A 57,671-nucleotide genomic window follows, 5' to 3' on the forward strand; every position below is an offset into this window, starting at 1 on the left:
TTCGTTCTTTATTGAATAGATTTGACACCACAATTACTAGTTGGAAAGGCTTTAATTTCCTAGCATTTATTGTAATCGGATTAAAGAAATTTCATAAAATTGAAAAGTCAAGATGACTTCGTAGTATGATAATCCAAAAAATAAATCAGACGATTGTAAATTAAAAGAGAAACTTTCATTATGACGAGTAAAAACACCTGTACTTGGACCAGCATATGTATTTTCAGAATTTCGATATCCTAGTGAACCAAAAGTTGTTTCTAAAGCAAGGTTTTTAGAAACGAAAAATGTAATACCTGGTTTAATTCCTATAAAGTATGAGTTAGTATAAATGTCATTAACAGTATCAAAATCATTATTTCGAGTATTAATGCGTGCGTAACTAGCTTCTCCTTTTAGTGATAAACTTACTTTTTTACCAATAGCAAAGTATTTTTTTACAAACGGAGCTATAGAGTAAGAATTGCTAGTTCTAGTATCGTTGGGTGCACTCAATTCAGAAAAAGCGTGTCCAAAACCGACTCCTAATCCTACAGAAAGATTATCACTTATAAAATAACTGGTACTGGGTAGTATATTGTATGCAAAATTTTTAGATTCATTAAACGTGCTGTAAGGGTATTGACTATAATTTTGCCTTTAGTTATTTGAAAAACCTAATGATAAATTTCCTGCGATATTCCAAGTTCCTTTTTTAATAACTAATTTTTCGCTTTTTTCTTGAGCATTTGCAATTGCTGTAAATAATAGTACAGCGGCTAATAATGTTTTTTTCATAAAAATAATTTATAATGATTATTGAAACTCGAAAGTAATCATCAATAATTATTCTTAGCTAATTGAAAAAAGTAAAATAATGTTAATTAACGATTTTAAGAAAAAATTAATTAAAGGTAAAATATTGTTTTTAAGTGTGTTGAATTGAGTTTAAATGAAGCCTTTTTCTCGAGCTGTTAAAATTAACTCACGGTCATCAGCATCCTCTATCTCAAAAATATGTTTAATTTGTTGTTTTCGCTTTTCTATACTGCGTAAAGAAAGATTGATAATATTAGGTAAATCTTTAGTCTTCGTACCGATAGAAAGTTCGTAAATAATTTTACGATCAGCGTCATCAAGTAAGTAATCACTTGAAACTTCATTTCTAACTAATTTCATTACAGTTTTACTGTAATATGGGGTATTACTTAATACGTTTTTAATAGCTAAAACAAGTTCGTTAGGAGTAAGGTCATTTTTTACTAAAAAACCATCAGGATTGATGTTTTTTAGAATACTATGCACTCTATAATTATCATTAAAAGTTGTTGAAACAATGATGCTTGTTTCTGGAAGCATTTTGTTTATTTGAATACCTAAATCTTCACCAGAAAGAATAGTTCCGTCTTTTGAAGGTGGTAATCTCATATCTAAAAAAACTATATGTAATGGAGTTTCACCAGCAGCAAATTCCTTTAAAATTTCACAAGCACTATCACAATCTACAGCAGTTTGTATAGAAAATGCTATATTTTCATCTTGACTTTGAATAAACTTAAAAGCACTTTTGTAAGCTTCAGCAATAAGGGGATGATCGTCTATTAATAAAGCATTATACTTTTTTAATTGCATTATATGAGGGTATAAGGTATTATAATTTTTAATTCAGTACCTTCATTTAATTTTGAATCAAATAATAAGGTACCATCCAGTTTTTTAACTCTTGTGTTTATATTTTTAATTCCTATTCCTTTTTTGCCTTTTTTGGTGTCAAAACCAACACCATCATCTTTAATTTTTATAGCCAAACTTTCATTGTCAAGATAAAAAATTAAATGCACATTTTTGGCATTTGCATGCTTAATTATATTTTGTAATGCTTCTTGTATGATTCTGTATACATTAGCTTTTGTAATCTCATTTATTTTGGTCCAAGCAATGTTTTTGTCAGATGAGAAATGAGTCTGAAAACTTCCTATCACGCCTTTTTCTTCTAGTAGCTGTTGTATAATTGTTACAAAATTTATGTTAGAATCATCAAAATTATCACTTAATTTATGAGAAACTTCTCTAATCTCTTTTTCTATGTCTTGAAGATCATCTAAAAACTTTTGGTGGCTTTCTTGAGTATCTGTAGTCATTTGCATACCCAGAAAACCTAGGTTTACACGTGTGCCAAATAGTTTTCCTAAAATACCATCATGAAGTTCTGCTGAAATACGATTACGTTCTTTTACGCGCTCTTCTTCTAATTTGGCTTGTTGTTGTAAAGTTAAAACGTATACCTCTTCGTTTGCTTTTTGTTGCTCACTTTCTAAACGTAGTTTTTCATTTTGTACTTTCTGTACCCTTAAAAAATATAATAAGCTTAAAATAAGTAATAAAGAAATACTACCACCTACAATCCAAATACGTTGTTGACTTAATATTTCGGCTTTTAAAGCTAAGCGTTCACTTTCTTCTTTTATTTCATCAGTTTCAAATTCTATACGTGTGAACTTATTTTGGGTTCTACGTTCTACCATTATCAAACTGTCATTAAACTCAATGTAACGGTCTAAGTATTTTTTTGAGTTTTTAGTATCTAATTTAGAAAGCTGTTGTAAAGTTGTTAAGTAATCTTCTCCGCTTTTTAATTCTTTTGCTAGTTTATGTGCTTCATTAGAATATCTTAAAGCATTGATAGTATCTTTTTTATATAAATAATAATCAGAGATATGAATTTTATTAAAAGTTATATCAGTTTTATTATTTATACGTTCTCTAATATCCAATGCTTTGAAAAAAAGTGTTTTAACTCCAGTGGTATCGTTCATTTTCAATTTACAATAAGCTAGGTTATCAGTTGTTCTAGCGTATTGCTCTTCACTTATGTTTTTTTCAAATTCTTTATTGTAAAATTCAATAGCTTTTTTATAATCTTTTTTCTTGAAGTAAATATTACCAATATTATTGTAGATACTTAAATATCTTTTATTGTTGTTATCTACTTTTTTATAGTAAGACAAGGCTTTGTTGTAATATTTTAAGGCTTTGTCGAATTCTTTAATTTGTTCTTGTATGATTGCTAGATAATTATACAAAACATATAAGTCATAATATTTATCAAGGTTTTTGAATATCTCTATAGATTTAATAGTTAATATCTCACTACTGATGTAATCCCTATATATTCCCTTAATGTCAGCCATTCCATATAACATCTTAGCAGACTCATATTTATAATTACCTTTATTAAAAGCTTTAAATCCCTCATTGAAATGCAGAAATGCTTTTTCATGCATTTCGAGATTTATATAATAAGATGCATAATTCCAATGTGCGTCTCCAATAACAAATAGATTATTATTTTTTTTAGCTAAGTTCAATAGCTCTTTATTAAGTTCAAGGAAACGAAGCGTATCTTTAAGTTTGTAATATCTAAAAGTGATAGAGCTATACTCTTTTAAATAACTTTCTTTTCTGTTTTTAATATATAGGTAAGCTTTATTTAGATTTTTCTTTCTGAAATTAAAATCTAATTTTTTATTCTTTGCGTTTTTAATCCATTTTTTTAAACTATCATTTTCAATAAAAAAATGAGTCTTTTTTGTAGATGAATTAGAAATCTTTAAAATAAAAAAAAAGTATATTAAGTATTTGATTTTGATAACTGAAAATTTTTGTCAAAAACAAATCTAAAAAAAAACCTCTAATAGATATTAGAGGTTTGTATAAATAATTATTCTTTACCAGTTCCTCCTTTGTCACTACCACCAGTAGGAATATACAAGGTAGAAGCTTCATTTAGTTGATCAAGAGGAATATCTGTGTTTTGAGTAGTTGTAATTAGTTCGTCTGTGTTATCTGTACAACTTGTAGTGATAACGAATAGGACGATGATCATTAGCAATAATTTTAAATTTCTCATAACTTAACTTTCTTATTTATTAGACAATAGTTTTCCTTGCCGCATTATGCAGCTGTTTTTAGTTTTTATATTTAATTTCTATTCTTAAGGCATCAGAAAAACTGAGGCAATAAGCATCCAGCCCGAGTAAATCAGGTGGTTTTGTAGAATTGAATTGAAAGAATATCAATTCGTGAAGACTTGAACTACCAAGGCCTATTGAGCACAGGCTTCAGGAATTCTACATTATCGTTATTTTTAAGGAAGCGTTTTGCAATTTTTACGTGAACGCTAGTCAATTTTAAAATTAAATTACATTAGATAGTATTAATACCAAATATAATTTTAGTGACTGCTACGTTTTAATGAGTAAACGTCCTTTTTCATTTAGGATTAGCAATATCGATGGATTCATAACTTTTTTATCTTTTTTCATTACTTAGCAAAAGTAAACAATATTTTTGATGCGCTTTGTAATAAAGCAAAAAAGACATCTTATTACAAGATGTCTTTGTGTTTTGTATATATTTTAGAATTTAAATTGTTAGTTATTTTCTTAAATATTGAAAATTACAAAAAACATCTTTACTCATCGATACGCTTGAATGAACAGCTCTAATCGGCGACCCCTCTATGTTTGTACGTAAATAAATTAGTTTCATAATTCTGTGTGTTTTTAAATTGTGTATTTATAATAATAGTTTTATTTGATTACAATACAAATATACGACTTTTTTTCAATGTTTGCAACTTTATTTTGAATTTATTTATTTGATTTACAGTGTTTTAAGTCGGGTTTTTGCAATAGGAATCCTGTCCAGATTTTTAGGTCTAGATGATAAATATTTAAACTTTTTTCAGCCTTTATTTAGCTGTTTTCTGTTAAATAAATCTTTCACAGATTATGTATATTGTTCTATCTTCATTAATAACTATAAATTAAAAAAGGCGTCCGAATAATTTCGAACGCCTTTTTTATATGGTAATTTTTATTTTTTAATAATCATTATATATCATAAAATAACATTCGAAGGTGCAAAAACATAGGTTTTGCTCCTCTAAAACTGTCAATAACTATTACGTTACTTGATGTTGTATGTATATTTAATTGTACCATTCCGAGACAAATATACAAAATTTAATTGAAATGTTAAAAAACGTTAAAAAAATAGAAAAAAAGCAGATTTGCGGTTTTACCGCACAAAAAGTGCGGTAAAACCGCACAGGTTTGTAAAACATATCAAATATCTTTGTATCAGTTAAAAAGCCTATTACATTTTTAGGTCGGGTATAAAAGACTTTATATCATAGTCGTTCGAGGGGGGAATTCTATGAAAAAAAAGGAAAGAAAAGTATCTTTAGCTCACAAAAGGAAAATTTTAAAAGATACCAAAACAAAAAAAACGCCTTAAGTAAGGTGTTTTTTTTTGTTTTTATATGATATGGTTTTATTAAAAACTCTATTAATTAGTCTTTAGAGCTTACAATAGATAGTATTATTAAGGTATGTTTAAGTATTTATGTGTTTGTAATGAAACTTTCCATTTAGGATTGTTCATTACATAATCAATAATTAAAGGAATCATTTTTTCTCGTTTACTCCATTCAGGTTGTAAAAAAAGTAAACTCTTACTGTTAACCTTTGCCGCTTGTTCTTCAGCAAATTTAAAATCACTCTTATTATGAATAATTATTTTTAATTCATCAGCTTCTTCATAAGCTCTATCTAAAGGTAATTTTGTTTTTTTAGGAGATAAGCAAAACCAATCCCAAGTTCCAGAAAAAGCATATGCTCCAGAAGTTTCAATATGTGTTTTGATATCCTGATTTTTTAATTGTTCAGTAATATAGTCTAAACTCCACATTAAAGGTTCACCACCAGTTATAACAACTGTTTCAGCATATTTTTTTGCATTTTCAACAATAATATCAGCATGTGTTGGAGGATGCAGTTTTGCATTCCAACTTTCTTTAACATCGCACCAATGGCAACCTACATCACAACCACCAATTCTTATAAAATAAGCAGCAGTACCAGTGTAAGCACCTTCACCTTGTATGGTGTAAAACTCTTCCATTAACGGAAGCATTTTTCCTTCTTTAATTAACTCTTGCGTCTTTAAATCCATCTACCTTTACAGCTATTACGTCTATTTCAATTTTTGCTCCTACGAGTAAATCGCCTGCAAATGTAGTTCTTGCAGGTTTATTTTTAGGAAAATATTCACGAAAAATTTTATTAAAATTACTAAAATCATCTGTAGTAGATAAAATAACAGTACATTTTACTACATGTTCAAGATTAGAACCATGATGTTTTAATACTTCTTTTATGTTTTCTAAGGTTTGCCTTGTTTCAGCTTCAATACCGCCTTCCGGTAATTTACCTGTTGTAGGATTAATACCAACTTGTCCTGCTAAATATAAAGTATTACCCACTTCAACAGCATCAGAAAAAGGAGCATCTTTTTTGCGTTCTAATTTAGATGAATGATATATGAGATCCTTCTTTGTTGCTTTTTCAACAATTATTTCTTTTTGAATGGTTTCTTTGCAAGCCCCCATCATAATAAGTGAACCAATGCTTAAAATTTTAATAAGTCTCATAATCAGTATGTTTTTTGGTTGATTAACAAAAGTAATTAAAAGGATGTAAAGTTAGATACAATAAATAGGTACGCATTTTTTTTAAAATGCTAATATTAATAGTATTTTTATCGAAAATAAACTACCATGAGTCAAAAAGAAGCTTTCTTTAATTACATTAATGATGGATATGCTTGTGAAGGTGATTTTATTACCCTTGGAGCAGGAATGTTAGAAGAGGAAACCGTTACAAATGCATTGGTAAATATTCCTTTAAAAACTTTAAATAGACATGGACTAATAGCTGGTGCTACAGGTACTGGAAAAACGAAAACACTACAAGTGTTGGCAGAAAATATGTCTGATAAAGGAATACCAGTACTTTTAATGGATGTTAAAGGAGATTTAAGTGGTTTGGCGCAGGCGAGTGATGGGCATCCGAAGATAGATGAAAGGCATCAGAAAATTGGAATTCCATTTAATGCTCAAAAATTTCCTGTTGAAATACTATCAATTTCTGAACAAGATGGAGTACGATTAAGAGCAACAGTTTCTGAATTTGGCCCAGTTTTATTATCTAGAATATTAGATTTAACCGAGACTCAATCGGGTATAGTAGCAATTATTTTTAAATACTGTGATGATAATCAATTACCTTTATTAGATTTAAAGGATTTTAAGAAAATGTTACAGTTTATAACAGCAGAAGGGAAAGAAGAGATTTCTGCTGAATATGGACGTATTTCTTCTTCAAGTACTGGAGCTATTTTACGTAAAATTGTTGAGTTAGAACAGCAAGGAGGAGAATTATTTTTTGGTGAAAAGTCTTTTGAAGTTGATGATTTAACCAGAATAAATGAAGATGGTAAAGGTGTAATATCTGTATTAAGATTAACTGATATACAAGATAAGCCTAAGTTGTTTTCAACCTTTATGTTACAATTATTGGCGGAAGTATATGAAACTTTTCCTGAACAAGGAGATAGTGGGCGCCCTGAATTAATTATATTTATAGATGAAGCACATTTGGTATTTGATGAAGCTTCAAAAGCTTTGTTGAGTCAAATAGAAAGTATTGTAAAGTTAATTAGATCTAAAGGAATTGGTTTATACTTTGTAACTCAGAACCCGAAAGATGTACCAGAAGATGTATTGGCACAGTTGGGAATGAAAGTACAACATGCATTACGTGCTTTTACAGCCAAAGATAGAAAAGCATTGAAGTTGGCTGCTGAAAACTATCCTGATTCTGATTTTTACAACACTAGTGAAGTTTTAACTCAATTAGGAATAGGAGAAGCTTTTGTAACTGCATTAAATGAAAAAGGAATTCCAACTCCGTTAGCTAGAACAATGTTAAGAGCGCCTATGAGTAGAATGGATATTCTTTCAGAAAGAGAAATTCAAGATGTTTTAAACGCTTCTAAGTTGGTCAAAAAGTATAATGATACTGTTGATAGAGAAAGTGCATATGAATTATTAGGAGAAAAAATCAAGAAAATAAACGAAGAAAAATCTGCAGAAGATGAACGAAAAGAAGAGGAGAAAATAAGAAAGAGAAGAACATCAAGTTCTAGCAGAAGTAGTAGACAAAATCCAGTAGTAAAAGTATTAACAAGTGCTACTTTTATAAGAGCAGTATTTGGTATTTTAAAGAAAGTATTATAAACTAAAAGGTAAAACGAATCGTTATATTTAGAAATCAAGCATCATATGAGAAAACTATTTAACACTATTTTAATTGTATCAATTTCAATTCTTTTTGTTCAATGTGGAAAGGATAAATACACAATATCTAAAGGTAAAGTAGGGGAGTTAACAACAGAAACTACTATTGAACAATTAGATAAAATTTTTGCAAAAGATTCTATTGTTAAAATTTTAAGTGAAGGAGCTAAAGGAAATTATTCTTTTCAAGATGAGGATGAATATCAGATTTATGAAAAAGGAGGGAAGCATTTATTAACGATTGTACCTAAACAAGAATTAGATTCTACCTCTACTATAAAAAGTATTGAAATTTTTGACGAACGTTACGCTACAGAAAGTGGATTGAATATTAAATCTTCTTTCAGAGAAATTAATGCAAACAATGCAATTAGTAAAATAGAAACATCTTTTAAATCTGCTACTATTTTTATAGACGATTTAAATGCTACTATTTCTATTGATAAAGAGCAATTAGGTTTGGCTGATTTTAGCATGCAAAAAGTAAGTATAGAACAAATACCAGATTTAGCAAAAGTAAAATCGTTTATCGTTTGGTTTAATTAATGGTTTGAAATTCAGTGTTTTTTATGCTGATTGTTTAAAATCAAGATTAAAATATTTCACACTAAGTTAATTTATAGAATATGTTTTTAATGATTAACTTAAGTTAAAATTAAAGAATCCCAATTTTTTTGGGATTTTTTTATTGCAATTTTACATTAAATTTATTTTAACCCAACTATATTTGCATATCAAAAATTAGAAAATGAAGTACGCAAAAAACATACTTGAAACCATAGGGAATACGCCTTTAGTTAAAATAAATGCGTTGGCAAATGAATTACCTTGCTTGGTTTTAGCTAAATATGAAACTTTTAATCCTGGAAATTCTGTTAAAGATCGTATGGCATTGAAGATGATTGAAGATGCTGAAGTAGATGGAAGACTGAAACCAGGTGGTACTATTATAGAAGGAACTTCAGGAAATACAGGAATGGGCTTAGCTTTAGCAGCAATTGTAAAAGGTTACAAGTGTATTTTTGTAATGGCAGATAAACAAAGTAAAGAGAAAATAGATATTCTTAGAGCGGTAGGAGCAGAGGTAGTAGTTTGTCCTACGAATGTTGAGCCAGATGATCCAAGAAGTTATTATTCTGTTTCTAAAAGAATGGCAGAAGAAACTGAAAATGCATGGTATGTAAATCAGTATGATAATCCTAGTAATGCAATAGCACACTATGAAAGCACTGGTCCAGAAATATGGAAACAAACTGAAGGAAAGATAACTCACTTTATAGTAGGTGTTGGTACAGGAGGTACTATTTCTGGTGTTGGAAAATATTTAAAAGAGCAAAATCCTGATGTTAAGGTATGGGGAATTGATACGTACGGTTCTGTATTTAAAAAATATCACGAAACAGGTATTTTTGATGAGAATGAAATTTACCCATATGTTACCGAAGGTATTGGAGAAGATATTTTACCTAAAAATGTAAACTTTGATATTATTGATGGATTTACAAAAGTAACTGATAAAGATGCAGCTGTTTATACTCAATTGTTAGCAAAGGAAGAGGGAATGTTTTTAGGAAACTCAGCAGGAGCAGCTATGAAAGGAGTTTTACAATTAAAAGAGCATTTTACAAAAGATGATGTCGTTGTGGTACTTTTCCATGATCACGGAAGTCGTTACGTTGGTAAAATGTTCAATGATGATTGGATGAGAGAAAAAGGATACATCGAATAAGATACTTTAGAAGAGTAATTTGAATACTCAAAATAAAAAATCCATCAAATTAATTGATGGATTTTTTTATGTCAAATGCTTAACGTATTAAATATTTTCAATTCTATAAATCTTCTAAAGAGAAATTAATAGGGAAACCATATTTTATTGATACTGGCTCACCATTAACTGTTGCTGGTTCAAATTTAGGTAAATGAGAAACTACTCTAATAGCTTCTTCTTTTAATATTTTACCACCTTTAGGTCCTAAAGCTTTAATGTTAGTAACATTACCTTCTTTATCTATGATAAAACGAACCCAAACTTCACCTTCTAATTTATTTACAATAGCTTCATCAGGATATACGAAGTATTCTTGAATGTGCTTGATCATTTCGTCATTAAAACAACTTAATTGATCTCCAGTACCTTTACAATCTGGGAAAGCAGCTAAATTATCAACTTCGTTAAATTTTTGAGCACTTCTAACTTCTTCTCTAGTTAATCTATTAGTTAAAGCATCAAGATTCGTTTTAATTTTTAAAGATTTAGAGATATTTGAACCTTGTTGGATGTCAGAGATACCAGCTCCGCTTAAATCATTACTTGTAGCAGCAAGATTTCTTTTTCTCTTTTTTAAGAAACGCTTTTTAGATGCAGATACTCTTACCGTTAATTGTCTAGATTTTTTCTTGTCTTTCTTTTCAGTTTCTTGAACAGTACATTTAGTAATGCTATTTAAACTTTCAATAGTGTTTTGATCAGATTCACAAGTATCTTTTTGTGCATAACTACTTATAGCAAAAGCTATAAATAAAGTGTATAATACTTTTTTCATGGGATGAGGGATTTTGTTTGTTTTATACTTACATTTTTAAGACACATAATTGGCTGTTAGGTCACTTGGTTGCTAATCAATCAATTAATGGGCTTGTACAAATAAAACATTTTTTTATTGAATTATGCAAATTTTATCGATAATTGGTAGTATTTTAACTATAAATGGTATTTTTTAACAGTTTTTTCGCCGAGTTGAATGGAGTAGATGTTCCATTTTCTAATTTTTTGATTTCTTTTTCTAGTTCAATAACCACGTTAGGATTCTTGTAAAATTGTTGTTTTAGAGCTTCTTCAATTGTAGAAAATAACCAGTTTTTATTTTGTTTTGTTCTTTTGCTTTCAAAAAAACCTGATTCTTTTGCATCTTTAATATAATCTGAAATCATGGTATGGATTTCTTCTATACCTTTATTGTTTAATGCACTAGCAATCATTGTTTTTGGAGTCCATCCATTTTCTTTGGGCGGATATAAATGTAATGCTCTGTTAAATTCAACTTTTGCAATTTTAGCATTTTTAACATTATCTCCATCAGCTTTATTAATTACAATAGCATCTGCCATTTCAATAATACCACGTTTAATCCCCTGGAGTTCATCACCAGCTCCAGATAGTTTCAGTAGCAAGAAAAAGTCTACCATTGAATGTACTGCAGTTTCACTTTGTCCAACACCCACAGTTTCAATAATAATAGTATCAAAACCAGCAGCTTCACACAGTATAATGCTTTCTCTTGTTTTTTGAGCGACACCTCCTAAAGAAGTTCCAGAAGGAGAAGGACGAATAAAAGCATTTTCATCAGTAACTAATTGTTCCATTCTAGTTTTATCACCTAAAATACTTCCACTATTAACAGAACTACTTGGGTCTACTGCTAAAACAGCTACCTTTTTACCTTGGGCGGTCAAATATTTACCAAAAGCTTCTATAAAAGTACTTTTTCCAACACCAGGCACTCCTGTAATTCCAATTCTTACTGATTTGTTAGCGTGGGGTAAACAAGCTTCTAAAATAGTATTTGCCTTTTGTTGATGTTTGGCATTCGTACTTTCAATAAGTGTAATAGCTTTACTTAAAAAAGGAATGCTACCGTCTAAAATTTTTGAGATATAAGTGGAAGCTTCTACTTGTTTTCTTCGGCTTGCTTTTATTTTTTTAGCAGCATTCATGCTAGTGGTTTCAGGTTGTGAAACTCCTGCCTTTTCAGATAAATTTGATTTTGAAGCCTTTGCCATTACATTAAAAAAAGAATACTATGTTGTAAATTTAGAAATAAATTAGTGAAGTTATTTCAACTTTTTTAATTACTTGAAATTAAAAATGCAACGCTAAGAAAAAATAATCGTCTTTATGGCAAGAAACTAATAAATGTCACCAAACAAAGAAATACATCAAAAGCTCATTAATGAGTGTAAGAAACAAAAACCAAAAGCACAAATTCAATTATATAATTTGTATTGTAAGTCAATGTTTTATGTAGCGGTAAGATATGTGAAAGATACAGCTGTAGCTGAGGATGTAATGCAAGATGCTTTTATAAAAGCATTTAAAAATATTCAGTCTTATAAAAAAGAAGTTGCTTTTGGTGCTTGGTTAAAGAGAATTGTAATTAATCAGAGTATAGATGAGTTAAAGAAAAAGAGACTATCATTAGTAGCAATTAATGAAGAAGTATTGAATGTTAGTGAAGACAATGATTGGGAGGTTGAAGACGAAGTTTCTACCGAAATGATTGTATCGGCAATTAAAGCTCAAAAAGAAAAATATCGATTGGTGTTAATGTTGTATTTAATAGAAGGATATGATCATAGTGAAATAGCCGAGGTTTTAGGAATTACAGTTGTAACTTCAAGAACACATTTGTTAAGAGGAAAAAAATTAGTTAGACAATATTTAAAAACAATGAACTATGCCGAAGGATATTAGAAATATAATGAAAGAATTTAAGGAGGAACAATTTTCTCTTTCAACCGAGCACGAGCAAAAATTCTTAGGAAAACTTCATAAAGAATTTCCTGAAAAGAAGAAATCATATAAATGGTTATATGTAGCAGCATCTGTTATTATTTTAATAAGTGTTGGAGTGTCTTTCTTTTTGAAAGAAACTACTGTAAATCCATCAGAAAATAACCTAAAAGAAATTAATTTAGGAACGATTTCTCCAGAAATGAAAAAAATAGAGAACTACTATTTAACAGCAATTAATTATGAAATAGCTAGTTTACAAGTTACTCCAGAAAATAAGACCTTATTGGACGAGTATTTAGAGAAGGTTAATAAGTTAGATATTGATTATAAAAGGTTGAGTAAAAAGCTTACTGCAGAAGTGTTAGATACCAATACTATTGATGCCTTGATTATCAATCTTCAGTTACGTTTGCAGTTGTTAATTCAACTGAAAGATCAAATTAAAGAGTTACAAACTAAAGAAAAAAACAATGAAAATAGTACCATATAAAATAATCACATTACTAATTTTTAGTATGGGAGTTTTACAAGCTCAAAAATCAAAACATAATTTTAAAGAAGAGTTTAAAGTAAATTCAGATGTTGTAATTGATATTAATTCAAGACATTCAGATATAGAAATAGAAACATGGAATAAAGACAAGGTTGTTATAGAGACCGAAATGATTATTGAAGGAGAAGGTGTTACTGATGAAATGAAAAAAGAGTTTTATGAGAAGTGGGATTTTGATGTGAAAGGAAATAAAGAAAGAATTAGTATCACTTCAAGATCTAATAATAGAATTAATTTATCGCATTTTGATTTTGACATACCAGATTATAGTTCTTTAGCAAATTCATTATCAGAATTATCAATAGGGAGTTTAGATATTTTAGATTCGGTAGATTTTGAAATGCCAGAGATGCCTGAAATGATATTTGAATTACCTGAATTTAAAATGCCAGAGATATTTTTAAGTTTTGATTTTGATGAATACAAGAAAAACAAAAAGTATTTAGAAGAATGGAAAAAGAAAAATGAAAAACTTTTAGGGGAAGAAGTAGAAGTAAAAGTTGATGGAAATTCTGTTACTATAAAAAATAAGGAAACTAACAAAACGATACAGTTTTTTAAAGATTGGGAAGGGTTTAAAGCATTCGATTTTAAAGAGTTTAATGCTGAAGAATTAAGCGAAAGGTTAAAAGAGTTCAAAGAAGAAAGAAAAGATCAAAGGAGAAAGTTGGTTGAAATACAAAAAGAAGCACTTGAAAAAGCGAAAATAAAGATGAAAGGGTATGCTAAAGAAAAAAAAGAAGCGAATAAAAAGAGAAAAGAAGAGATAAAGAAATATATAAAAGAAAGAAAAGAGATTAAAAGTATTCTAAAAAACAAAAGTAAATTCAAAATAAAAAAGATAATTAAAATAAAGGTTCCTAAAAATGCAACTTTTGATATGGATGTTAAGTATGGAGCATTAAAGTTTTCAAAATAATAAAAGTTATAATAAATAATTACACCTCAAATGTTTGGACGCATTTGAGGTGTTTTTGTATGCTATTATCTTGATATATCTTTTGTAAATCAAAGAGTTAAAGCTAATGTTTAATTTCAAACAAAAAACGAGTAAAATAAGTTGTTTCCTTTAGAAAAGTTTATGATTTAACTTGATAAAAAAGTGCCTATATTTACATTTTAAACACAGTACAAAAATCATGGAGCTATACAAAGACAATCAGCTTAAAATTTATAACTCGTTATCAAAATCAAAAGAAGTTTTTAAAACAGTTACCGAAGGTAGGGTTGGAATGTATGTGTGTGGACCAACAGTATATAGTCATGTACATTTAGGGAATTTAAGAACTTTCATGTCTTTTGATATGGTATTCCGCTATTTGTTACATTTAGGATACAAAGTTCGCTATGTACGTAATATTACTGATGCTGGACATTTAGAAAGTGATTCTGAAGATGGAGAAGATAAAATTGCAAAAAAAGCACGTTTAGAGCAAATAGAGCCAATGGAAGTAGTTCAGCGTTATACTGTAGACTTTCATGAAATTACTAAGAAATATAACTTTTTACCTCCAAGTATCGAGCCTACAGCTACAGGTCATATAGTTGAACAAATTGAAATGATTAAAGAAATCATGGATAAAGATTTGGCTTATGAGGTAAACGGATCTGTATATTTTGATGTTCTAAAATATAATGAAACAAGTAATTATGGTATTCTTTCTGGTAGAAATATTGAAGATGCTATACATAATACAAGAACTTTAGACGGACAGTCAGAAAAGAGAAATCCACAAGATTTTGCACTTTGGAAAAAAGCTAGTGATGCTCATATTATGCGTTGGCCTTCGCCTTGGAGTGATGGTTTTCCAGGGTGGCATTTAGAGTGTTCTGTAATGAGTTCTAAATATTTAGGAGAACAAATAGATATTCATGGAGGAGGAATGGATTTGAAGTTTCCTCATCATGAATGTGAAATAGCGCAATCTCATGCTTGTTCTGGTGTTCAGCCTGTAAATTACTGGATGCATGCTAATATGTTATTGTTGAATAGTCAAAAAATGGCAAAATCAACAGGGAATAGTATTTTACCTGGTGAAATTTTATCTGGGGAAAATAAAATTTTGAGTAAGGCATTTGGAGTAGGAGTTGTTCGTTTTTTCGTAATGCAGGCTCATTACCGTAGTATTTTAGATTTTTCTAATGATGCGTTATTAGCATCTGAAAAAGGATTTCAAAAGTTAATGCAGGCGGTAAAAGCATTGAAAACAGTTACAACAGCTAAAAGTTCATCGTTTAATGTTTCTGAATGGAAGCAAAAGTGTTATGATGCGATGAATGATGACTTTAATACACCAATTTTAATTTCTCACCTTTTTGAAGCTGTTAAATTTATCAATCAGTTAAAAGATAACAAAGCAACTATAACTTCTGATGATTTAGAAGTATTAAAAGTTACTTTAAATGCTTTTGTTTTTGATGTACTAGGTTTAGTAGATGATACGCAAGAGCAAGGTTCAGATAAACTTGATGGTGTTGTAGAGTTATTAATAAAGTTACGTAAAGAAGCCAGAGATAATAAAGATTGGGCTTTATCTGATCAAATTCGAGACGAATTATTAGCACTGGGTATTCAATTAAAAGATGGTAGAGAAGGCACAACTTTTTCTGTAAACTAATATAATTCAGGTACGTTGAAAAAAATCTTAATATATCCGTTTGTATTATTAATTCGTTTTTATCAAACAGCAATTTCTCCATTTACACCAGCTACGTGTAGGTATCATCCTACTTGTTCTTCTTATGCTTTAGAAGCATTAAAAAAGCATGGTTTGTTTTACGGAGGTTGGTTAGCGGTAAAGAGAATTTTTAGTTGCCATCCATGGGGAGGAAGCGGTTATGATCCTGTGCCTGAAAAGAAACAAAATAAAAATTAACTAAATAGATTAAATGAACTACTTAGCAATTACTTGGGATTGGAATCCTGAGATTTTTAATGTTGGCGGATTTAGTATTCGATGGTATAGTTTAATGTTTGTAATAGCATTTATACTAGGAACGCAATTAATGAAGAAGATTTTTCTAGAAGATAAAATTCCACAAGAAAAAATGGACCCTCTTTTCATGTATACGTTTGTATCAATGCTTATTGGTATGCGTTTAGGAGAAGTCTTTTTTTACAGTTGGTCTGATTATCAAGACAATTTACTACAGATAATTTTACCTTTTAGAAGGCAAGAAGGAGCAGAAATGTTATTTGGAATTGTAAAAGGGTGGAAATTTACTGGGATTTCTGGGTTTGCAAGTCATGGTGCAGCAGTTTCTATTCCTATAGCGTTATACTTTTATACCAAAAAACATTTAGATAAATCTTGGTTATTTATACTTGACAGAATGGGGATAATGGTTGCTTTAGCAGGTTTCTTTATTAGATTAGGAAACTTCTTCAATTCTGAAATCTACGGAAAGCCAACAGGGTCTAGTTTTGGAGTAATTTTTAAGAGAGCGGGAGAGAAGGTGCCAGCACATCCAACACAATTATATGAAGCGTTTAGTTACCTAATATTATTCTTCATTTTATGGCGTTTGTATTGGAAAACAGATAAAAAACTGAAAGAAGGATATTTGTTTGGAGTTTTTATGATTGCTTTATGGTCGTTACGTTTCTTTATAGAGTTTGTAAAGAAAGCTCAAGTAGCAACCAGAGAAGATTGGGTATTCAATTCATTAAATACAGGACAAGTTTTAAGTATCCCATTGGTATTGATAGGTGTTTGGTTAGTGTTTAGAAAATCAAAAACTGAAACAAATAATTAATTAGCATACAGCTATTAATAATAACAATAGTAAAAAATCCATTCTAGAATTTCACTAGAATGGATTTTTTGTTTTTACAAAAACGTTGTAAATTTTAGTAATTATTTTAATTAACCAAATAAAAATTTTCAATTATTTTTAAAAACGTAGAGAAATTAGGAAAAAAACTAACTAAATCAGAACAAAAAACAGTTAACGGAGGTGTTACATTATTTTGTTTCACATGGCAAGATTGCTATGATTTAGATCCAACAGCTAGTATAGGAGATTATTCTTGTGTAAGAAGTCCTTACGAAGGATATGGATATTGTGTTTATAATTAAGAAAGCATAATAGTTTACAAAATAAAAAGTCCCATTTTAAATTTTAAAATGGGACTTTTCTTATTTAAAAGTTTTAAAAGGCTATTTAAGCTGTTTTTATATTTTAAAGTTCATCATCTTTGTAGCTATCTACCAAACTCATTACTTTTAATGCATTTTTAAAATCACTAATTGTGTTATAATTACCTTTTTTAATCTTTATAGTTTTTTGTGTGTTAGGTAACAAGTTAAAGTAGTTGTCAGAAAAATTTTCATCAAAATTACCCGCAGCAAATACTCCTATTGCTAGTTTTTTGTTTTCAATAGTTATTGAATAAGAATCATTGTTTTCAGTAACACTAAATGAAATTTCTGGATCAGGCAACACTAATTCTTTAAAAGGAACTATAAAGAACTGTTTATCGTCAATAATATTATTATTTGTAGAAAGAGTTGCTTGTAAAAATGAATTGTTAAACTTATCTTTAAATAGATCAAGTTCTTTTTTAGATAATTTGATATAAGTTTCAGAACTGTTAGCCTTAACAAGAATGTCTTTTTTCCATGATTTAAGCTCTTCACCATTAAAATTTAATAGTTGTATCGTTAAGTTTGTATTTAAGTCTTGGAGAGAGTCAGTAGCAATTACAACGGCAATATCATCTTCTTGTTTATCGAAGCTAACAATTGTCTTTTTAAAAGATTTTTTTACACCATAATGTAATGCTTTCCATTTACCAAAATAATCAATACTAGACCACGAAGCTACAGGCCAACAGTCGTTAATTTGCCAGTATAATGATCCCATACAACGAGCTCTATTTTTACGGTGCGCTTCTATACCAGTAGAAATTCCGTAAGCTTGTAATAAATGACTAACATATAAGAAGCTTTCAAAGTCTTTAGGTTTTTTGTAATGGCGCAACATATACTCTTCTATAGTGCCATTTCCAATACTTGATCTTTGATGTGATTTCATTACTTCAGAAAAGATATCATGATCTTCAGGTAAAGCATATTTATTTACAGTTGAAAGTTCTGGAAAAGATTGAAATCCAAATTCCGACATAAATCGAGGGATTTTTACATTATAGTTTTCAAAAGGTTCTTTACCCCACCATACGCCCCAATAATGAGCATCACCATCAGTATGAGATTCTGGAACACCTAGTTCACTACTAGGAGAGGATGCCCAGTATCTTCTATCAGCATCATATTTCTCTACTACCTCAGGAAGTACTTTATGGAAAATATCGGTATATGCTTTCCAAACTATTTCAGCCTTTTCTTTCGATTGCTTTTCTTCGGTTTGTTGTTTCCAACCCCAACGTTCCCATGCCGATAATACTTCGTTGTTACCGCACCATAACGCTATAGAGGTATGGTTTCGTAATCTTTTCACATTGTCTATAGCCTCTTGTTTTACGCTTTCTAAGAAATTGTCATCACCAGGGTACATAGCACAAGCAAACATAAAATCTTGCCAAACTAATAATCCTTTTTCATCGCAAAGTTTGTAAAAGTCTTGATGTTCATATACACCACCACCCCAAACACGAATCATATTCATGTTTGCATCTTTAGCAGATTGTAAAATGTGTTCATAATTAGATTTATCAACACGTGGTAAAAAAATGTCTTGTGGTATGTAATTAGCCCCTTTCATAAAAGTAGGTTTTCCATTTACTTTAAAGTAAAAAGAGCTTCCAATAGAATCTTTTTCGGTAATTAACTCTACAGTTCTTAAACCAACTTTATGAGAAAAACTATCCGAATGTTTATCAGCAGAAATTTTTATGTCAACATTGTATAAATGTTGTTTTCCCATTCCATTTGGCCACCATAATTCAGGATTTTCAATTTCAAAAGGGATATTGATAGAATTCATACCAGATTTAAGAGTATGTTCTTCTTTTTTTACTGGTTGGTTGTTTACAAAAACCTCAATAGTACTCTTTTCAAAAGGTTTATTAACATTCAGTGCTATTTTAGCATTTAAAGAAGCTTTTGTATCAATACTTTTTTGCTGAATAAAAACATCATCTATTTTAAAAGAATTCCAACTTCTTAAAATTACAGGTCTCCAAATACCTGAAGTAACCAATCTTGGTCCCCAGTCCCATCCAAAATGATATCCAGCTTTTCTTGAGAAGATACTTACTTTTTTATTCTCTTCAACTTTACCTATTTCAGCAAGATCATTATCAGAAACAGTTATGTTATAATCAATAGCATCGTGTTTTTTAATTCCTTCTTTAATAGGTGATATTAATAATACACGTAATTCATTTGTCTCTTTTTTTACATAGGGTTTTACATCTACTTTATAGCTTCTGAACATATTATCTGTTTCTAAAATAAGAGAATCGTTCACAAAAATTTTAGCATAAGTATCTAAGCCTTTAAATTCTAGTTCAATATTTTCGTTTGATAACTCTTCTTCGGTTACAGAGAAATTAGTTTTATATTCCCAATCTTCTTTGTCTATCCATTGAACATCATGTTCATTTAATCTGTAAAAAGGATCTTTTATTTCTTTGTTAGCTAGTAAATCAGTATGAACAGTTCCTGGTACCGTAGCGTTTTTCCATTCGCTATCATCAGCTTTTTTAAACTGCCAATTAGTATGAAGCTCTTTTACATTTACAAAGGATGCTTTTTTACATCCAATGGTGGCAAAAAGGATAAAAAGAGCACCATAAATATGCCAATATGTTTTCATAAGTTAAATTGATTTGGTTTGTAAACTTAATCTACCAAGTTAATCAAATTAAAAAGAAAAAAGTTTGACTTTTTCTGACATATTATTAGCCTATTTTAACTTTAAAGGTTTAATATAGAAAGAATTATTTTTGTAACGATTTGATTATAAGTTTTGAAAAAAACAATAACGAATATGAAATAGATTGTTTCATTTATTTCTTATTGTGTATTTAGATGAAAATTAAGACTTTGAAAGGAATATTAATTAATCATATAATTTAAAACAAATGAAAAAAATATTAACCATTGGGAAGACTTTAAGTAAAAAGTAACAAGAAGAGATTACAGGAGGTATATTACCTATACTTATTGATACACGTAGTTGTGTAGAAGTATGTAGAGCTGCAACTACTCGTACTAAATGTGTAAGAGAACATTGTGTTTACTTCTGTGATGGTAAAGGAGGATATGTAATAGCATAGTTTACCTTTTCATAAAGAAATATCCATATAAAGTGAAAAACCATCTGCATTGCAGATGGTTTTTTATTTTTTGATAAGAATAAGTAATCTAAAACTTCATTTTAAGTTTTACATTTAATACTCTACCAGTCATAAAATTAGGAATACCTATTTGTTGTCTACTAAAAATATCTCTAACCCAAGTGTTTGTGATAGAGTTTTGAATGTCAAACATGTTGAATAATTCTAAACCAGCGGTTAATTCTTCAAAATTACCTAAAAAGTTACTGGTAGCTTTTTTATTAGCATCCACAAAAACATATGAAACACCAATATCGGCACGCCTGTAATCTCTTAATCTATTCTGAAAATTATATACATCTGCATAAGCAGGTGCTCCACCAGGTACACCAGAATTATATACTAAATTCAGGTAAGCCTTTAAGTCAGGTAGGTTAGGAACATAATCTTGAAAAAGTACTCCAAACTTAATTCTTTGATCCGTAGGACGTGCAATGTAACCTCTGTTACCAATATTTTCTTCTGTTTTTAAATACCCAAAACTTACCCAGCTATCATTTCCAGGAACAAATTCACCATTCAATCTAACATCTAAACCATAAGCATAAGCAGCGGTAATATTATCAGCTCTATAACGAATACGAACATTATCTATAGAATATGCATTTACATCGCTTAAATCTTTATAATACAATTCTGTTACAAGTTTAAAAGGGCGATTCCACATGGTAAAACTATAATCGTTTCCTAAGACAGCGTGAATTGATTTTTGAGCTTTTACATTCGGATTTACATTTCCGTCATATCCTCTTAATTCTTTATAAAAAGGAGGTTGTGCGTACATACCACCAGATATTCTAAAAAGTATGTCTTTGTCCCAGTCTGGCTTGATGGCAAATTGTACTCTAGGACTAATAATGGTTTGGTTAACAGCTGCTGAAATTCCATCATTTACAGACCAATGTTGAGCTCTAACACCAAGGTTAAACCATATTTGATGATCATTCCAATTTGTTTTTCTGCTAAATTGAACAAAACCAGTAACCCTGTTAATGTCTACATTATTTTGAGCTCTTACTTGTTGGAAAGGTTCTAAAGGTCCCGTAAAAGGTGTGTATGGTTGATCGTTTATGATATTTAATAATGGAGGACGCACAGAAAAACCAACACTATCAATAACAATCCATTCTCTAATTCGGTCTTTTATATTTTCTGTTTGATATTTTACACCAGCTCTCCATTCGTTATCGTTGTCTTTTAAAGTAGCTCTAACTTGTACATTGCTAATTAATGCATCTAAATCGTTACGAGCATGATCAAATTGAGATCCTATACCTTGTGTAAATTCAGCTTCACCAAAGTTTTCATCTCCAATATTAGTGTTTACTTCTCCTAATCTGTAAGCGGCAAAAATATCAAAGTATTCTTCTTCTTGTGTATTGAAAGAAGAAACAGTTCCGGTTAATTTTAGATTATCGTTAACCTCATAATCAGCAGAAATAGCACCAAATAAAGTTTGAAAAGCATCTTTTTCTTGTCCTTGGTAAAGAATTGTCAACTGAATAGGGTCTGCTACTGTACCAGCACGAGTTTGTCGTGTTAATGGTTGGTAATTATAATTGTTTAGTGAAAAATTACCTAAAAAGTTTAAAGTTAATTTTTTATTTAATTCATAAGATAAATAAGTTTGTACATCTGTAAAATTAGGTCTAAAGTTAACTTCAGTTTGCTTATTATTTACAAGTAAACTATTATCTCTGTAGCGAGCACTTACAATAGCACTTAATTTATTATTAAGAAAAACACCTTCTGTAGTGGCACTTGCTCCTAATAAACTTAAGTCAATTTGTGTTTGAAATTTTTTGGGTTTCCTGTAGGTAATATCTAAAACAGAAGATAAACGATCTCCATATTTTGCTTGAAAACCACCAGCAGAAAAATCAATATTTTGTACCATGTGAGGATTTATAAAACTTAATCCTTCTTGTTGACCAGATCTAATTAAAAAAGGTCTGTAAACTTCAATACCGTTTACATATACTAAATTTTCATCAAAGTTTCCTCCTCTAACATTATATTGTGTACTTAATTCATTATTGTTACTTACTCCAGGTAATGTCATTAAAACGGATTCAACTCCAGCATTAGGTCCTACAATAGTTTCAACTTTCTGGGTGTCTATTTTTGTAATACCTTGTGCTTCTTTTCTTTGATCTTTTACTATAATTTCATCTAATTCTTCATTTTTATTAGATAAAATAGGGGAGAAGGTAATAGTTTTTTGTCCTCTAGTAGTAAACTTTTTTACGATGGTTTTATATGAAACATGGGTAAAAGTAACTGCTACTGTTTTTCTAATAGGAATTTTAAATTCATAATTCCCGTTGTTATCAGTAGTGGTTCCTTTGTTTAAAAAACTAATGGCAACTCCTTCTATGGGTTTATTTGATTTGTCAACTATTTGTCCTTTTACAGTTGACATTCTTTGACCAAAAATAATAAGAGGAAATAAAAGTGTAAGTAATAATGTTCTCAAAATAATCTATTCTTTACGGTAAAATGTGGTTGAAAGTGTTTTTGTATTTCCCACATTATCTGAAACTACAATTTTAAAAATATGTTTAGACCCTACCAACTTTTTATCGGTAAAATCGTATGTTAAAATACCTTTTTTATGATTGTATTCCATAAGAATCCACTCATTATCTATAGTACCTCTAAAACTTTTAATGCCCGATTCTTTATCCTTTATTTTGACTTTCAGTGTTTTGTTCTGAGAAATCCATTTTCCATTAGAAAAATTAACTAATGAAATTGTAGGTTTTATCGAATCGTACTTTAAAGTATAGCTTCCTAAAGATTTTTGATTTGTGTATACTTTATTTTGCTTTTTCTTGGTTGATACATACCTTGGGTATTTAGGTTTACTAACGTTTGCTATGTAAACTTGTTGTCTTTGGGTAGCATTTAAATTTGATGTGTTAAATGTAAGTGTGAATTTTTTGTCTAAAGGTATAATAGGTTCATGAATTTTAGCAACTCCATTTTCCACTTCAAAATCTAAGAAAGTATCATAGTAAAAACTATTTTTAGGAATAGCTATAGATACGTTTTCTTTTGTAAACTTGTGAAACTTTCCCGTTGTTATTTTATATTCGGTAGTGTCTTTTTCATACATTATTGGAGAACTTTCTACTCCTTTAATCGGAATTCGTAAAGTAGAGGTATTACCTTCATAATCTTTAGCAATAATATCTACTTTATAATTTTCGTGAGGATTTACAATTATTTTACCATCGTTTACTAAATCTTCATAAAGACTAAGTTTGTTTTTAGCTACTTTATGAGTTTTCTGAAATCTGTTTTTATATTTAGCATAATGTTCATAATCAATTAAAAGATTTATGTATTTACTTTCAGCAAATGAAAAAGTTTCTAAATCATGATAATATACTTTTTCTCCATTTACGTTCATTTGTAAACTATAAATTCCATTTTTATTAGGAGCATCATCTAAACGATCAAAAACACTTACCCCAAAACCAATATTACCGCTAGCTGTAAAATGCTCAGCTACGTAATTTCCTTTGCCTAAGTTTTTAATAGGAATAATCGTTTTATTATTAGAATTATTAATTCTTGAATCTTTATCCAATGGAAAAATCATTAACTTTTGAATAGATGGAGACTTGGTATCTTTAGCTGTTAATCCAAAATGCATTGGATTGATTATTTTTTCAGTTTTAGAATCTCTTATTTCGTAGTGTAAATGTGGACCACCTGAACTACCTGTATCTCCAGAATAAGCTATTAAATCACCCTTTTCAAATACAAATTTATCTTCAGCAGGAAACAAATTACCAGTGTAATAATTTTGTTTACTATACTGTGTTTTTTTTACATATTCTTGAATTTCTGGCGAAAACTTTTGTAAATGAGCATACACTGTGGTATGACCACTAGGGTGTTTCATGTACAATACTTTACCAAAACCATATTGAGCAACTTTAATTCTATAAATATATCCGCTTGCGGGTGCATAAATAGGAATTCCTTCGCGTTGTTGTGTTTTAATATCAATACCAGAATGAAAATGATTACTTCTTAATTCACCAAAAGTACCTGCAAGTACGATGGGGATTTTCATAGGCGGAGCAAAATACTCTTGTGGGTATTTCTTTTGAGAAGTTCCCAACACGCAAAAAGATAAGAATAGGAGTGTAAAATAATATTTCAAATCGTCTCAGTTTACTAACAAAAGTACTAAAATAATGCCAAAATTTATTTTACTGGAAACCAGTGGTTTGATAAAAAAACTACAAACAGTTGCGATTTTTAAATGAGATTGTTAACTTTGTTGAAATAGTTTATTCACATCAAATAAATGAATGATACATTAGAAGCAATTCATTTACTGGAAGTTAAAATTAAAGATCTGGTAACGAAATATGAATTTTTAAAAAAGGAAAACGAAATATTGCTTCAACAAAATGGTCAAACGCAAATTTTATTAAGTGAAACTAGGCAGCAATTAGATAATCAAAGAAAACAATTTGATATTTTAAAAGTTGCAAAAACTATGGAAGGCAGTAGTGAAGATACGAGAAATACAAAACTCAAGATAAATGCTTTAATAAGAGAAATAGATAAATGTATATTACTCTTAAACGCATAATAAGTTCTTTGTAAAAATGGAAAAAATTAAAGTTAATGTTATCATAGCTGGCAGAAGTTACCCTCTTATTGTAAATAATGAACAAGAAGAGGAAGGAATGAGGAAAGCAGCTAAAAATATCAATGATTTAATTTTGAATTTTGAACAAAACTATGCGGTAGCAGACAAACAAGATGTGTTAGCAATGTGCGCACTTCAGTTTGCTTCTAAGTTAGAAATTAATACTATCAAAGAAGCAGATGATGCTATAAAAGCATTAAGTAAAATAAATGAGATAGCTAATTTGTTGGATCATCATTTAAAATAAGTTCATCAATATAAAACATTAAGATACTGCCTATATTAGTATTATAGTTTAATAAACTCAACACTATTCAATTAAAAAGAATGAGTCTAGGTTACTAAAGCACGCCGTAATTACTACGGATCCTTGATCAGCCAGTTAGTTCTAAACCTGTTTTAAAGGAGTTTATAAAACCTTACTAGTATAGGCTTTTTTTATTTAAGAATATTTATTCAAATTATAGATATGGGAGATTTAGTAGTGCCAATTTTACTTGGCCTTGTAGGTATAGTTGTTGGTTTTGTGATCGCAAAAATGTTAGAGAAAACAAAAGCAAACAAGTTATTAAGAGAAACAGATAAGGAAGCAAAAAACATCATAAAAGAAGCCAAGGTAGAGGCTGAAGCGGTAAAAAAAGATAAAATATTACAGGCAAAAGAAAAGTTTATTGAACTTAAAGCCGAGCATGAAAAAGTAATTTTAGGAAGAGAAAAGAAAATGTCTGATGTAGAAAAGCGCATTAGAGATAAAGAATCAAGAGTTTCTTCTGAATTAGATAAAAATAAAAAGCTAACCCAATCTTTAGAGAAAAAAGAGTCTGAATTAGACTACAAATTAGAGTTTCTTGATAAAAGAGAGTCTGAGATAGAAAAATTGCACAAACGTCATGTAGACATGTTAGAGCAAATTTCTGGTTTTTCTGCTGATGAAGCAAAAACAGAATTAGTAGCTTCATTAAAAGAAGAAGCCAAAGCAGATGCAATGAGTTTTATTCAAGAGAGTATTGAAGAAGCTAAAATGACAGCTCAGCAAGAAGCTAGAAAAGTTGTTTTAAATACAATTCAAAGAGTAGGAGTAGAGCAAGCTATTGAAAACTGTGTATCTGTATTTAATCTTGAATCTGATGACGTAAAAGGAAGAATCATTGGTAGAGAAGGTCGTAATATTAGAGCTTTAGAAGCAGCAACAGGGGTAGAAATTATTGTTGATGATACTCCAGAGGCAATTATATTATCTTGTTTTGATCCTGTTCGTAGAGAGATTGCTCGTTTAGCAATGCATAAACTAGTTACTGACGGTAGAATTCACCCAGCAAGAATTGAAGAGATTGTTAAGAAGACTGAAAAACAAATCAATCAAGAGATTATTGAAGTAGGTAAGAGAACTGTTATTGATTTAGGAATTCATGGATTACACCCTGAATTAATTAAAACAGTTGGTAGAATGAAGTATCGTTCTTCTTACGGACAAAATTTATTACAGCACTCAAGAGAAGTCGCTAATTTATGTGGAATAATGGCTGCTGAAATGGGATTAAACGCTAAAGCTGCTAAGAGAGCTGGTTTATTACATGATATTGGTAAAGTACCAGATACAGAAAGCGAATTACCTCACGCATTATTAGGAATGCAATGGGCAGAGAAATATGGAGAGAAGAAAGATGTATGTAATGCTATTGGAGCTCACCATGACGAAATTGAAATGAAGAGTTTATTAGCTCCTATTGTTCAGGTGTGTGATGCTATTTCTGGAGCAAGACCAGGTGCAAGACGTCAAGTTTTAGATAGCTATATTCAAAGATTAAAAGATTTAGAAGATATTGCTTTTGGATTTAATGGTGTACAAAAAGCTTATGCGATACAAGCAGGTAGAGAATTACGTGTTATGGTAGAAAGTACTAAGGTAAATGATGAAAAAGCATCAGAATTATCGTTTAATATCTCTCAAAAGATACAAAATGATATGACATATCCAGGACAAGTAAAAGTTACTGTAATTAGAGAAACTAGAGCTGTAAATGTAGCGAAGTAAGTTTCTACTAAACAAAAACAAATAAAAAATCCTGCAAATTAATATTTGCAGGATTTTTTTATAGTTAGAAGTTGAAATTAACAATCAGCTAGTCCTACTGTTACTGCTAATCCTCCTTCTGAAGTTTCTTTATAGTTTTTATTCATGTCTTTAGCAGTTTCCCACATGGTTTCAATAACTTTATCCAAAGGAACAACTGCTTCGTCTGGATTTGTTTCTAGAGCTAATTCTGCAGCGTTGATGGCTTTAATAGCTCCCATAGCATTACGTTCTATACAAGGTATCTGTACCAAACCACCAATAGGATCACACGTTAAACCTAAATGATGCTCCATTGCTATTTCAGAAGCTTCTAAACATTGAGAAGGAGTTCCTCCTAATAGTTCAGTTAAGGCTGCTGCAGCCATAGCAGATGATACTCCAATTTCAGCCTGACAACCACCCATAGCAGCTGAAATCGTTGCGTTTTTCTTAAAAATACTACCAATCTCCCCAGCAACTAATAAAAATCGTCTAACATGATCTATTGTTGCCTCATGGTTTTCAATAACCATGTAATACATTAAAACAGCAGGAATAACTCCAGCACTACCATTAGTTGGTGCTGTAACTACACGACCTAAAGAAGCATTGACTTCATTTACAGATAAAGCAAGACAACTTACCCATTTTAATATTTCTCTAAACTTTACTTCAGTTTTTCTAATACCAGCTAGCCATTCTTCTTTGTTACTGTATATGGTGTCTTTAATTAATTTTTCATGTGTAGCAAAAGCTCTACGTTTTACATTTAAACCGCCAGGTAATATCCCCTCAGTATGACAGCCAATATACATGCATTCTAACATGGTATTCCAAACGCCATCTAACTTCGAGTATATTTCTTCTTTACTTCTTATAACCGATTCATTTTCAAATACAATTTCTGAAATTGTTTTATTAAATTTTTTACAATAACTATCAAGTTCAGCAGCTTTGGTAATTGGATAAGGAAAAGAAACATCTTCTTTTTCAAGAGTTTCTATTTTAGCATCCTCTTGCATAACAAATCCTCCTCCAATAGAGTAAAAAGTTTCAGATGAGATTTCTGTATTTTCATTATCAAAACCTCTAAAAGTGAGACCATTTGCATGAAAAGGTAAAAATTCTCTGTTAAATACTACATTTCCTATAGTAAAATTTAGCTGCTTTTCACCGTTAAATAAAAGTGAATTGGTGTTTTTTATTTTTTCAATAATGATATTAATATCATCTATAGGTATAAATTCAGGATCAGTACCACTTAATCCTAAAAGTACAGCTAAGTCTGTAGCATGACCTTTACCAGTTAGAGAAAGAGATCCGTATAAATCTACTTTTATAGTAGTTATTTGATCGAACTTAGAATTTTGCTTTAGTTTCTTTATCCATTGCTGTGCTGCTCTCCAGGGACCCAGTGTGTGTGAGCTAGATGGACCCACACCAATCTTCAGCATATCGAAAACACTAATAAATTGAGACATAAAGTTTGTTGTTTGTTATTGCAAAAATAGAAAAACCTGTATTTAAAAAATACAGGTTTTTCTATTTTATTTAAAAAAAAGGCTATTTAAATGTAGAAATCACATTTATAGCTACTTCATTCCAAGTTTTTGATACTCCGTCAGCACCTTTGTGTAAATCTTTACAAACTACATTTAAAGAGTCAATAGCACTTTGAGCATTCCATTTATTAACATCCATAATAGTGTTCATTGTAAAAACTTTACCATCAATTGAATAAGTGAAAGGTAACTTGGTAGTTAATCCGTTCATAGTAAAATCGGCAGTACCTGTACTATCATTGTCAATCATTAATTTTCCAGTTAGAGAAACTGTATTTTCCATAACACCAAAGAAAAATTTTCTAATTTTTAAGTTTCTTCCGTTGTCTTTAGTTTCTATACTGCTAATAGGAATTTCAAATTCAGTACCATTGATAGCTTCTTTAACAGAATTTCCTTCGCCACCTTTTAATACATTCACTTTTTTAAATACACCTTTAACAGGTACTTTTTCTGTTGTTTTGTATGCGGTAAAGTTGATGCTATTTTCAGCTGTTTTTAATGAATATGGAGCTGTTTTTTCTACTACAGTGGTAGTAGTTTCTTCTTTTTTCTCTTCTTTCTTAGCTTCACTTTTACAAGATGTTGCTGTGATAGTTAAAAGAGCAAAACTTACATATACTAAGATTTTTTTCATTACGTGTTATTTTAAGATTGAGTTAACGAGTTTGATATAATTTTCTTTTGCTTCGGTTTCATTCATACCTTTTAATTGAATCCAGGCATTGAACTTAAATGCATTTTTTAAATTATCCTCTTCATTATTAAAATCAAATTGATCTCCTTTCGTTGCTTGTTTATAGTAAGCGTATAATCTCAATAAAACATCAGGAGCAAATTTCTCCTCTGTTTCTGAAACCTTTTTAACAGCGTTACTAAATTGAATGTCTAAGTCTGAATTCATTTTTACAATAAAAAATGCAAATACAAATATACGAAGGGAGCAAGGAAAAACAAGCTATCTAGTCGATCTAATAAACCTCCATGACCAGGCATAATTGTTCCACTATCCTTAACATTGGCTTGTCTTTTAAATTTACTTTCAACTAAATCACCAAAAGTTCCCAGTATGGATACTATTATTGAAATAATAATCCAATTCATAAGTGTATATGATAAAGAGAATTGACTAACAATACATCCAGTAATTATAGAGAAAACTAATCCACCAATAAAACCTTCAATAGTTTTTTTAGGTGAAATACGTTCGAAAAGTTTATGTTTTCCAAAATTCTTACCAATCAGATAGGCAAAACTATCGTTAGCCCAAATAATAAGAATAATAAATATAATTACATTAGGTTGGTAAATTCCTTCTTTAAAAGGTAAATAAGTTAAAAAGAAGAAAGACATCAAAACATACGCTGTAAGTAATATAAATCTTTGAAGTTCTCTTAGCGGTATGTAAGATTTACTATATAAGTTCAGAATCAAATAAGTTGAAACTAACAACGATATTGCTAGCAAAACAGAAAGAATGTTTTGTGGAATTAAATTATAGTATTTTAAAGCTACTAAACCTATTGAGAATAATAAGTATACAATTGTAGCTTTTGAATTTATAATTTTGGAGAATTCCCAAATACATACACAAGCAAAAAAAGCTATTAAAAGAATATAAGTTTGCTCTGAAAAAAGAATAGCAAAAATAAATATACCAGCATATACTAGTGCAGAAATACTACGAGTGACAAAATTATTCATACTAGAGATCTTCAAAAAGAAGCAAATATAAATTTTTAGAATTACTATTACCGTGACTTAAAATATCATCGACTTCAGAAATTACATATTTTTTGATAGAACAGATGTTTGTAGGAATATTACCTTTAAAGTTCATCTTAATTCCAGTCAAACCTTCTCCAATATTCTTTACTAATTGGCTAGTTGTAGCATACACAATAAAATCATCAGATAATGATGGAAGTTTATTTCCTCCAATTTGATTTGATGATAGGAGTATTTCTCCTGAGTTAGCAATTAAATGCTCACAAGGAATAAATACAGGTATTCCAGTTTTAAATGTAGGAACTACTTTTACCTTTGTTTTTTTTAACAATGTAAGTAAATCAAAATCATTACAAACAACTTCATTCCAATTGTTTTCTACTAATATATGATTAAGATTTACTGTTACTTCATCAATTTTAGTAGAATATAGAAATTTGCCTCCTTTATTTATAAAATGATGTACAAAAGAATCGTCTAAAGATAAGTTTACAGGTTGTTTGTTAATCTGCTTATCTTTATCCGATTCTTGAAATGATCTAAATAACTTTCTTAAAAAGTTCATTAAAAAGTTACTTTATTTATTTTATTCTTCTTGTTTATTTAATTCAGGGTTTTCTGTTTCAAAAGGTCTTTTACCAAAGATTTCAACTAAATCATCTTTGAAAATCACCTCTTTTTCTAGAAGCTTTTGAGCTAAAATATCCAATTTATCTCTATGTTGATCTAAGATTTCTATAGCTCTAACATATTGACCTTCTATAATTTTAGAAATCTCTTCATCAATAGTTTTAGCTGTTTCTTCACTGTACGGCTTTACGAAAGAATCGTTTCCAGAAGAATCGTAATAAGTAACATTACCAACTTCTTCGTTTAAACCGTAAACAGTTACCATTGCTCGAGCTTGTTTTGTAACTTTTTCTAAATCACTTAAAGCTCCTGTAGATATTTTATCGAAAATTAATTTTTCAGCAGCACGTCCACCCATTGTAGCACACATCTCATCTAGCATTTGTTCTGTCTGTACAATTTTTCTTTCTTCAGGTAAATACCAAGCTGCACCTAAAGATTGACCTCTTGGAACAATTGTTACTTTTACTAATGGAGCAGCATATTTTAACATCCAACTAACAGTAGCATGACCCGCTTCGTGGTAAGCAATTACTTTCTTTTCTTTAGGAGTAATTACTTTGTTTTTCTTTTCTAAACCACCTACAATTCTATCTACAGCGTCTAAGAAATCTTGATGGTGGATAGCTGATTTATTATTTCTAGCAGCAATTAAAGCAGCTTCATTACATAAGTTTGCAATATCAGCTCCAGAAAAACCAGGAGTTTGTTGCGCTAAGAATTCTAAATTAACGTCGTCAGATAATTTTAAAGGCTTAATATGTACTTCAAAAATTTCTCTACGTTCGTGTAAATCTGGTAAGTCAACATAAATCTGTCTATCAAATCTACCAGCACGCATTAAGGCTTTATCTAAAATTTCAGCACGGTTTGTAGCAGCCAATACAATTACATTTGTATCTGTACCAAAACCATCCATTTCAGTTAATAATTGGTTTAATGTGTTTTCACGTTCATCGTTACCACCTGTCATACTATTTTTACCACGAGCACGTCCAATAGCATCAATCTCATCAATAAAGATAATTGATGGCGATTTTTGTTGTGCTTGTTTAAATAAGTCTCTTACACGAGAAGCACCAACACCTACAAACATTTCTACAAAATCTGAACCAGAAAGTGAGAAGAAAGGTACTCCAGCTTCACCCGCAACAGCTTTAGCTAATAAAGTTTTACCTGTACCTGGAGGTCCTACTAATAAAGCTCCTTTTGGTATTTTTCCACCTAATTTGGTGTATTTTTCAGGGTTCTTTAAGAAGTCAACAATTTCTTGAACTTCTTCTTTAGCACCTTCTAAACCTGCAACGTTTTTAAATGTAGTTTTAACCTTAGTGTTTTCATCAAAAAGTTTAGCACGAGATTTTCCAATGTTAAATATTTGACCACCACCGCCAGTACCACCACTAGCTCCAGACATTCTTCTCATGAAGAATAACCAGATAGCGATTAGCAGTATAAAAGGTAAAAAGTTAATTAGTGTTTCAGCAAAACTAGTACGTTCAGTATTATCATAATCGAATGATAAGTTATACTGTTTTTTTGCTTGATCTAATTTGTTTTCAAAATTTTGAAGATCTCCAAAATTATATTCATATAAAGAAGATCCTTTTCTGTAAAACGTAGACTTTGTAATTTTTTCGTATCTCTCTTTCTTTAAAGCTTCTTCTTTAATGTAAATTTCAGCTTTAGAATTGTTTACGATGATAATTTTTTTGATGTCATTAGCCTCTAATATTTCTTTAAAGTCGTAGGTTGATATATTCCTAGAAGATAAAGCAGAAGAGTTGCTAAATAAGCTCATCGCTAGAAGAAACAATACGATAGGTATGTAAATCCAGTAAGAATTTAATTTTATTTTAGGTTTGTTATTTTTCTTTTCGCTCATAAAAGATGTATTATGAAAAGGTTATAAATTAAGCTGGGTTTATTTGAGTGATTTTAGCATCTCCCCAAAGACTCTCTATATCGTAGTAATCACGAACATGTTTTTGAAATATATGAACAACAATATTCACATAATCCATTAAAACCCATTCAGAATTACCTTGCCCTTCAACATTGAAAGGTTTGTCTTTAAGTTCTTTGCTAACCACTTTGTGCACCGAGCCGGAGATAGCGTTAACTTGAGTGTTTGAATTTCCTGTGCAAATTACAAAATAATCACAAACGGTATTTTCAATTTTCCTTAAATCTAACAATTGAATGTTCTCTCCTTTTACATCATCTATACCTTTAATAATTGCTGCAATTAGTTCGTCTGTACTTGCTTGTGTTTTTGTCATTAAATGTTTTTAGTTTTTTAGCAAAGTTATTGTTTTTTTGCGAGTAATTTACGTAATATTGAAATGAGTTAAATCTCATTTACAACGATATGATATTGATCAAACTTGATGCCACCGAATCTACGAATTCTTTTTTGAAAAATTTGTCAGTTAAATCTGAAATTAAAGACTTTACAGTTGTTACCACAAATAACCAAACATCAGGTAGGGGACAAATGAATACAACTTGGGTTTCAGAAGTTGGGAAAAACTTGATATTTAGTGTGTTTGTGAAACATAATCAATTTAAAATAATTGATCAGCCTTACTTAAATTTTGCGGTAAGTGTGGCTATTTATGAGGCGTTAAAATCATTTGATTTACCTAAACTGTCAGTAAAATGGCCTAACGACATTCTGTCAGAAAAAAATAAGATTTGTGGAGTGCTTATTGAGAATAATTTAAAAGGAAGTTTTGTGTCATCATCAATAATAGGAATTGGATTAAATGTAAATCAAATTGATTTTGGAGTAGATTTGCCAAATGCATCTTCTTTAAAGAAAATAACTAATAAAGAAATAGACTTAGATCAACTTTTGGTTGCTGTTATTAATAGTTTAAAATCAACTATTGATTATTTAAGAAAAGGGCAATTTCAGCTATTGGAAAGAAAATATTTAGAAGTATTATTCAAAAAAAATGTTCCAAGCATGTTTAAAGATGCTCAAAACATTTTTTTCATGGGTAAAATAATTGGAGTAAATACCCAAAATGGTAAATTAAAAATTGAATTAGATGATGAAACGATTAAAGAATATGCTTTAAAAGAAGTTTCTTTTGCCTAAGTCAATTATAATTTCTGTAAATTATCGGTAAGAGTTTCAATAAATTTAGTTAATGGTTTTTTAACCATCATTGCCATCATAGGATTGAAACTACTTTCAAATTTTAATTGTACGTTACTTTCGTTTTCCGATGCTTCTTCTATGTTTGCAGCTAAAGTAAAAGGTAATTTACTACTTGCAGCTCCTAATGTAACATTAGAAAATTCAGTTTTTTCCTTCATAACTAATCTTATTTCAGGCATTCCTTTTAATCCAAAAACAAAAGATTCTCCTTCTACTTCAAATTTCTCAGTGTTTTCAGGCATTAATTGTCTAAAATTTTCAAGTTTAGTTAAAAATTCAAATAATTCTTTTGGTGATTTTTGTACAGTAATGTTATTTCCGTCAATATTCATTGTGCTGCTAATATATTTGTTAATGATTTTTTATTGTTTCCAAGTGCTTGGAGATTTCCTCCAGTCCTCTAACGTATGTAATTCCTTTTCTGTTATGTAATTGCTTTCTAAAGCTTGTTCTAAAAGAACATTGTAATTACTTAATGTAGTGAAATCTAAATTATGAGGAGCAAAAGTTTCTTCAGCAATAGTAAAACCATAAGAAAAAATGGCTACCATACCTTTTACAGTTGCGCCAGCTTCTTTTAAAGCTTTAATAGCATTTAAACTACTTTTTCCAGTACTAATTAAATCTTCAACAACAACTACATTTTGTCCGCTTTCTAAAAAACCTTCAATTTGATTTTTTCTTCCGTGTTTTTTAGGTTCAGGTCTAACATATACGAAAGGTACGCCTAATTCTTGTGCTACTAAAACACCAATAGCAATAGCTCCAGTAGCAACTCCAGCAATAACATCTGGTTTACCATGTTTTTCTTCAACCAATTTTGCTATCTTTTCTTTTAAGAAATTTCTAACAGAAGGATAAGAAAGTGTAACTCTATTGTCGCAATAAATTGGTGATTTCCAACCTGAAGCCCAAGTAAAAGGTTCATTTGGTTGTAATTTTATAGCTTTTATCTGTAAAAGAAGTTCGGCAGTTTTTTTTGCTGTATCTTTGTTTAAAATCATACCGCAAATGTATAAAGTTTTTGTGAATGATAGACCTATAATTTTTACATCTTCTTCTAAAAAAGCAGAAGATTATAAGTTTTTGCACTCAAAAAATATTCTAATTGCTGATGTTATTGAAAAAGTAAAAGTAGGAGATTTAAGAGGAGCTTATATTTACACCCCAAATTTAAACACAGCATGGCAGCAATTTTGTCAAGATTATAACTTACTAAGTGCAGGAGGTGGGCTTGTTGTCAATAAAAAGAAAGAAATATTATTTATTTACCGCTCTAATAAATGGGATTTACCAAAAGGAAGAGCAGAAGGAAATGAAAGTATTGAAGCAGCAGCTATGAGAGAAGTAAGAGAAGAGTGTGGTGTGGATGATTTAGAAATTCAGAATTTTTTATTGAAAACCTACCATTTATTTTATGAAAAGAAACAACAACGATTAAAGGAGGTGTATTGGTTTTTAATGCATACAAATTATAAAGGTAAGCCAAGACCATTACTAAAAGAAGGAATTAAAAAAGCAGTATTTAAAAAAGAAGAAGAAATTACAGAAGCGCTACTTAATACCTATACCAATGTAAAATCTGTGATACAATCTTATAAATTGATTGAATAGTTAGACATACTAATTAGGTAAAATTGACTTGAAATTTGTCTTAATTATGACACCCTGTCATTAAATAATAGTGAAAACTGTCAAAAAAAATAAAAAATACTGTTGGCATAACCTTTGACTTATCCTCATCGTAAAATTGAATAAAAAAATTAAATCGATAATAAAATTATGAGTAAAATTATAGGAATAGATTTAGGTACAACCAACTCTTGTGTTTCTGTAATGGAAGGAAACGAGCCAGTGGTAATTCCTAATTCAGAAGGAAAAAGAACAACACCATCTGTTGTGGCATTTGTTGAAGGAGGAGAGCGTAAAGTAGGAGATCCAGCAAAGCGTCAAGCAGTAACTAACCCAACTAAAACTGTATACTCTATTAAGCGTTTTATGGGGAATAAATACTCAGAGTCAGAAAGAGAAGCTGACAGAGTGCCTTATGAAGTAGTAAAGGGAGACAACGATACACCACGTGTAAAAATTGATGATCGTTTATATACACCACAAGAAATTTCTGCGATGGTGTTACAAAAGATGAAAAAGACAGCTGAAGATTATTTAGGACAAGATGTTTCTGAAGCAGTAATTACTGTACCAGCTTATTTTAACGATGCACAACGTCAGGCTACTAAAGAAGCTGGAGAAATTGCAGGTTTAACAGTTCGTCGTATTATTAACGAACCAACAGCTGCAGCTTTAGCTTACGGTTTAGATAAAGCAAATGATGATAAGAAAATTGTAGTATTTGACTTTGGTGGAGGTACACATGATGTTTCTATTCTTGAATTAGGAGATGGAGTATTTGAAGTATTAGCTACTGATGGAGATACTCACTTAGGTGGAGATGATGTTGATGAAAAAATTATCAATTGGTTAGCTGAAGAGTTTAAAGCTGATGAGAACATGGATTTACGTCAAGATCCAATGGCTTTACAGCGTTTAAAAGAAGCTGCTGAAAAAGCTAAGATTGAATTATCTAGTACTACATCTACAGAAATTAACTTACCATATATTACTGCTACAGCAAGTGGACCTAAGCACTTAGTTCGTACTTTAAGTAGAGCGAAGTTTGAGCAGTTAATTGATGATTTAGTAAAAAGAACTATTGAGCCATGTCAAACAGCTTTAAAGAATGCTGATTTATCAACTTCTGATATTGATGAGGTAATCTTAGTTGGAGGTTCTACTCGTATTCCTGCAATTCAAGAAGCAGTTGAGAAGTTCTTCGGAAAAGCACCAAGTAAAGGAGTGAACCCAGATGAGGTTGTATCTTTAGGAGCAGCTATTCAAGGTGGAGTTTTAACAGGTGATGTAAAAGACGTTCTTTTATTAGATGTAACTCCATTATCTTTAGGTATTGAAACTATGGGTAATGTATTTACTAAGTTAATCGATGCAAATACTACGATTCCTACTAAAAAATCTCAGGTATTCTCTACAGCTGCTGATAACCAGCCTTCTGTTGATATTCACGTATTACAGGGAGAAAGAGCAATGGCTGCAGATAATAAAACAATTGGACGTTTCCAATTAGCAGATATTCCACCAGCACCAAGAGGAGTTCCTCAAATTGAAGTAACTTTTGATATTGATGCGAATGGTATTATTAATGTATCAGCTTCTGATAAAGCGACAGGAAAAGTTCAAAATATCCGTATTGAAGCTTCATCTGGATTAACAGACGAAGAAATTCAAAAGATGAAAGCTGATGCTGAAGCTAACGCAGAAGCTGATGCTAAAGCTAAAGAAACTATTGATAAAATCAATGGAGCTGATTCTATGATTTTCCAAACGGAGAAGCAATTAAAAGAATTTGGTGATAAATTATCTGACGATAAGAAAGCTCCAATTGAGGCTGCTTTAGAAGAGTTGAAAAAAGCTCATGAGAGCAAAGATTTAGCTCAAATTGATGTAGCAATGGAGAAAATCAATGAAGCATGGAAAGTAGCTTCTGAAGAAATGTATGCAGCTCAGCAACAAGCAGGAGGTGCTGCTGGAGGAGCTCAAGGACAACCAGAAGGAAATGCTCAAGGAGCAACTGAAAATAATGATAATGTAGAAGATGTAGATTTCGAAGAAGTGAAGTAATCAAACATTATCTTAAATAATTTAAAAAGCCATTGTATTTTTTACAATGGCTTTTTTTGTTACATTATAATTCAATATGTTAAAAAAATATAGAATTATTTGTTTTATTTAAGGTGTTGTTTTTTAGTGTTTTATTTTGGTTTTGGTGAGAACTTTATTTTTAGTTAAAATAAAAAGACGTATTAAACGTTAACATATGTAGACTTAAATTAAAAAATAAAACAGAATAAATAATTTTATTTATTAGTTTAATAAATGTTTTATGCTTACTTTTAATCTAAGCAATTTATATAAGATATATATTAGTTCTGTCGGGGAACTTAAACATATTACATGTAGGTAACGTCAGTAAGGTAGGGTGTGAGTAAAAGTTAATAATTTAACTTACAAATAATCCCTAATAATAACATCACTCTACCTGTACTGACATCAGTAGAGATTCTTTTTACTTACTACTAACTCTGTTTTTAATACAAATAATTACAATTTATATATAAAAAAAGACCGTTTAAACTTAATTTAAACAGTCTTTATATTTTATAATTTGAAATAATAAAGTATTAACTTCTTCTTCGTCTTCCAAATTGTTTATTTCCTTGTTTTTTAGATTGGAATTTGTTTTCACTTCTGTCTCTGTCACTTCTATTTCTTCCAAATCCTTTACTAGGGCTATCTCCACGTCTTCTTCTTCCGCCAGATCCTCCACCAGATCTTCTTCTTCCGCCACCTTTACGCTCATTTTTAGTAATTTCAACGTTTACTCTTCTACCGTTAAATTCAGCGTTATTAGCAGAGAATGCATCTAATGTGTCATTTTCAAAGTTTTTATCTATTTCAAAGAAAGAGAACGTATCTAAAATATCGATAGCTCCAATTTCAACACTTTTAGAAATCCCTTGCTCATTAATTAATCCCATCAATTTAGCTGGGTTTAATCTATCTTTTCTACCTAAATTAATAAAGAAACGCGACATGTTTTCATTCGTTTCTCTTCTTCTTCCTGAAGAAGATCTATCGTCTCTATCTCTAGAAGTAGCGTTATTTAAATCAGGTGCATTTTCGTAGTATGATAAGAAAGAATTAAATTCAAGAGAAACAAACTTCTGAATTAATTCTTCTCTACTGAAGTCATTTAATTTTTCGTAAATACTAGGTAAAAAAGGATCAATTTTACCAGTTTCTACTTCTGAGTTTTCTACTTTGTCAATTAAGTGGAAAAGTTGTTTTTTACAAATCTCTTCACCAGTTGGAATAGGAGTGTGGACAAACTTTTTCTTTAAGATTCTCTCTATAGGATTCAGTTTGTAACGCTCTTTTTTATTTACTAAAGCAATAGAAACCCCTTTGTTACCAGCTCTACCAGTTCTACCACTTCGGTGGTTGTAATTTTCAATTTGATCTGGTAATTTATGGTTAATTACATGTGTAAGATTGTTTACATCTAAACCACGTGCAGCAACATCAGTAGCAACAAGTATTTGAATGTTCTTTTTTCTGAATTTTTCCATAACACTATCTCTTTGCGCTTGAGATAAATCACCATGCAATGAGTCAGCATTATATCCATCTTGAATTAGTTTGTCAGCTACTTCTTGAGTTTCTCTTCTTGTTCTACAAAAAACAATTGCATAAATATCAGGATTAACATCTGCAACTCTCTTTAGAGCAGGGTATCTTGTTCTTTCTGTAACTAAATAATATTCGTGACTTACATTATCAGAACCTTGATTTTTTTCACCAGAAGCTACTTCAACTGGGTTCGTCATGTAATTACTTGCAATAGCTTCTACTTCTCTAGGGAATGTAGCAGAAAATAAAAGTGTTTGTTTTTCATCTGGAGTAGCTTCTAAAACTTTGTCAAGTTCGTCTTTAAAGCCCATGTTTAACATTTCATCAGCTTCATCTAAAACTAACCATTTTACACTACCTAATCTTAAAGCTCTTCTTCTAATTAAGTCAACAGTTCTACCAGGAGTACCAACAACAATTTGAGCTCCTCTTTTAAGTTGCTTAATTTGTTGGTCAATGTTTGCTCCTCCGTATACTGTTACAACTTTTAAATTAGGAATGTATTTAGAGAAATCTTCAATGTTTTTTCCTATTTGTACAGCTAATTCTCTTGTAGGAGATAAAATAATAGCTTGTGTAGCTTTGTTATCAGTATCAGCTAACTCAACAATAGGTAAACTAAAAGCTGCTGTTTTACCAGTACCAGTTTGTGCAAAAGCTTTTAAATCTTCTGAAGATGATAATATTTGTGGAATTGCTTTTTCTTGAATTACCGTAGGTTTTTCATAACCTAAATCATTCAACGCATCATTGATAGGTTGTTTTAAACCTAAATCAGAGAATGTTATAGACATAAATCTATGAGTTTTTTATCGAACTCATAGATGCCCTATCTATGAATTCTAATTATATTTTATTTTTAGGACGGCACAAAAGTAATTAAATAAAATAACGTAAAGCCATTAAGATGGTTATTTTTTATAACTCAGTGATTTGTTTTTCAATAGCTTTAGAAGATAAAGCACAAAAACCGTTTTCAACAATTCCTTTTTTGTTGATTAAAACCATTCTAGGAAATTTACTGCTTAAGAAGTTATGAGCATTACTTTCTGAATTTAAATAATACTGATGTTTGATATCAAGTTCTTTAATGTATTGGTTTTTTTCATTGTTAATATTAATAACAAGAAATTCAATGTTTGGATTGTTATTTATTAAATAGTTCATTCTAGAAGCTACCCAACTATCAGAAGAGTATTGTTTGTTTCTAAAATAAATAACTGCGTTCTTATGCTTAATAACACTATTTATATTTTCAATAGCACCATCAGGAGCAGTAACAGAAAAATTAGGAATTCGTTTGTGCTTTTTGATGCCTTTAACATCTTTCACTAATAAAGAGATTTCTTCTTTATCTTTTTCATTAGTAGATGAAGAAATGAAAGTATCAAATGCTTTTTTGTTAATACTACAACTTTTTTTATTGTAAAAATGTCTGATAGTAGTTTCTTTAAGTAATTTATTCTTTAGTTTTTCAGAATCTATCTTTTCATTAATCGCGTTAAGTAACGCAATTGTGAATTCATCACTATCATCTTCTATTTTTTTCTTGTAAATATCCGAGTATAAATGATTGTATACATATTCGCGATAAGGAGTGTAAAACATCAACTGAGAGTTGTTGATTGAAGCTGTATTTCTATGTTCAACAAATGAACTATCAATCTGCTCTGGTTGATCTTTCAAACTATTATCTATAATAAAGCTTTCGATTTTTGTATATAAAGGGTAGTGTAGCGCTACATTTAAAATATCAATAAACTTTTCAGAATAATCAGTGTTATTAAGTTTATATTCTTCTATAAAATCTTTTTTTGTTTGCTCTAAAGAATCAACTTTATGTTTAAACTCTTTGGCTGGTAAGTTGTAGTATTTATAAAAGTTTCTTTGTTCTTCTTCGTTAGATAAAAAACTTTCAACTAGTAAATTATTCCTATCCGCATTGGTACCACTAAAGACTAAAGACTCATCAAAATCCCAAGTATTTAATCGAATTAACAAACTATCTTTAGGTTCTAAAAAAACATATTGTAACTCTGCACCATGCTTAAAGTAGTATAAACCAGAATGAATATTTTCTAGTTTCCCCATAAAAGTGTGATTTTTTTCGATGGCAATAGAATCAACGATTTCATCATTGTGATCGAAAAGAAGTACAAAGCTATCTTTTGGATTTATGATCTTTCCTCCAAAATAAGTAAGCTTTTTGTTTTCTTTAGAATTACATCCTATTAATAAGATTGAAATAAAAAAAGTAAAGTATTTTATCATATATATTATTAGAAACACGTAATTATCAACACCCAAAAATAGAAATAACACTCAAAAATAGGTGTTAATTCGATGTTAATATTAATTTTAGTAAGAAATTTTTAACGATTGTAAAATATCTGTCTCAATGCTTTAAAAAGATTATAGATTTTATACTTTTGCATCGAATTTAAAAAAAAGAAGAATGTTATCAGTTTCTAATCTATCAGTTCAGTTTGGTAAACGTGTTTTATTTGATGAAGTTAATACAAAATTTACGCAAGGAAATTGTTACGGAATTATCGGAGCAAACGGAGCAGGTAAATCTACCTTTTTAAAAATATTATCAGGACAAATTGATCCTACATCTGGTCAGGTACATTTAGAGCCAGGTAAAAGAATGTCTGTTTTATCTCAGGATCATTATGCATTTGATGAGTTTACAGTTTTAGAAACTGTAATAATGGGAAATAAAGATTTATACAAAATCAAAAAAGAAATTGATGCTTTGTATGCTGATTATACAGATGAGAATGCTGAAAAAATTGGTGAATTACAAGTGCAATTTGAGGAGATGAATGGATGGAACGCCGATTCTGAAGCAGCTGCAATGTTATCGAATCTTGGCATCAAAGAAGATGTACATTATTCTTTAGTGAAAGATTTAGATGGTAAACAAAAAGTACGTGTGTTATTAGCACAAGCTTTATTTGGTTCTCCAGATGTATTAATCATGGATGAGCCTACCAATGATTTAGATTTTGAAACAATTTCTTGGTTAGAGAACTTCTTAGCAAATTACGACAATACTGTAATTGTGGTTTCTCACGACCGTCACTTTTTAGATTCAGTTTGTACTCATATTTCTGATATTGATTTTGGTAAAATCAATCATTTCTCAGGAAACTATACTTTCTGGTATGAGTCAAGTCAATTAGCAGCAAAACAACGTGCACAACAAAATAAAAAGGCAGAAGACAAAAAGAAAGAATTAGAAGAATTTATCCGTCGTTTCTCTGCAAACGTTGCAAAGTCTAAGCAAGCAACTTCTCGTAAAAAAATGATAGAGAAGTTAAATGTTGAAGAAATTAAACCATCAAGTCGTAGATATCCTGCAATTATTTTTGATAGAGATAGAGAAGCTGGAGATCAAATATTAAATGTTGAAGGCTTATCTAAAACTGATGCTGAAGGAGAGTTATTATTCTCTAATGTAGATATCAATTTAAATAGAGGAGATAAAGTAGCAGTTTTATCTAAAAACTCTAAAGCTACAACGGCATTTTATCAAATTATATCTGGAAATGTAGAAGCTGATGCAGGTAAATTTGACTGGGGGGTAACAACCACACAATCTTATTTACCATCAGATAACTCTGAGTTTTTCCAAAATGGAGATTTAAATTTAGTAGACTGGTTACGTCAGTATGCAAAAACAGAAGAGGAAAGAGAAGAGGTTTTCTTAAGAGGATTTTTAGGAAAAATGATTTTCTCAGGAGAAGAAGCGTTAAAAAAGAGTAATGTATTATCTGGGGGAGAAAAAGTTCGTTGTATGCTATCTAGAATGATGATGACTAGAGCGAATATTTTAAAGTTAGATGAACCAACTAACCACCTTGATCTAGAATCGATTCAATCATTAAACAATTCTTTAATCAATTTTAAAGGAACTGTTTTATTCACAACGCATGATCATGAGTTTGCTCAAACAGTAGCAAATAGAATTATAGAAATTACACCAAAAGGAGTAATTGATAAGTATGCAACTTTTGACGATTATTTAGATGATCCAAAAGTTAAAGAATTAAGAGAAAAAATGTACTCATAAATAAAAAAGGAAGCTGAAAAGCTTCCTTTTTTATTTTATAAATTCTTGTTTTTTATTTTCTAATAGGACTAATAATTTCTACATCACTAAAAGCAATAGCTCCTCTTATAATTCCATCAATACTACTTTTTAAAGCTTCAATTAATTGCATTTTTAATTGAGATTTATGGTAAATTAAACTTACTTCTCTTGCCGGTGGAGGTGTAGTAAATTCTCTTAAATGACTTTTGTCTTCTTCATTTAAATCTAAAGTATTTAAATAAGGTAATAATGTCATGCCAAGTCCATCTTTGGATAGTTTAATTAAAGTGTCAAAACTTCCGCTTTCTAAATGAAAAGGTTTGTCGTCTTCCTTTCTATTTAATTTACATAAGTTGATAACACTATTTTTAAAACAATGTCCATCTTCCAATAAAAGAACATCTTCTAATTCTAAATCTTCAACTTCTAGTTTTTGCTTTTCATATAATCGGTGTTCTTTCGGAATTAAACCAACAAAAGGTTCATAATATAATACACGTTCTTTAATAGCTTCATTACCTAAAGGAGTAGCGGCAATGGCAGCATCAATATATCCATCTGAAAGCTTTCTTATAATTTCATCAGTTGTTAATTCTTCAATGATAAGTTTTACTTTCGGGTAGTTTCGTGTAAAATGTTTTAAAAACATAGGTAACAGCGTAGGCATAATTGTTGGAATTATCCCTAACTTAAACTCTCCACCAACATATCCTTTCTGCTGATGTACAATATCTACAATTCGATTACTTTCATCTACAATAACTTTTGCTTGTTCAATAATTTTTTCACCAACAGGAGTTAATTCGATTGGTTTTTTAGATCGATTAAAAATTTTAGCATCTAATTCTTCCTCTAATTTTTGTATTTGCATACTTAACGTAGGTTGAGTTACAAAACAATGTTCAGCAGCAACTGTAAAGTTTTTATGCTCAGCAACTGCTAATGTGTACTTTAATTGAGTAATCGTCATTAATAATATTTTTTGATAAAGATATTAATTCTATCGATAAAACTAATAGTAGTTCTGATTTAATATGAAGTAATTTTGAATCACAATTTAAAAACAAATAATCATGAATAATACAATATTAGGTTTAGATAAAGAGAAAACAAAAGAAGAATCGCAAGAGTTAAATATCCTTTTAGCAAATTTTCAAGTATTTTACCAAACTTTAAGAGGACTACACTGGAATATAAAAGGAAAAAACTTTTTTGAGTTACATGCAAAATTTGAAGAATTGTATTTAGATGCTCAAGAAAAAATAGATTTAATAGCAGAAAGAGTGTTAACCTTACAAGGAACGCCAATGCATACATTTAAAGACTATACTATGAACGCTACTGTTGAGGTAGGAGAGAATGTTTTTAAAGATGAAGAAGCTGTAGCTTTAATTGTAAGATCTCTATCTGAGTTATTAAAAATAGAAAGAGGAATCCTTGAATTATCTGATGAGATTGGAGATGAGGGAACTAACTCTATGATGAGTGATTTTATTGCAGAACAAGAAAAAACAATATGGATGTTTAATGCATGGTTGAACTAAAAAGCTACTATTTATAACTAATCTAATTATTAAACTTAAGTTTAATTTGGTAACTTTTTTTTAAAAGCAAATTAAAGTCAAGTTGACGGAAACTTTAATTTGACATTGTTGTTTTGTGCTGGGAATATAAAAACTAAATAAATCCAATTACAACAATGAAAAAATTAAAATTAAGTATAGTTGCTTTATTAGCATTATCTATTTGTACTACTACATTTTACTCTTGTGAAGACGGTATGAATGGTATGGATGGTGTTGACGGAGTAGACGGACAAAACGGGGCAGATGGTCAAGACGGTCAAGATGGTCAAGACGCTACTCCAGTATTAACATCTTCTAAAACACCAAACTTTTTAAAAGTAACTAGTGATTTTGTAGGATTAAAGATAACTCCAATTTTATCTTCGGAGGATGTAATTCCTAATACTCCAGATTTCGTTTACGGATCTATGGCTGATGGTGCTGGGTTATTAAGTGAAGCAGATGGAACTTTTACGTTAATTAATAATATAGAAGCTGATTATTCTGTAGCTAGAATTAAATTAGATGAAAACTTAAGACCTATTGCAGGAGATTATATTTTAAATGCTGCTGCAACTGCAGAAACTGCTCAATGTTCAGGATCAATGATCAGTCCAGAAGAGCATGGTTTCGGACCATTATATTTATCTGGTGGAGAATGGGGAGGATCTTCTAAAGGAGTTTTCGCTACAGATCCATACAAATCAGCTGATGACGCTGGAACAGGAAGATTATTACCAGCTTTAGGTCAATGGTCTACAGAAAATGCTGTTGTTATTGGTAAAGATGCTTACCCAAATAAAACAGTTGCTTTTATAGGAGATGATCATTCAGATAACGACGTTCCTTCTGGACAATTAGGAATGTATGTTGGAGATAGAGGAGATTTAGAAACAGGTAAATTATACGGATTAAAAGTTACTACTGCTGGAGTAGACTATGAAGTTGATATGGTAGAAGGAACTGAGTATGATGCTGAGTTCGTTGAGTTAACTGAAACTGAAATTAGTGCTTTAGATGCTGAAGCTAAATCTAAAGGAGTTATGGGATTCTCTCGTTTAGAAGATATCGACTGGAGAAGAGGTGCTGCAGGTAACCAAAGAGAGCTTTACTTTGCTGTTACAGGTAGAAATAAATCTGGATTAATGGGTAAAGGTACTTTCTTAGGACGTATTTATAAAGTTGTATTAAATGATACAGATCCAACAGGAGCAGCTAAAATTACTTGTATTTTAGATGGTGATAAAGTTGGAGGAAAAGCTGAAGGATTCCATTCTCCAGATAATATTTTAGTAACTGAAAATTATGCTTACATTCAAGAAGATCCAAATGGATATTTAGATACTGCAGTAAACGGATTTGCTAAATTATACCAATACAATTTAAATACAGGGGAAATCAAAACTGTATTAGAGTGTGATCAAAATAGAGCTGCTGATATGGGATATGGTTCTAACACAAGAAATTGGGAAATTACAGGTATGATTGATGTAACTGACATTGTTAACAATGGTAAAAACACATTCATCGTAATTACTCAAAATCATGGATGGGAGCCTGCAGATGGAACATCATTTACAGATCCATTAGCGAATCCTGATTTAGGAAACAGAAAAGAAGGTTCAGTATTACACGTTATCACTGGGTTAGAAAGATAAAAAAATGAAAGACATATTAAGTCGAGCTAAGGCATACCTCTGTGTATGTCTTTTGCTTTTGTTAGTTGGATGTGGTAAAGAAGATAAAAAATATGTAGCTGTAGCTGATTTTTCTACAGATATTTCTGTTTTATATAATGACTATTTATCTAATGCGATAACTCATTTAGATAAGATAAATTTAGAAAGTACATCTTCTTCAGAAAGAAAAGAATTTTACAAAACAGCCAGAAAGTATTTTAAACTAATGGAGCCAATTTTGGCGTATTCAGATAAGAATAATTACAAATCGTTGAATGCACCAAATATTATTCAAGTTAAAGGAGAGGAATCTCAAGACACAAGAGTTATCAATCCAATAGGTTTTCAGGTAATTGAAGAAAATTTATACGAAGATCAAATTGATACACTTGTATTGAATAGAGCCGTTAATGTAACTAGAGATCGATTAAAATTAATTCAGAAGAATGTTGCGTTGAAACTAAAGGATTATCATATCATTTGGATGTTAAGAGATCAAATAGTAAGAATTGCAACTACTGGTATTACAGGATTTGATTCACCAGTATTAAGTCAATCTTTATTAGAAAGTAACTATACTTATAATACAATAATTGAAATTGTAAAAATGAATGAAAACAAGTTCAAATCAAAAGAACTAAAAGATAAATTCATTGAAGAAATTATTGTAGCACAAAAAGATTTAGATCATGATTTTGATACTTTCGATCGTTTTACATTTATAAAAAAACATACCGATTATCAGTTGAAATTATTAGTTGACATTCAAAAAGATTGGAATGTAACATTTCCTTTTGAAATGGCATTATCAAACTCAATGACAACACTTTTTTCTGATACAGCTTTCAATATTGATTATTTTTCTGATCAACTAAGCGACACCACAAAGCTTTCTGAGAAAATAATTTTCGGTAAAGAATTATTTAACGATAAATCTTTATCTAAAGATTATTCAATGGCTTGTGCAACATGTCATGTAAAAGATTTAGCTTTTACCGATGGTAAGAAAACATTTGATAAAAATCAAACTAGAAATACACCAACAGTTACATATTCGGCTTATCAGCAAGCTTTTTTTATGGATGCCAGAGCTGGTAGTTTAGAAGGACAAGTCGTTGGTGTTGTAAAAAATCATAATGAGTTCAATATGTCTATGGATTCAGTAGTAGCTAGAGTAATGAGTAATGAAACTTACAAGAATAAGTTATCAGATTTATATAAAAATAAAAGAGTTGATTATAATATTAGACATGCAATTGCATCTTACATAAGAAGCTTAAATTCATTCGATTCTAAGTTTGATAAAAATATTAGAGGAGAAGAAAATACTTTAACAAAAGAAGAACAATTAGGTTTTAATTTATTTATGGGAAAAGCAATGTGTGCAACTTGTCATTTTGCTCCTGTTTTTAATGGAACTGTTCCTCCAAATTATACAGATACAGAATTAGAGTTTATTGGAGTTCCGGCTACAAAAGATACTTTAAATGCAAAGTTATCTCCAGATTTAGGAAGGTATGAATTGTTTAAAACACCAGAACGTAAGCATTTCTTTAAAACACCTACCATCAGAAATGCAGGAGTTACAGCTCCATACATGCATAACGGAGTGTATACAACTTTAGATGAGGTTATGGATTTTTATAATAAAGGAGGTGGAGCAGGATTAGGAATTGAAAATGATTATCAAACCTTACCTTTTGATAATCTTAAGCTTTCTAAAGAAGAAATAGCAGCAGTAATAGCATTTATGGAAACATTAAACGATAGTAAAAACTAAGTTTGCATTTACAGCTAATTAGCGCAATAAGAAAAAAAAGCCTCATAAATTTATGAGGCTTTTGTTATTTTATCGTATTGGTCTATCACTTGTATAAGTTGTAGAAAAATTGGTCCAATTGTATTTGTCTTTTAAAAATTTGGCAGGATTTGTACATACAGTTCCGCCTTTCCAGCCCCAAGGTGCATTTGCTCTGTTTGAACCATTACCATTGTCGCCAACAAATGAAGCGCCTGCAAAAGTTAAAGGATTGTTTCTTTGTTGCCATAAAGTAGCTGACAATGAAGTAAGGTTGTAGTTAATGTTTTGAGGTAGATTTCTTGAGTTTTTATCAGGGCTCACTCCAGGTTGACCGTTAAAATAGTATTTAATATATGATCCATCTCTATCAGAAGAACCTGCATAAGCTCTCATACCATGTCCTTTAGCTTCAATAAACATTTGTGGTTGATTTCCTTCTAATAAAATTTCGTTTTTATTATAATCATAAATAGAAGAGTGCCATATTGTTTGCGCATTAATTATTTCTCCAAATTCGCCACTTTCTCCTTTGTTTGCGGTTATTAAAACACCTTCCATGTCATTTTCATGAGAGTCTAATGAGCATAAAAAAGGTACATCAGTCCAATCTCTTGGATGATAAACGCTGTATAAAATAAAGTAGTTAGTTTCGGTATATGTTACATAGTAGTAAACATGCGGAATTAATTTTCCATTATCTCTACCAGAAACCATGTTTTCCCAATTGTTTTTGGTATTCCAGTCATTATCATAATTAACAGCAGTAATCCAATCGGCAGAACCGCTTTTAGATTGATTTCTACATAAACCATCAGTAGTATCAACATCTTGAAAAAATACGGGTGCGTAATTAACAGCAATTTGATAGTCTGTTTTTTCAGAAGTTTTATTGATAGTTGTTGAGGTAAGTTCAGTGTCGTTTTCTATAATTTCATCATTACAAGAAACACACATGAAGCATGCTGAAATTAAATAACTTAAAATGTTTTTTGTTTTCATTGAGTATAATTTTGGGTTAAAAAAGGATAGCAATAATAACAATGATAATGGAGATAAACATTAAGTAAAAGTTAGAAAATTGTAGAAATTTGAAAGAAAAAAAGGAAAATTTGTAATTTTACGAATGTGCTGCGACCAAATAGGCTTGTACAAAATCAATTATTAAAAATGAAAAAAGCAATCGCATTATCGATAATGGCTTTATTAGCTATTTCGTGTAAACAAGAACAAAAAACTGAAACTAAAAAAGAAACACCTAAAGAAGTTGTAAAAGAAGACAAGTTTCCAAAGGTATTAGGAGAGGTTTTTGAAAAACACGGAGGATTAAATGCTTGGAGAAAAGCCAATTTTGTGTCATACAAAGTAAATGGTGAAGAGCATACTACCGAATTAAAATCTAGAAAATCATTAATTACAGCAGAAAAATATGCTTTAGGTTTTGACGGAAAAGATGTATGGTTAAGTCAAAAAGACACTACAGCTTTTAAAGGTAACCCTGAGTTTTATCACAATTTATATTTCTATTTTTATGCAATGCCTTTTGTATTGGCTGATGATGGAATTATTTATTCAGAAACGGCACCATTAGAGTTTGAAGGTGTATCGTACCCAGGTATAAAAATTTCTTACGAAGCAAATGTGGGTGTTTCACCAGATGATAATTATTACATTTATTACCACCCAGAAACTAAGCAAATGGCTTGGCTAGGGTATACGGTAACTTATTTTTCAAAGAAGCCAGCAGAGAAGTTTAATATTATTAGATATAATGATTGGGAAAATGTTAACGGTTTCTTATTACCAAAATCTATAACTTGGTTCAAAAAAGATGATAATGGTAAATTGTTAGAGCCAGCTCGTGATCCTATTCAGTTTTCATCAGCATTGGTAAGTCAAGCACCATTAGCAGATAATTTTTTCAAAAATCAACAAAAATAACCTAATCTAAATTACATTATGAGTAAAAAGTATATATGGAAAAAAGAATACACCATAGTTCTGTTAGCAAACGTCGTTTACATTGTTTTCTTTTATTTAATAACTAACCTGTATACTAAATAACTCATGCAAAATTTAGATTGGATTGTACTTTCAATAACATTATTGTTTATTGTTTTTTACGGCGCTTGGAAAACTAAAGGAAGTAAAAACGTAGAAGAGTACATTAAAGGAGGAAATGAAACAAAGTGGTGGACTATAGGGTTGTCTGTAATGGCTACTCAGGCTAGTGCCATCACTTTTTTATCTACACCAGGACAAGCTTTTCATAGTGGTATGGGCTTTGTTCAGTTTTATTTTGGATTACCTATTGCAATGGTAATTATTTGTTTGGTATTTATTCCTATTTATCATAAACTTCAAGTATACACAGCTTATGAATATTTAGAGAGTAGATTCGATTTAAAAACAAGAACTTTAGCTGCGATACTTTTTTTAATTCAAAGAGGATTAGCAGCTGGTATAACAATTTTTGCACCAGCAATTATTTTATCTGCTGTATTAGGGTGGGATTTGATTATCTTAAATATCATCATAGGTGTTTTGGTAATTGTTTACACAGTAAGTGGAGGTACTAAAGCAGTAAGTGTTACTCAAAAGCAACAAATGGGAATTATTTTCTCAGGTATGTTTATTGCTTTTTACTTAATATTAGATTATTTACCTGATGGAATTACATTTACTAAAGCCCTAGAAATAGCCGGGGCTAGTGATAAAATGAAAGTATTAGACTTTTCTTGGGATTTGAATAATCGTTACACTGTATGGACAGGTATTTTAGGAGGCACATTTTTAATGCTTTCTTACTTCGGAACCGATCAAAGTCAGGTACAACGTTATTTATCAGGAAAATCAGTAAAAGAAAGCCAATTAGGTTTAATATTTAATGGTTTGTTAAAAGTACCAATGCAATTTTTTATTCTACTGGTAGGGGTAATGGTATTTGTGTTTTATCAATTTAATGCGTCACCATTGAATTTTAATCCGAAAGCTGAAGAAGCTGTTGTTAATTCAGCATATGCTCAAGAATATAAAGTTTTAGAAGATAAACACAGAGAGATTGAGAGCAAGAAAAAAACATTGATTTTAGCTGGATTAACGGATAAAAGCAAGGCGCAGTTACAAGATTTAAATGAGCAAGACAAATTACTTAAAACGCAAGCAAAAACAATTATTGATAAAACAGAACAAAAGGTAGAGACAAATGATAAGGATTATGTTTTTATTCATTTTATATTGAATAATTTACCTAAAGGTTTAATCGGTTTATTGTTAGCTGTGATTTTATCAGCTGCAATGTCATCAACTGCATCAGAATTAAATGCTTTAGCTTCTACAACGGCTATCGATTTATATAAAAGAAATCAGAAAAAAGAGAAGAGTGAAGAGCATTATGTGAAAATGTCTAAATGGTTTACTTTAGGTTGGGGAGTATTAGCTATACTCGTTGCCTGTGTAGCAAATTTATTTGATAATTTAATACAGTTAGTAAATATTATTGGATCTATTTTCTACGGAAATGTACTAGGTATTTTCTTGTTAGCTTTCTTTATAAAAGCTGTAAAATCAAATGCAGTATTTATTGGAGCTATTATAACGCAATTGATAATTATAGTTGTGTGGTATTTAGATATACTTCCTTATTTGTGGTTAAATGCATTAGGTTGCGCATTAGTAATGGGAATTTCAACAATTCTCCAAGCTCTTGATACATCAACAACAATAGAAGAATAAAAATAAAAAAGGTCGGAAATTATCCGACCTTTTTTATTCGCAAAAAGCATTGTATTGATCTACAATTTCTTTATTAGAGTATTTTCTAAATTCATTGGTTTCAAACATCTCTTTAATTGTTTCACAATCGTCAAAATACTTCAATCCTACTTTTTTAAATTTTTTGGTTGCGTTAGTAGCGATTTTTTCATTTTCTCTTTTTAGATAGAATTTGTAAGTAACTTCATTTCTATTCCTCGGAATATTGTGTAGATCATTAAACATATTTGAGGGATTCTGATTGAAACCAATACCGATGTTACCAATTTGAATGCCAATTCCTGAGTTTTTTTTTATTTCTCGATATAAGTTTACTTTCCCCATTGAAATGGCTTCAAGTAATTTTGGAGGTAAATGTTGTTTTGTTTTAACGTATTCAAAATACTTGGTATCTATGCTGTTATTTAAATAAATTCCCTTAACCACATAGTGCTCCCAAACTTCTAATTCATCTTCAGGTTCTACTCTAAACATAATTTTGTTTTTAGAAGTAATAGTTCCGTAGCCTTCTACTGAAGTACCATCTGTAAAAATTAACTCTGCTTGAAGCGTTTGAGAAAACAAATGAAATGTAAATAATAGAAAGAATGCCAAAAAGATATTTTTCATAGTTTTAATTTTTTGCAAATATATTCTTTCGAATTAAAAAAAACTATTCTGTAAGAGATCTTTATAAGAAAAAGGTCGGAAACTATCCGACCTTTATTTTTATCATTTCAAGTTTGTTTTACTTTTTTATAAAGCTTTTTGAAATTGTTTTAGAATCTGAAACGATTTTAATGAAGTAAATACCTCTAGGTAACTTTTGTAAATTAATCTTAGTTTCAGAAATATCTAATTTACCTTTTTGTATAATAGTACCAGAGAAATCGTGAATACTATAAACACCTTCTTTTAAAGTAGATAGTTTTAGGTAAAAAGAGCCATTGTTCGGGTTTGGAATAACTTGTAGTTCATCATCATAATTAGTTGTAGTCGTTTTGTTATCATCTTTTAAAGATCTTTTAAAAACAAAACGTTCACCACCCTGAACAATTTCTTCTTCTGCACTTTGCTGAAGTACATCAAAAATAACTTCTTCTTTATCATCAATTTTTTCTAAGTTAAATTTAAATTGTAATAAAAAGCTTTCTTGATATTTTAAAGGAACCTTTCTAAAAGCAGCTTCATTCGAATAGATTAATACTTTGTTTTTATCTAGTATTTTAATTCCTTCACCTTCTAGAGAACCGTATTCTAACATAATCTCAAAATATCTTTCGTCTATAGTTACTTCAACAGTTCCGCCTCTTTCAAAAAAAGAACCATCAATTTTATCACCTTTAAAACCTTTATCAGTAAATAGTACATTAATAAATTCTGAATTTCTTTCCACACCTCTAAAAAATAAACCTAAAGGCGAGTTATCAGGATCAACATCTTGAACACTAATATTCTTTTGAATAATGTTATTGTTGTTACGAGCATTAGGTTCAATTCTACCATTCACTTCATTTGCCATAGGATCATCTGCTGAAATTATTCGAGCAGTTAAGCAAAAATGATGAATATCAGAAGCAAAATCATCAGGGTTTGGAGGAAACCATGGAAGCTCTATGATAGTAGAACCACCTGGAGCAATAGCAGGTATTTGAGCTGTACCAAGAATATCACCATGCAACACAGGTGATCCACTTACGTTTTGAAAGAAATTTATAAAGTTTGTAGGCCATAATAATCCGGCAGAAGCTTTTGTCCAATATACTTTTAACGTAGCACAGTCTGATGTTTGACTTCCTCTGTTACGAACTCTTACGTATACACCATTAGGAGTTGCAGTTTTATACTCTGCATTTTGATGAGTGGTACCACCATCTAAATTTTGACGAATCCACATATCTTGACTAGTCCAAGTAACACCATCAGGATTTGGTTCAGCACCAGTATCGGCAGGTTTGTCTTTCATGTATAAATCGAAATTAGTACCACTAGCAACACAACTATCACAATCGGTTAAACACGCGGCATTAGCTACGTTACTTCTAAGTACGTTTCCAGGTTGAGGTCCAAAACCATTCGCAAAATTAATTCCGACCGATGGAATTTGATGACAATAACTCATCATAGTTCCTCCAGAAGCAGGATTCCCAGGGTTTGCGCATGAACCTTCTGTAGATCCAGAACAACTATCAATAGCAGTGTTGTTTCCATTCCAAACGCAAGCATGTGTATGTCTTGAACCAAATAAATGACCAAACTCGTGAGTAACTACCATCACTGTCCATGTATAAGTGGGTACATTGGTAACAGTACTATTTAAACTACCAGAAACAGACAAACTATTATCTACATTAGAATTACACAATCCGTTAAAGCTAGCAGCCCAACCACTATTGATATTTCTAAAAGTTAATAGTTGTCCTAAATCTCCATTAATAGCGCTTGTATTATTTTGAAATTCACCAAGCAAAGGCAATGCATGATTTGCTGTATACGGATCAGTTGAGGTCCAAACATTTATTTCAGAAATAGTAGTGTCAATGCCTTCGTTATAATATAAAATGGCTACTTGGTTGTATAAAGCAGTAACATAATTTTCAACATTAGCAACAGAGCCTAGTGTTGTAAACATATCCTCTTCAGTTTCAAAATAAAAGCGAACACAGTTTGTTCCGTAAGCATCAGCAGAAATACCACTACCATTTAGCACATTTGGGTCATATCCTTCAAAATGATCATCTTTAACACCACATTCAAATTTATTAGTATTAATTAAATCTTTATCGTCATAAATAATAAACACAGATGTGTCTATTAATTTACCGAGATTATAATTACTTTCTCCGTAAGAAATAATTCCTTTTACATCTCCATCAAAAAAGCTAATAGCTACTAAACTATTTTGTTCAATACCTCTTATAATACCTCTGTAATGTTTTGCGCTTTCTCTATTGGGTTTGTAACGTTCTTCTTTGTTGGTTACTAAATTGTAAGAATAAAATTTATCTTCTACTTCAATAAGATCAAGTTTTGCTTTATTTCCATTTATAGGTACTTCAATAGAAATATGAGAAGATTGTATTTCTTTTGGATGAATATTATAATTCAATAACGATACATTTTTTAAACTTCTAAAAGCTTCTTTGTCAATTAGTTTTTCTTTTGGAATCTCAGAAGGAGAAAAAATATTGATGTTTTCGAATTTTATTCCCTCAGTTTTAGCTGAAGAAATTTGCTTTGCCATTCTCTGTTGTCCATAAGTAGTAAATGGGCTTACTACAAATAGGAGTATTGTTAGGTAAGAGAGTGTTTTTTTCATTTTATTGTTTTTTAGTTGTTCCTACTCGTTCGCTTTTCGGATTTCCGCGATTGTGATTATGAAGACACGTATCTAAAAACAATTGTTTAATGGCTATCTTTTAATGGTTTAATTATAAATAGCGTTGTAATTACAGTACAAATTTCTGAATAAAAAATAGTTTAAACATTGGGTAAAAACCTAGTATTTAAAGGGGAGAAAAAACTGAAAAACGGGTATAAAACCTTTGTTTTTTAAAAAGATGTTTTTAATCGTAAAATTTAAAGAGTAGTTTTGTTTAAAATATTGTATTAAAGAAGAATAAGGTTACTTTAGTTAATAAAATTGTATAATATGTTTGTTTACTGTTTAGTTATTGAATTGTTATTATTTGTTTGGTATCTTACTGAATTTTACAAGTTTTATAGGTATAAATATGAATCAGTAGAAGTGATTGCTACAGTTGTAAATAAAGAAAGAAGTATTTTATTTCAAAGAGCTTCAACTAAATTTTTTACGGGTGAAAAAAGAGTTTTGAGCATAACTTTTGAATATAATATTAATGAGAGAACTTTTAGGAAAGAGGAAAAAATTCTCGAAGAAGCATATAAAGAAATTGATGAAAACTGTATTAAAGTTTTAGTTTTAAAAAAGTTTCCTATTAAATGTACATTGAAATCACATAATTTAAGGTTTCAAAATGCTTTACTGGTTTTAGTTGTATTTATTTTTTGGACTTTGTTGATTGTAATTTTAAGTAAATGAAAATAGATAAAAGTAAATTAGATAAAATTGATGTTTTTAGATATGTGCAGAACGTTGAAAATACCAAAGAGTATTTTTTTACAGGAGAAGACCAAAACATACTAAAAGGTTTAAAAAAAGAATGTTTTTTACCAAAAGAAAAGTTTGAGTTAAGTATTGTAGATTGGTTATATGATGAGCTTTATATTTTTAAAACATCGATAAATAGTTTTACAGATTTAGAAGAATTTTTTTTCTATGCAAATCATTCAACACTTAATAATGATGATTGGGTAAGTAAAGCTGAAAATTTTGATGTAAAGGTGGTGTATCTAACTTCAGAAAAATTGAAAGAAACAATTAATTTGGGAATTGAAGCAACACTGTTAGAAAGTAGTAGTTTAAAGGTGTTTTTAGAGTTTGATAAAATTGAAACACCCATTTGGTTATTAAATTCATACAATCCATTATTTTTAGGTTTTATTTATAAAAAGCATTATTACTATTTAAATTACAATGGATATATTTAGGTGTGTTTTTTTGTTTGAAAAAGAGATAATTAAAAGGGTAAAGGTAATATTTTGAACGATTTATATGTTTTTTTATTCATTCTAGGTGTATTAAATACTTTTTTGGGTTATAAGTTGATTAGAGGAATTGTAACTATTTATAACTTTAAAAAAGGGGCTATTATCCAAGGTGAAGTTTTAAAGATTTCATGGAAACCTGTTGTTTTGATAAAAATGAGTTATCTGTTTCCTAAAGAACAACTAAAAGTTTCTTTTAAGTTTAAATTAAATGAAGTTTTTTATGAAAAAACAGAAGAGGATGTTTATTTTGTGTTTAGGAGAATAGGGATAAAATCACCACCTAAAGTAGGAAAAGAAATTCAGCTTTATGTTCCTAAAAATAATAACCCCAACAATGTAACAATTAACAATCCCAATAAAAGTATAAAACCTTTAATTCTCTTAGCTTTTTTATTTATATTTTCTCTTTCAGTTATGAGTTTGGTATTACTAAATATTTAGGAAATAAAATCAGAAAAGCATCAGTAAAAACATTAAACAAAACATAATTATATAAAAAGTAAATA

General features: G+C 30.0%; 51 protein-coding genes, 1 other RNA gene and 1 pseudogene. 26 read left to right on the plus strand and 27 right to left on the minus strand.

Annotated features, from left to right (window positions below; genetic code table 11):
* Positions 1-116, plus strand: a pseudogene (locus EYW44_RS22800) (IS5/IS1182 family transposase); the annotation flags it as partial.
* Here the strand turns inward: EYW44_RS22800 and EYW44_RS16680 are convergent.
* From EYW44_RS16680 to EYW44_RS16705, 7 genes are all read right to left on the minus strand, one after another.
* Positions 67-495 (minus strand): hypothetical protein, encoded by a 429-nt coding sequence (locus EYW44_RS16680; RefSeq protein WP_132725161.1) that lies wholly within the window; start codon positions 493-495, stop codon positions 67-69. The pseudogene EYW44_RS22800 and the gene EYW44_RS16680 overlap by 50 nt on opposite strands.
* Positions 496-639: 144 nt before the next feature.
* Positions 640-777, minus strand: a complete 138-nt coding sequence (locus tag EYW44_RS22315) for a hypothetical protein (RefSeq protein WP_165872256.1) — start codon at positions 775-777, stop codon at positions 640-642.
* Between the two features lie 150 nt (positions 778-927).
* Entirely contained in the window at positions 928-1,611 is a 684-nt protein-coding gene (locus EYW44_RS16685) for a response regulator (protein WP_132725163.1), read from the minus strand.
* Positions 1,611-3,347, minus strand: a complete 1,737-nt coding sequence (locus tag EYW44_RS16690) for a tetratricopeptide repeat-containing sensor histidine kinase (RefSeq protein WP_132725165.1) — start codon at positions 3,345-3,347, stop codon at positions 1,611-1,613. Before EYW44_RS16690 ends, EYW44_RS16685 begins: the two co-directional genes overlap by 1 nt.
* A gap of 353 nt (positions 3,348-3,700) precedes the next feature.
* Positions 3,701-3,889, minus strand: a complete 189-nt coding sequence (locus EYW44_RS16695; protein ID WP_132725167.1) for a hypothetical protein — start codon at positions 3,887-3,889, stop codon at positions 3,701-3,703.
* 1,478 nt (positions 3,890-5,367) lie between these two features.
* Entirely contained in the window at positions 5,368-5,997 is a 630-nt protein-coding gene (locus tag EYW44_RS16700; protein WP_132725169.1) for a 7-carboxy-7-deazaguanine synthase QueE, read from the minus strand.
* The gene (locus tag EYW44_RS16705; RefSeq protein WP_132725171.1) at positions 5,969-6,475 is read right to left on the minus strand and encodes a RidA family protein; all 507 of its coding nucleotides are present in this window, start codon (positions 6,473-6,475) and stop codon (positions 5,969-5,971) included. Before EYW44_RS16705 ends, EYW44_RS16700 begins: the two co-directional genes overlap by 29 nt.
* A gap of 126 nt (positions 6,476-6,601) precedes the next feature.
* Here EYW44_RS16705 and EYW44_RS16710 point away from each other — a divergent pair, with 126 nt between their 5' ends.
* From EYW44_RS16710 to EYW44_RS16720, 3 genes are all read left to right on the plus strand, one after another.
* Complete coding sequence (locus tag EYW44_RS16710) at positions 6,602-8,122, plus strand: helicase HerA-like domain-containing protein (protein ID WP_132725173.1); 1,521 nt, start codon at positions 6,602-6,604, stop codon at positions 8,120-8,122.
* Positions 8,123-8,167: 45 nt separating this feature from the next.
* The gene (locus EYW44_RS16715; RefSeq protein WP_132725175.1) at positions 8,168-8,728 is read left to right on the plus strand and encodes a hypothetical protein; all 561 of its coding nucleotides are present in this window, start codon (positions 8,168-8,170) and stop codon (positions 8,726-8,728) included.
* Positions 8,729-8,930: 202 nt separating this feature from the next.
* Entirely contained in the window at positions 8,931-9,911 is a 981-nt protein-coding gene (locus EYW44_RS16720; protein ID WP_132725177.1) for a PLP-dependent cysteine synthase family protein, read from the plus strand.
* Positions 9,912-10,014: 103 nt separating this feature from the next.
* Here EYW44_RS16720 and EYW44_RS16725 read toward each other — a convergent pair whose 3' ends face one another.
* Together EYW44_RS16725 and meaB are read right to left on the minus strand one after the other, a co-directional pair.
* Entirely contained in the window at positions 10,015-10,728 is a 714-nt protein-coding gene (locus tag EYW44_RS16725) for an energy transducer TonB (protein ID WP_132725179.1), read from the minus strand.
* A gap of 154 nt (positions 10,729-10,882) precedes the next feature.
* On the minus strand, positions 10,883-11,965 hold the full coding sequence (gene meaB, locus EYW44_RS16730) for a methylmalonyl Co-A mutase-associated GTPase MeaB (RefSeq protein ID WP_132725181.1): 1,083 nt from the start codon (positions 11,963-11,965) through the stop codon (positions 10,883-10,885).
* 133 nt (positions 11,966-12,098) lie between these two features.
* Between meaB and EYW44_RS16735 the strand changes: the two genes are divergently transcribed.
* The 6 genes from EYW44_RS16735 to lgt all read left to right on the plus strand — a co-directional run bounded on the left by EYW44_RS16735 (position 12,099) and on the right by lgt (position 17,007).
* A complete protein-coding gene (locus EYW44_RS16735) occupies positions 12,099-12,656 on the plus strand; it encodes an RNA polymerase sigma factor (RefSeq protein ID WP_132725183.1) in 558 nt (185 codons plus the stop codon).
* On the plus strand, positions 12,640-13,188 hold the full coding sequence (locus EYW44_RS16740; protein ID WP_132725185.1) for a hypothetical protein: 549 nt from the start codon (positions 12,640-12,642) through the stop codon (positions 13,186-13,188). Before EYW44_RS16735 ends, EYW44_RS16740 begins: the two co-directional genes overlap by 17 nt.
* Positions 13,169-14,170 carry a hypothetical protein gene (locus EYW44_RS16745; protein WP_132725187.1) on the plus strand — a complete coding sequence of 334 codons (1,002 nt, stop codon included), beginning with the start codon at positions 13,169-13,171 and terminating at the stop codon, positions 14,168-14,170. Before EYW44_RS16740 ends, EYW44_RS16745 begins: the two co-directional genes overlap by 20 nt.
* 220 nt (positions 14,171-14,390) lie before the next feature.
* The gene (gene cysS, locus EYW44_RS16750; protein WP_132725189.1) at positions 14,391-15,869 is read left to right on the plus strand and encodes a cysteine--tRNA ligase; all 1,479 of its coding nucleotides are present in this window, start codon (positions 14,391-14,393) and stop codon (positions 15,867-15,869) included.
* Positions 15,870-15,884: 15 nt separating this feature from the next.
* Entirely contained in the window at positions 15,885-16,127 is a 243-nt protein-coding gene (yidD, locus tag EYW44_RS16755; RefSeq protein WP_132725191.1) for a membrane protein insertion efficiency factor YidD, read from the plus strand.
* A 13-nt stretch (positions 16,128-16,140) separates the two neighbouring features.
* Positions 16,141-17,007, plus strand: a complete 867-nt coding sequence (gene lgt, locus EYW44_RS16760; RefSeq protein WP_132725193.1) for a prolipoprotein diacylglyceryl transferase — start codon at positions 16,141-16,143, stop codon at positions 17,005-17,007.
* A gap of 426 nt (positions 17,008-17,433) precedes the next feature.
* On the opposite strand, the gene EYW44_RS16765 is transcribed toward lgt, so the two are convergent.
* The 3 genes from EYW44_RS16765 to EYW44_RS16775 form a co-directional block, all read right to left on the minus strand.
* Entirely contained in the window at positions 17,434-20,031 is a 2,598-nt protein-coding gene (locus EYW44_RS16765) for a beta-mannosidase (protein WP_132725195.1), read from the minus strand.
* Positions 20,032-20,582: 551 nt separating this feature from the next.
* Positions 20,583-23,033, minus strand: coding sequence for a TonB-dependent receptor (locus EYW44_RS16770; RefSeq protein WP_373681075.1), 2,451 nt, complete (start codon positions 23,031-23,033; stop codon positions 20,583-20,585).
* Between the two features lie 3 nt (positions 23,034-23,036).
* On the minus strand, positions 23,037-24,731 hold the full coding sequence (locus EYW44_RS16775; protein WP_243643687.1) for a M23 family metallopeptidase: 1,695 nt from the start codon (positions 24,729-24,731) through the stop codon (positions 23,037-23,039).
* Positions 24,732-24,878: 147 nt separating this feature from the next.
* On the opposite strand from EYW44_RS16775, the gene EYW44_RS16780 reads away from it, so the two are divergent.
* The 4 genes from EYW44_RS16780 (at position 24,879) to rny (ending at position 27,264) form a co-directional block, all read left to right on the plus strand.
* The gene (locus EYW44_RS16780) at positions 24,879-25,169 is read left to right on the plus strand and encodes a hypothetical protein (RefSeq protein WP_132725197.1); all 291 of its coding nucleotides are present in this window, start codon (positions 24,879-24,881) and stop codon (positions 25,167-25,169) included.
* A gap of 16 nt (positions 25,170-25,185) precedes the next feature.
* Positions 25,186-25,476 (plus strand): cell division protein ZapA, encoded by a 291-nt coding sequence (locus EYW44_RS16785; protein ID WP_132725199.1) that lies wholly within the window; start codon positions 25,186-25,188, stop codon positions 25,474-25,476.
* Between the two features lie 55 nt (positions 25,477-25,531).
* Positions 25,532-25,640, plus strand: a non-coding RNA gene (ssrS, locus tag EYW44_RS16790) — 6S RNA.
* Between the two features lie 58 nt (positions 25,641-25,698).
* The gene (rny, locus tag EYW44_RS16795) at positions 25,699-27,264 is read left to right on the plus strand and encodes a ribonuclease Y (RefSeq protein WP_132725201.1); all 1,566 of its coding nucleotides are present in this window, start codon (positions 25,699-25,701) and stop codon (positions 27,262-27,264) included.
* Positions 27,265-27,341: 77 nt separating this feature from the next.
* Here the strand turns inward: rny and EYW44_RS16800 are convergent, their stop codons facing one another.
* The 7 genes from EYW44_RS16800 to rsfS form a co-directional block, all read right to left on the minus strand.
* Complete coding sequence (locus EYW44_RS16800; protein WP_132725203.1) at positions 27,342-28,766, minus strand: L-serine ammonia-lyase; 1,425 nt, start codon at positions 28,764-28,766, stop codon at positions 27,342-27,344.
* An 82-nt stretch (positions 28,767-28,848) separates the two neighbouring features.
* Positions 28,849-29,484, minus strand: a complete 636-nt coding sequence (locus EYW44_RS16805) for a YceI family protein (RefSeq protein WP_132725205.1) — start codon at positions 29,482-29,484, stop codon at positions 28,849-28,851.
* Between the two features lie 6 nt (positions 29,485-29,490).
* A complete protein-coding gene (locus EYW44_RS16810; protein WP_132725207.1) occupies positions 29,491-29,751 on the minus strand; it encodes an acyl-CoA-binding protein in 261 nt (86 codons plus the stop codon).
* 2 nt (positions 29,752-29,753) lie between these two features.
* Positions 29,754-30,551, minus strand: coding sequence for a phosphatidate cytidylyltransferase (locus EYW44_RS16815; protein ID WP_132725209.1), 798 nt, complete (start codon positions 30,549-30,551; stop codon positions 29,754-29,756).
* A 1-nt stretch (position 30,552) separates the two neighbouring features.
* Positions 30,553-31,140, minus strand: coding sequence for a hypothetical protein (locus tag EYW44_RS16820; protein ID WP_132725211.1), 588 nt, complete (start codon positions 31,138-31,140; stop codon positions 30,553-30,555).
* A 21-nt stretch (positions 31,141-31,161) separates the two neighbouring features.
* Positions 31,162-33,090: an ATP-dependent zinc metalloprotease FtsH gene (gene ftsH, locus EYW44_RS16825; protein WP_132725213.1), complete on the minus strand. Its 1,929-nt coding sequence runs from the start codon at positions 33,088-33,090 to the stop codon at positions 31,162-31,164.
* Positions 33,091-33,118: 28 nt separating this feature from the next.
* On the minus strand, positions 33,119-33,487 hold the full coding sequence (rsfS, locus tag EYW44_RS16830) for a ribosome silencing factor (RefSeq protein WP_132725215.1): 369 nt from the start codon (positions 33,485-33,487) through the stop codon (positions 33,119-33,121).
* A gap of 89 nt (positions 33,488-33,576) precedes the next feature.
* Here rsfS and EYW44_RS16835 point away from each other — a divergent pair, with 89 nt between their 5' ends.
* A complete protein-coding gene (locus EYW44_RS16835; protein WP_132725217.1) occupies positions 33,577-34,311 on the plus strand; it encodes a biotin--[acetyl-CoA-carboxylase] ligase in 735 nt (244 codons plus the stop codon).
* A gap of 5 nt (positions 34,312-34,316) precedes the next feature.
* On the opposite strand, the gene EYW44_RS16840 is transcribed toward EYW44_RS16835, so the two are convergent.
* A complete protein-coding gene (locus EYW44_RS16840; RefSeq protein WP_132725219.1) occupies positions 34,317-34,706 on the minus strand; it encodes an SRPBCC family protein in 390 nt (129 codons plus the stop codon).
* A gap of 30 nt (positions 34,707-34,736) precedes the next feature.
* Entirely contained in the window at positions 34,737-35,378 is a 642-nt protein-coding gene (gene pyrE, locus EYW44_RS16845; protein WP_132725221.1) for an orotate phosphoribosyltransferase, read from the minus strand.
* 7 nt (positions 35,379-35,385) lie between these two features.
* On the opposite strand from pyrE, the gene EYW44_RS16850 reads away from it, so the two are divergent.
* Positions 35,386-35,988, plus strand: coding sequence for an NUDIX hydrolase (locus tag EYW44_RS16850; RefSeq protein ID WP_243643688.1), 603 nt, complete (start codon positions 35,386-35,388; stop codon positions 35,986-35,988).
* Between the two features lie 168 nt (positions 35,989-36,156).
* The gene (gene dnaK, locus EYW44_RS16855; protein ID WP_132725225.1) at positions 36,157-38,070 is read left to right on the plus strand and encodes a molecular chaperone DnaK; all 1,914 of its coding nucleotides are present in this window, start codon (positions 36,157-36,159) and stop codon (positions 38,068-38,070) included.
* A 560-nt stretch (positions 38,071-38,630) separates the two neighbouring features.
* Here dnaK and EYW44_RS16860 read toward each other — a convergent pair.
* Positions 38,631-40,433 (minus strand): DEAD/DEAH box helicase, encoded by a 1,803-nt coding sequence (locus tag EYW44_RS16860; RefSeq protein ID WP_132725227.1) that lies wholly within the window; start codon positions 40,431-40,433, stop codon positions 38,631-38,633.
* Positions 40,434-40,557: 124 nt separating this feature from the next.
* On the minus strand, positions 40,558-41,910 hold the full coding sequence (locus tag EYW44_RS16865) for a hypothetical protein (protein ID WP_132725229.1): 1,353 nt from the start codon (positions 41,908-41,910) through the stop codon (positions 40,558-40,560).
* Between the two features lie 184 nt (positions 41,911-42,094).
* Between EYW44_RS16865 and EYW44_RS16870 the strand changes: the two genes are divergently transcribed.
* The gene (locus tag EYW44_RS16870) at positions 42,095-43,717 is read left to right on the plus strand and encodes an ABC-F family ATP-binding cassette domain-containing protein (protein ID WP_132725230.1); all 1,623 of its coding nucleotides are present in this window, start codon (positions 42,095-42,097) and stop codon (positions 43,715-43,717) included.
* Between the two features lie 52 nt (positions 43,718-43,769).
* Here the strand turns inward: EYW44_RS16870 and EYW44_RS16875 are convergent, their stop codons facing one another.
* Entirely contained in the window at positions 43,770-44,708 is a 939-nt protein-coding gene (locus EYW44_RS16875; protein WP_132725231.1) for a LysR family transcriptional regulator, read from the minus strand.
* 103 nt (positions 44,709-44,811) lie between these two features.
* On the opposite strand from EYW44_RS16875, the gene EYW44_RS16880 reads away from it, so the two are divergent.
* The 3 genes from EYW44_RS16880 to EYW44_RS16890 all read left to right on the plus strand — a co-directional run bounded on the left by EYW44_RS16880 (position 44,812) and on the right by EYW44_RS16890 (position 48,762).
* Positions 44,812-45,282 (plus strand): Dps family protein, encoded by a 471-nt coding sequence (locus EYW44_RS16880; RefSeq protein ID WP_132725232.1) that lies wholly within the window; start codon positions 44,812-44,814, stop codon positions 45,280-45,282.
* A 155-nt stretch (positions 45,283-45,437) separates the two neighbouring features.
* A complete protein-coding gene (locus tag EYW44_RS16885; RefSeq protein ID WP_132725233.1) occupies positions 45,438-46,961 on the plus strand; it encodes a phosphatase in 1,524 nt (507 codons plus the stop codon).
* A 4-nt stretch (positions 46,962-46,965) separates the two neighbouring features.
* Positions 46,966-48,762 carry a cytochrome-c peroxidase gene (locus EYW44_RS16890; protein ID WP_132725235.1) on the plus strand — a complete coding sequence of 599 codons (1,797 nt, stop codon included), beginning with the start codon at positions 46,966-46,968 and terminating at the stop codon, positions 48,760-48,762.
* Between the two features lie 69 nt (positions 48,763-48,831).
* Here EYW44_RS16890 and EYW44_RS16895 read toward each other — a convergent pair whose 3' ends face one another.
* Positions 48,832-49,782, minus strand: a complete 951-nt coding sequence (locus EYW44_RS16895) for a hypothetical protein (RefSeq protein ID WP_132725237.1) — start codon at positions 49,780-49,782, stop codon at positions 48,832-48,834.
* A gap of 168 nt (positions 49,783-49,950) precedes the next feature.
* Between EYW44_RS16895 and EYW44_RS16900 the strand changes: the two genes are divergently transcribed.
* Entirely contained in the window at positions 49,951-50,721 is a 771-nt protein-coding gene (locus EYW44_RS16900; RefSeq protein WP_132725239.1) for a DUF6503 family protein, read from the plus strand.
* Positions 50,722-50,847: 126 nt separating this feature from the next.
* On the plus strand, positions 50,848-52,515 hold the full coding sequence (locus tag EYW44_RS16905; protein WP_132725241.1) for a sodium:solute symporter: 1,668 nt from the start codon (positions 50,848-50,850) through the stop codon (positions 52,513-52,515).
* Positions 52,516-52,548: 33 nt separating this feature from the next.
* Here the strand turns inward: EYW44_RS16905 and EYW44_RS16910 are convergent, their stop codons facing one another.
* A complete protein-coding gene (locus EYW44_RS16910; protein ID WP_132725243.1) occupies positions 52,549-53,163 on the minus strand; it encodes a hypothetical protein in 615 nt (204 codons plus the stop codon).
* A 118-nt stretch (positions 53,164-53,281) separates the two neighbouring features.
* Positions 53,282-55,852, minus strand: a complete 2,571-nt coding sequence (locus EYW44_RS16915; protein ID WP_132725246.1) for a M12 family metallo-peptidase — start codon at positions 55,850-55,852, stop codon at positions 53,282-53,284.
* A gap of 333 nt (positions 55,853-56,185) precedes the next feature.
* Here EYW44_RS16915 and EYW44_RS16920 point away from each other — a divergent pair, with 333 nt between their 5' ends.
* Genes EYW44_RS16920 through EYW44_RS16930 form a run of 3 tightly spaced genes read left to right on the plus strand, consistent with a single transcriptional unit; the run spans position 56,186 to position 57,606 of the window.
* Entirely contained in the window at positions 56,186-56,596 is a 411-nt protein-coding gene (locus EYW44_RS16920) for a hypothetical protein (RefSeq protein WP_132725249.1), read from the plus strand.
* A complete protein-coding gene (locus tag EYW44_RS16925) occupies positions 56,593-57,105 on the plus strand; it encodes a hypothetical protein (RefSeq protein ID WP_132725252.1) in 513 nt (170 codons plus the stop codon). Before EYW44_RS16920 ends, EYW44_RS16925 begins: the two co-directional genes overlap by 4 nt.
* Positions 57,106-57,156: 51 nt before the next feature.
* Entirely contained in the window at positions 57,157-57,606 is a 450-nt protein-coding gene (locus EYW44_RS16930) for a hypothetical protein (RefSeq protein ID WP_132725255.1), read from the plus strand.
* Positions 57,607-57,671 lie beyond the last annotated feature (65 nt).

The sequence above is a fragment of the Tenacibaculum sp. M341 genome (assembly GCF_004337695.1).
In the GTDB taxonomy this organism is placed as follows: domain Bacteria; phylum Bacteroidota; class Bacteroidia; order Flavobacteriales; family Flavobacteriaceae; genus Polaribacter.

What these genes read in the sequence shown, in the direction of transcription:
- EYW44_RS16880 (WP_132725232.1), top strand. Translation starts at nt 44,812, where the DNA reads ATGAATAATACAATATTAGGTTTAGATAAAGAGAAAACAAAAGAAGAA.
- EYW44_RS16865 (WP_132725229.1), bottom strand. Translation starts at nt 41,910, where the DNA reads ATGATAAAATACTTTACTTTTTTTATTTCAATCTTATTAATAGGATGT.
- EYW44_RS16720 (WP_132725177.1), top strand. Translation starts at nt 8,931, where the DNA reads ATGAAGTACGCAAAAAACATACTTGAAACCATAGGGAATACGCCTTTA.
- EYW44_RS16885 (WP_132725233.1), top strand. Translation starts at nt 45,438, where the DNA reads ATGAAAAAATTAAAATTAAGTATAGTTGCTTTATTAGCATTATCTATT.
- EYW44_RS16925 (WP_132725252.1), top strand. Translation starts at nt 56,593, where the DNA reads ATGAAAATAGATAAAAGTAAATTAGATAAAATTGATGTTTTTAGATAT.
- EYW44_RS16805 (WP_132725205.1), bottom strand. Translation starts at nt 29,484, where the DNA reads ATGAAAAAAATCTTAGTATATGTAAGTTTTGCTCTTTTAACTATCACA.
- EYW44_RS16895 (WP_132725237.1), bottom strand. Translation starts at nt 49,782, where the DNA reads ATGAAAACAAAAAACATTTTAAGTTATTTAATTTCAGCATGCTTCATG.
- EYW44_RS16915 (WP_132725246.1), bottom strand. Translation starts at nt 55,852, where the DNA reads ATGAAAAAAACACTCTCTTACCTAACAATACTCCTATTTGTAGTAAGC.
- EYW44_RS16715 (WP_132725175.1), top strand. Translation starts at nt 8,168, where the DNA reads ATGAGAAAACTATTTAACACTATTTTAATTGTATCAATTTCAATTCTT.
- EYW44_RS16725 (WP_132725179.1), bottom strand. Translation starts at nt 10,728, where the DNA reads ATGAAAAAAGTATTATACACTTTATTTATAGCTTTTGCTATAAGTAGT.
- EYW44_RS16685 (WP_132725163.1), bottom strand. Translation starts at nt 1,611, where the DNA reads ATGCAATTAAAAAAGTATAATGCTTTATTAATAGACGATCATCCCCTT.
- ftsH (WP_132725213.1), bottom strand. Translation starts at nt 33,090, where the DNA reads ATGAGCGAAAAGAAAAATAACAAACCTAAAATAAAATTAAATTCTTAC.
- EYW44_RS16875 (WP_132725231.1), bottom strand. Translation starts at nt 44,708, where the DNA reads ATGACGATTACTCAATTAAAGTACACATTAGCAGTTGCTGAGCATAAA.
- cysS (WP_132725189.1), top strand. Translation starts at nt 14,391, where the DNA reads ATGGAGCTATACAAAGACAATCAGCTTAAAATTTATAACTCGTTATCA.
- EYW44_RS16910 (WP_132725243.1), bottom strand. Translation starts at nt 53,163, where the DNA reads ATGAAAAATATCTTTTTGGCATTCTTTCTATTATTTACATTTCATTTG.
- EYW44_RS16705 (WP_132725171.1), bottom strand. Translation starts at nt 6,475, where the DNA reads ATGAGACTTATTAAAATTTTAAGCATTGGTTCACTTATTATGATGGGG.
- EYW44_RS16695 (WP_132725167.1), bottom strand. Translation starts at nt 3,889, where the DNA reads ATGAGAAATTTAAAATTATTGCTAATGATCATCGTCCTATTCGTTATC.
- EYW44_RS16740 (WP_132725185.1), top strand. Translation starts at nt 12,640, where the DNA reads ATGCCGAAGGATATTAGAAATATAATGAAAGAATTTAAGGAGGAACAA.
- EYW44_RS16810 (WP_132725207.1), bottom strand. Translation starts at nt 29,751, where the DNA reads ATGAATTCAGACTTAGACATTCAATTTAGTAACGCTGTTAAAAAGGTT.
- EYW44_RS16800 (WP_132725203.1), bottom strand. Translation starts at nt 28,766, where the DNA reads ATGTCTCAATTTATTAGTGTTTTCGATATGCTGAAGATTGGTGTGGGT.
- EYW44_RS16900 (WP_132725239.1), top strand. Translation starts at nt 49,951, where the DNA reads ATGAAAAAAGCAATCGCATTATCGATAATGGCTTTATTAGCTATTTCG.
- EYW44_RS22315 (WP_165872256.1), bottom strand. Translation starts at nt 777, where the DNA reads ATGAAAAAAACATTATTAGCCGCTGTACTATTATTTACAGCAATTGCA.
- EYW44_RS16710 (WP_132725173.1), top strand. Translation starts at nt 6,602, where the DNA reads ATGAGTCAAAAAGAAGCTTTCTTTAATTACATTAATGATGGATATGCT.
- EYW44_RS16860 (WP_132725227.1), bottom strand. Translation starts at nt 40,433, where the DNA reads ATGTCTATAACATTCTCTGATTTAGGTTTAAAACAACCTATCAATGAT.
- EYW44_RS16765 (WP_132725195.1), bottom strand. Translation starts at nt 20,031, where the DNA reads ATGAAAACATATTGGCATATTTATGGTGCTCTTTTTATCCTTTTTGCC.
- dnaK (WP_132725225.1), top strand. Translation starts at nt 36,157, where the DNA reads ATGAGTAAAATTATAGGAATAGATTTAGGTACAACCAACTCTTGTGTT.
- EYW44_RS16850 (WP_243643688.1), top strand. Translation starts at nt 35,386, where the DNA reads ATGTATAAAGTTTTTGTGAATGATAGACCTATAATTTTTACATCTTCT.
- rsfS (WP_132725215.1), bottom strand. Translation starts at nt 33,487, where the DNA reads ATGACAAAAACACAAGCAAGTACAGACGAACTAATTGCAGCAATTATT.
- EYW44_RS16835 (WP_132725217.1), top strand. Translation starts at nt 33,577, where the DNA reads ATGATATTGATCAAACTTGATGCCACCGAATCTACGAATTCTTTTTTG.
- lgt (WP_132725193.1), top strand. Translation starts at nt 16,141, where the DNA reads ATGAACTACTTAGCAATTACTTGGGATTGGAATCCTGAGATTTTTAAT.
- rny (WP_132725201.1), top strand. Translation starts at nt 25,699, where the DNA reads ATGGGAGATTTAGTAGTGCCAATTTTACTTGGCCTTGTAGGTATAGTT.
- EYW44_RS16905 (WP_132725241.1), top strand. Translation starts at nt 50,848, where the DNA reads ATGCAAAATTTAGATTGGATTGTACTTTCAATAACATTATTGTTTATT.
- EYW44_RS16780 (WP_132725197.1), top strand. Translation starts at nt 24,879, where the DNA reads ATGAATGATACATTAGAAGCAATTCATTTACTGGAAGTTAAAATTAAA.
- EYW44_RS16820 (WP_132725211.1), bottom strand. Translation starts at nt 31,140, where the DNA reads ATGAACTTTTTAAGAAAGTTATTTAGATCATTTCAAGAATCGGATAAA.
- EYW44_RS16840 (WP_132725219.1), bottom strand. Translation starts at nt 34,706, where the DNA reads ATGAATATTGACGGAAATAACATTACTGTACAAAAATCACCAAAAGAA.
- EYW44_RS16785 (WP_132725199.1), top strand. Translation starts at nt 25,186, where the DNA reads ATGGAAAAAATTAAAGTTAATGTTATCATAGCTGGCAGAAGTTACCCT.
- EYW44_RS16815 (WP_132725209.1), bottom strand. Translation starts at nt 30,551, where the DNA reads ATGAATAATTTTGTCACTCGTAGTATTTCTGCACTAGTATATGCTGGT.
- EYW44_RS16745 (WP_132725187.1), top strand. Translation starts at nt 13,169, where the DNA reads ATGAAAATAGTACCATATAAAATAATCACATTACTAATTTTTAGTATG.
- EYW44_RS16735 (WP_132725183.1), top strand. Translation starts at nt 12,099, where the DNA reads ATGTCACCAAACAAAGAAATACATCAAAAGCTCATTAATGAGTGTAAG.
- EYW44_RS16870 (WP_132725230.1), top strand. Translation starts at nt 42,095, where the DNA reads ATGTTATCAGTTTCTAATCTATCAGTTCAGTTTGGTAAACGTGTTTTA.
- EYW44_RS16700 (WP_132725169.1), bottom strand. Translation starts at nt 5,997, where the DNA reads ATGGATTTAAAGACGCAAGAGTTAATTAAAGAAGGAAAAATGCTTCCG.
- pyrE (WP_132725221.1), bottom strand. Translation starts at nt 35,378, where the DNA reads ATGATTTTAAACAAAGATACAGCAAAAAAAACTGCCGAACTTCTTTTA.
- meaB (WP_132725181.1), bottom strand. Translation starts at nt 11,965, where the DNA reads ATGGCAAAGGCTTCAAAATCAAATTTATCTGAAAAGGCAGGAGTTTCA.
- EYW44_RS16920 (WP_132725249.1), top strand. Translation starts at nt 56,186, where the DNA reads ATGTTTGTTTACTGTTTAGTTATTGAATTGTTATTATTTGTTTGGTAT.
- EYW44_RS16890 (WP_132725235.1), top strand. Translation starts at nt 46,966, where the DNA reads ATGAAAGACATATTAAGTCGAGCTAAGGCATACCTCTGTGTATGTCTT.